The 55,836-nt window shown below is 70.7% G+C and carries 52 protein-coding genes and 1 pseudogene (1 of these 53 only partly in view); 15 read left to right on the forward strand and 38 right to left on the reverse strand.

What is annotated here, in order from left to right:
* Positions 1-1,246 (reverse strand): serine/threonine-protein kinase (locus SSP08S_RS55775; RefSeq protein WP_019070344.1); only part of this gene is annotated, 1,246 nt, incomplete at its 3' end.
* A 353-nt stretch (positions 1,247-1,599) separates the two neighbouring features.
* Between SSP08S_RS55775 and SSP08S_RS24845 the strand changes: the two genes are divergently transcribed.
* From SSP08S_RS24845 to SSP08S_RS24860, 4 genes are all read left to right on the forward strand, one after another.
* The gene (locus SSP08S_RS24845) at positions 1,600-2,955 is read left to right on the forward strand and encodes an aspartate aminotransferase family protein (RefSeq protein ID WP_019070345.1); all 1,356 of its coding nucleotides are present in this window, start codon (positions 1,600-1,602) and stop codon (positions 2,953-2,955) included.
* A gap of 131 nt (positions 2,956-3,086) precedes the next feature.
* A complete protein-coding gene (locus SSP08S_RS24850) occupies positions 3,087-3,788 on the forward strand; it encodes a GntR family transcriptional regulator (RefSeq protein WP_026178803.1) in 702 nt (233 codons plus the stop codon).
* Between the two features lie 26 nt (positions 3,789-3,814).
* Positions 3,815-6,247 carry a dolichyl-phosphate beta-glucosyltransferase gene (locus SSP08S_RS24855; protein ID WP_019070347.1) on the forward strand — a complete coding sequence of 811 codons (2,433 nt, stop codon included), beginning with the start codon at positions 3,815-3,817 and terminating at the stop codon, positions 6,245-6,247.
* A gap of 89 nt (positions 6,248-6,336) precedes the next feature.
* On the forward strand, positions 6,337-6,987 hold the full coding sequence (locus tag SSP08S_RS24860; RefSeq protein WP_019070348.1) for a putative DNA-mimic protein: 651 nt from the start codon (positions 6,337-6,339) through the stop codon (positions 6,985-6,987).
* Here SSP08S_RS24860 and SSP08S_RS24865 read toward each other — a convergent pair.
* The gene (locus tag SSP08S_RS24865) at positions 6,984-7,856 is read right to left on the reverse strand and encodes a helix-turn-helix transcriptional regulator (protein ID WP_019070349.1); all 873 of its coding nucleotides are present in this window, start codon (positions 7,854-7,856) and stop codon (positions 6,984-6,986) included. The two genes, SSP08S_RS24860 and SSP08S_RS24865, sit on opposite strands and share 4 nt — an antisense overlap.
* A gap of 131 nt (positions 7,857-7,987) precedes the next feature.
* Between SSP08S_RS24865 and SSP08S_RS24870 the strand changes: the two genes are divergently transcribed.
* Positions 7,988-8,203 carry a tautomerase family protein gene (locus SSP08S_RS24870; protein ID WP_019070350.1) on the forward strand — a complete coding sequence of 72 codons (216 nt, stop codon included), beginning with the start codon at positions 7,988-7,990 and terminating at the stop codon, positions 8,201-8,203.
* A 4-nt stretch (positions 8,204-8,207) separates the two neighbouring features.
* On the opposite strand, the gene SSP08S_RS24875 is transcribed toward SSP08S_RS24870, so the two are convergent.
* A complete protein-coding gene (locus SSP08S_RS24875; RefSeq protein WP_019070351.1) occupies positions 8,208-8,498 on the reverse strand; it encodes a hypothetical protein in 291 nt (96 codons plus the stop codon).
* 323 nt (positions 8,499-8,821) lie between these two features.
* The gene (locus SSP08S_RS24880; protein WP_043259672.1) at positions 8,822-9,139 is read right to left on the reverse strand and encodes a hypothetical protein; all 318 of its coding nucleotides are present in this window, start codon (positions 9,137-9,139) and stop codon (positions 8,822-8,824) included.
* Positions 9,140-9,316: 177 nt separating this feature from the next.
* Here SSP08S_RS24880 and SSP08S_RS55780 point away from each other — a divergent pair.
* Both SSP08S_RS55780 and SSP08S_RS24900 read left to right on the forward strand, forming a co-directional pair.
* Positions 9,317-10,058, forward strand: a pseudogene (locus SSP08S_RS55780) (DUF5753 domain-containing protein).
* Complete coding sequence (locus SSP08S_RS24900; protein WP_019070354.1) at positions 10,055-10,231, forward strand: DUF397 domain-containing protein; 177 nt, start codon at positions 10,055-10,057, stop codon at positions 10,229-10,231. Before SSP08S_RS55780 ends, SSP08S_RS24900 begins: the two are co-directional and overlap by 4 nt.
* 1 nt (position 10,232) lies before the next feature.
* On the opposite strand, the gene SSP08S_RS24905 is transcribed toward SSP08S_RS24900, so the two are convergent.
* The 4 genes from SSP08S_RS24905 to SSP08S_RS24920 all read right to left on the reverse strand — a co-directional run bounded on the left by SSP08S_RS24905 (position 10,233) and on the right by SSP08S_RS24920 (position 17,514).
* Positions 10,233-10,523, reverse strand: a complete 291-nt coding sequence (locus SSP08S_RS24905) for a hypothetical protein (protein WP_063739179.1) — start codon at positions 10,521-10,523, stop codon at positions 10,233-10,235.
* 14 nt (positions 10,524-10,537) lie between these two features.
* Positions 10,538-13,951: a DNRLRE domain-containing protein gene (locus SSP08S_RS55785; RefSeq protein WP_026178806.1), complete on the reverse strand. Its 3,414-nt coding sequence runs from the start codon at positions 13,949-13,951 to the stop codon at positions 10,538-10,540.
* A 284-nt stretch (positions 13,952-14,235) separates the two neighbouring features.
* Positions 14,236-16,056, reverse strand: coding sequence for a bifunctional metallophosphatase/5'-nucleotidase (locus tag SSP08S_RS24915; protein ID WP_019070356.1), 1,821 nt, complete (start codon positions 16,054-16,056; stop codon positions 14,236-14,238).
* Positions 16,057-16,230: 174 nt separating this feature from the next.
* Positions 16,231-17,514, reverse strand: a complete 1,284-nt coding sequence (locus SSP08S_RS24920) for an adenylosuccinate synthase (protein ID WP_026178807.1) — start codon at positions 17,512-17,514, stop codon at positions 16,231-16,233.
* A gap of 187 nt (positions 17,515-17,701) precedes the next feature.
* On the opposite strand from SSP08S_RS24920, the gene SSP08S_RS24925 reads away from it, so the two are divergent.
* The gene (locus SSP08S_RS24925) at positions 17,702-18,565 is read left to right on the forward strand and encodes a diacylglycerol kinase family protein (protein ID WP_019070358.1); all 864 of its coding nucleotides are present in this window, start codon (positions 17,702-17,704) and stop codon (positions 18,563-18,565) included.
* Positions 18,566-18,758: 193 nt separating this feature from the next.
* Here the strand turns inward: SSP08S_RS24925 and eutC are convergent, their stop codons facing one another.
* Entirely contained in the window at positions 18,759-19,529 is a 771-nt protein-coding gene (gene eutC, locus SSP08S_RS24930) for an ethanolamine ammonia-lyase subunit EutC (RefSeq protein ID WP_019070359.1), read from the reverse strand.
* A complete protein-coding gene (locus tag SSP08S_RS24935; protein ID WP_019070360.1) occupies positions 19,526-20,914 on the reverse strand; it encodes an ethanolamine ammonia-lyase subunit EutB in 1,389 nt (462 codons plus the stop codon). The genes eutC and SSP08S_RS24935 overlap by 4 nt, the downstream gene beginning before the upstream one ends.
* A gap of 160 nt (positions 20,915-21,074) precedes the next feature.
* On the opposite strand from SSP08S_RS24935, the gene SSP08S_RS24940 reads away from it, so the two are divergent.
* Positions 21,075-22,586 (forward strand): APC family permease, encoded by a 1,512-nt coding sequence (locus SSP08S_RS24940; protein WP_019070361.1) that lies wholly within the window; start codon positions 21,075-21,077, stop codon positions 22,584-22,586.
* 145 nt (positions 22,587-22,731) lie between these two features.
* On the opposite strand, the gene SSP08S_RS24945 is transcribed toward SSP08S_RS24940, so the two are convergent.
* Positions 22,732-23,229 (reverse strand): GbsR/MarR family transcriptional regulator, encoded by a 498-nt coding sequence (locus SSP08S_RS24945; protein ID WP_019070362.1) that lies wholly within the window; start codon positions 23,227-23,229, stop codon positions 22,732-22,734.
* A gap of 73 nt (positions 23,230-23,302) precedes the next feature.
* Here SSP08S_RS24945 and SSP08S_RS24950 point away from each other — a divergent pair, with 73 nt between their 5' ends.
* Together SSP08S_RS24950 and SSP08S_RS24955 are read left to right on the forward strand one after the other, a co-directional pair.
* Positions 23,303-24,190, forward strand: coding sequence for an ABC transporter ATP-binding protein (locus SSP08S_RS24950; RefSeq protein ID WP_019070363.1), 888 nt, complete (start codon positions 23,303-23,305; stop codon positions 24,188-24,190).
* Positions 24,187-25,797, forward strand: a complete 1,611-nt coding sequence (locus SSP08S_RS24955) for an ABC transporter permease (protein ID WP_019070364.1) — start codon at positions 24,187-24,189, stop codon at positions 25,795-25,797. Before SSP08S_RS24950 ends, SSP08S_RS24955 begins: the two co-directional genes overlap by 4 nt.
* 209 nt (positions 25,798-26,006) lie before the next feature.
* Here the strand turns inward: SSP08S_RS24955 and SSP08S_RS24960 are convergent, their stop codons facing one another.
* Entirely contained in the window at positions 26,007-26,435 is a 429-nt protein-coding gene (locus SSP08S_RS24960; RefSeq protein WP_019070365.1) for a hypothetical protein, read from the reverse strand.
* A 58-nt stretch (positions 26,436-26,493) separates the two neighbouring features.
* Positions 26,494-27,960, reverse strand: coding sequence for an MFS transporter (locus SSP08S_RS24965; RefSeq protein WP_019070366.1), 1,467 nt, complete (start codon positions 27,958-27,960; stop codon positions 26,494-26,496).
* 91 nt (positions 27,961-28,051) lie between these two features.
* Here SSP08S_RS24965 and SSP08S_RS24970 point away from each other — a divergent pair, with 91 nt between their 5' ends.
* Positions 28,052-28,612 carry a MarR family winged helix-turn-helix transcriptional regulator gene (locus tag SSP08S_RS24970; protein WP_026178808.1) on the forward strand — a complete coding sequence of 187 codons (561 nt, stop codon included), beginning with the start codon at positions 28,052-28,054 and terminating at the stop codon, positions 28,610-28,612.
* A gap of 12 nt (positions 28,613-28,624) precedes the next feature.
* On the opposite strand, the gene SSP08S_RS24975 is transcribed toward SSP08S_RS24970, so the two are convergent.
* From SSP08S_RS24975 to SSP08S_RS25070, 20 genes are all read right to left on the reverse strand, one after another.
* A complete protein-coding gene (locus SSP08S_RS24975) occupies positions 28,625-29,833 on the reverse strand; it encodes a cytochrome P450 (RefSeq protein WP_019070368.1) in 1,209 nt (402 codons plus the stop codon).
* Positions 29,834-29,877: 44 nt separating this feature from the next.
* Positions 29,878-30,300, reverse strand: coding sequence for a ricin-type beta-trefoil lectin domain protein (locus SSP08S_RS24980; RefSeq protein WP_078532508.1), 423 nt, complete (start codon positions 30,298-30,300; stop codon positions 29,878-29,880).
* Positions 30,301-30,393: 93 nt separating this feature from the next.
* Positions 30,394-31,062 carry a response regulator gene (locus SSP08S_RS24985; protein WP_019070370.1) on the reverse strand — a complete coding sequence of 223 codons (669 nt, stop codon included), beginning with the start codon at positions 31,060-31,062 and terminating at the stop codon, positions 30,394-30,396.
* Positions 31,059-32,405 carry a sensor histidine kinase gene (locus tag SSP08S_RS24990; protein WP_019070371.1) on the reverse strand — a complete coding sequence of 449 codons (1,347 nt, stop codon included), beginning with the start codon at positions 32,403-32,405 and terminating at the stop codon, positions 31,059-31,061. Before SSP08S_RS24990 ends, SSP08S_RS24985 begins: the two co-directional genes overlap by 4 nt.
* Before the next feature lie 101 nt (positions 32,406-32,506).
* Positions 32,507-33,184, reverse strand: a complete 678-nt coding sequence (locus tag SSP08S_RS24995) for a response regulator (protein WP_019070372.1) — start codon at positions 33,182-33,184, stop codon at positions 32,507-32,509.
* Positions 33,181-34,611 (reverse strand): sensor histidine kinase, encoded by a 1,431-nt coding sequence (locus SSP08S_RS25000; protein ID WP_019070373.1) that lies wholly within the window; start codon positions 34,609-34,611, stop codon positions 33,181-33,183. Before SSP08S_RS25000 ends, SSP08S_RS24995 begins: the two co-directional genes overlap by 4 nt.
* A gap of 10 nt (positions 34,612-34,621) precedes the next feature.
* Complete coding sequence (locus SSP08S_RS25005; protein ID WP_019070374.1) at positions 34,622-35,812, reverse strand: acyltransferase family protein; 1,191 nt, start codon at positions 35,810-35,812, stop codon at positions 34,622-34,624.
* On the reverse strand, positions 35,805-36,896 hold the full coding sequence (locus SSP08S_RS25010) for an alpha/beta hydrolase (RefSeq protein WP_019070375.1): 1,092 nt from the start codon (positions 36,894-36,896) through the stop codon (positions 35,805-35,807). The genes SSP08S_RS25005 and SSP08S_RS25010 overlap by 8 nt, the downstream gene beginning before the upstream one ends.
* A 162-nt stretch (positions 36,897-37,058) precedes the next feature.
* Positions 37,059-37,952: an alpha/beta hydrolase family protein gene (locus tag SSP08S_RS25015; protein WP_019070376.1), complete on the reverse strand. Its 894-nt coding sequence runs from the start codon at positions 37,950-37,952 to the stop codon at positions 37,059-37,061.
* Positions 37,953-38,250: 298 nt separating this feature from the next.
* Positions 38,251-39,441 (reverse strand): kynureninase, encoded by a 1,191-nt coding sequence (gene kynU / locus SSP08S_RS25020; protein ID WP_019070377.1) that lies wholly within the window; start codon positions 39,439-39,441, stop codon positions 38,251-38,253.
* Entirely contained in the window at positions 39,434-40,273 is an 840-nt protein-coding gene (locus tag SSP08S_RS25025) for a tryptophan 2,3-dioxygenase family protein (protein ID WP_019070378.1), read from the reverse strand. The genes kynU and SSP08S_RS25025 overlap by 8 nt, the downstream gene beginning before the upstream one ends.
* A 162-nt stretch (positions 40,274-40,435) precedes the next feature.
* On the reverse strand, positions 40,436-40,849 hold the full coding sequence (locus SSP08S_RS25030; RefSeq protein WP_019070379.1) for a DUF3151 domain-containing protein: 414 nt from the start codon (positions 40,847-40,849) through the stop codon (positions 40,436-40,438).
* A gap of 46 nt (positions 40,850-40,895) precedes the next feature.
* Positions 40,896-42,374: an MFS transporter gene (locus SSP08S_RS25035; protein WP_019070380.1), complete on the reverse strand. Its 1,479-nt coding sequence runs from the start codon at positions 42,372-42,374 to the stop codon at positions 40,896-40,898.
* Positions 42,375-42,434: 60 nt separating this feature from the next.
* Positions 42,435-43,457 carry a class II fructose-bisphosphate aldolase gene (fbaA, locus tag SSP08S_RS25040; RefSeq protein ID WP_019070381.1) on the reverse strand — a complete coding sequence of 341 codons (1,023 nt, stop codon included), beginning with the start codon at positions 43,455-43,457 and terminating at the stop codon, positions 42,435-42,437.
* Between the two features lie 132 nt (positions 43,458-43,589).
* Entirely contained in the window at positions 43,590-44,138 is a 549-nt protein-coding gene (pyrE, locus tag SSP08S_RS25045) for an orotate phosphoribosyltransferase (RefSeq protein ID WP_019070382.1), read from the reverse strand.
* Between the two features lie 10 nt (positions 44,139-44,148).
* Positions 44,149-44,937 (reverse strand): aldose epimerase family protein, encoded by a 789-nt coding sequence (locus SSP08S_RS25050; protein WP_019070383.1) that lies wholly within the window; start codon positions 44,935-44,937, stop codon positions 44,149-44,151.
* A gap of 21 nt (positions 44,938-44,958) precedes the next feature.
* Entirely contained in the window at positions 44,959-45,738 is a 780-nt protein-coding gene (locus SSP08S_RS25055) for an SRPBCC domain-containing protein (RefSeq protein ID WP_102133408.1), read from the reverse strand.
* Between the two features lie 188 nt (positions 45,739-45,926).
* The gene (locus tag SSP08S_RS25060) at positions 45,927-47,522 is read right to left on the reverse strand and encodes a polyamine aminopropyltransferase (protein WP_019070385.1); all 1,596 of its coding nucleotides are present in this window, start codon (positions 47,520-47,522) and stop codon (positions 45,927-45,929) included.
* Positions 47,523-47,650: 128 nt separating this feature from the next.
* Entirely contained in the window at positions 47,651-48,187 is a 537-nt protein-coding gene (locus SSP08S_RS25065) for a DUF2617 family protein (RefSeq protein ID WP_019070386.1), read from the reverse strand.
* A gap of 391 nt (positions 48,188-48,578) precedes the next feature.
* Entirely contained in the window at positions 48,579-48,857 is a 279-nt protein-coding gene (locus tag SSP08S_RS25070; RefSeq protein ID WP_019070387.1) for a hypothetical protein, read from the reverse strand.
* A 129-nt stretch (positions 48,858-48,986) separates the two neighbouring features.
* Here SSP08S_RS25070 and SSP08S_RS25075 point away from each other — a divergent pair, with 129 nt between their 5' ends.
* A complete protein-coding gene (locus SSP08S_RS25075; protein WP_026178809.1) occupies positions 48,987-50,177 on the forward strand; it encodes a pyridoxal phosphate-dependent aminotransferase in 1,191 nt (396 codons plus the stop codon).
* Here SSP08S_RS25075 and SSP08S_RS25080 read toward each other — a convergent pair.
* The 3 genes from SSP08S_RS25080 to SSP08S_RS25090 are packed head-to-tail and all read right to left on the reverse strand — an operon-like array spanning position 50,158 to position 51,935.
* Positions 50,158-50,619 carry a GNAT family N-acetyltransferase gene (locus SSP08S_RS25080; protein ID WP_026178810.1) on the reverse strand — a complete coding sequence of 154 codons (462 nt, stop codon included), beginning with the start codon at positions 50,617-50,619 and terminating at the stop codon, positions 50,158-50,160. The two genes, SSP08S_RS25075 and SSP08S_RS25080, sit on opposite strands and share 20 nt — an antisense overlap.
* A gap of 31 nt (positions 50,620-50,650) precedes the next feature.
* Positions 50,651-51,355 carry a zinc-binding dehydrogenase gene (locus SSP08S_RS55790; RefSeq protein ID WP_019070390.1) on the reverse strand — a complete coding sequence of 235 codons (705 nt, stop codon included), beginning with the start codon at positions 51,353-51,355 and terminating at the stop codon, positions 50,651-50,653.
* A 49-nt stretch (positions 51,356-51,404) separates the two neighbouring features.
* The gene (locus SSP08S_RS25090) at positions 51,405-51,935 is read right to left on the reverse strand and encodes a type III secretion system chaperone family protein (RefSeq protein WP_019070391.1); all 531 of its coding nucleotides are present in this window, start codon (positions 51,933-51,935) and stop codon (positions 51,405-51,407) included.
* A 108-nt stretch (positions 51,936-52,043) separates the two neighbouring features.
* On the opposite strand from SSP08S_RS25090, the gene SSP08S_RS25095 reads away from it, so the two are divergent.
* Entirely contained in the window at positions 52,044-52,508 is a 465-nt protein-coding gene (locus tag SSP08S_RS25095; protein ID WP_245607946.1) for a hypothetical protein, read from the forward strand.
* A 10-nt stretch (positions 52,509-52,518) separates the two neighbouring features.
* Here SSP08S_RS25095 and clpB read toward each other — a convergent pair whose 3' ends face one another.
* Positions 52,519-55,116 carry an ATP-dependent chaperone ClpB gene (gene clpB, locus SSP08S_RS25100; RefSeq protein ID WP_019070393.1) on the reverse strand — a complete coding sequence of 866 codons (2,598 nt, stop codon included), beginning with the start codon at positions 55,114-55,116 and terminating at the stop codon, positions 52,519-52,521.
* 121 nt (positions 55,117-55,237) lie between these two features.
* Between clpB and SSP08S_RS25105 the strand changes: the two genes are divergently transcribed.
* Entirely contained in the window at positions 55,238-55,651 is a 414-nt protein-coding gene (locus SSP08S_RS25105) for a pyridoxamine 5'-phosphate oxidase family protein (protein ID WP_019070394.1), read from the forward strand.
* A gap of 140 nt (positions 55,652-55,791) precedes the next feature.
* Here SSP08S_RS25105 and SSP08S_RS25110 read toward each other — a convergent pair whose 3' ends face one another.
* Positions 55,792-55,836, reverse strand: partial view of a Rieske (2Fe-2S) protein gene (locus SSP08S_RS25110; RefSeq protein WP_026178811.1) — the 3' end only. Its footprint extends 291 nt past the window's final position; 45 of the gene's 336 nt are visible here — the last part of the coding sequence; its start codon lies beyond the right edge, outside the window — the gene reads right to left on this strand; its stop codon occupies positions 55,792-55,794.

Raw genomic sequence — 55,836 nt, forward strand, 5'->3', positions numbered from 1 at the left:
AGGCCGGGGAGTGTTCGGGGGAGGCTTCGGGGACGGCGGGATGTTCTACGGCGACGGGGGCGGGCTTCGCAGACGCGGGTGCGGGGGATGCGGAGGCGGGGGCGGGCTCCGCGGACGCGGGTGCGGGGGATGCAGACGCAGGAGGTGCGGACGCGGGTCCAGGAGGTACGGACGCAGGGGCGGGGGATGCAGGTGCGGTGGGTGTGGGAGGTGCGTCAGGCGTGGCCCCCTGAGCCGCCTCCAGAGCCAGGGGCTCGGAAGCCCGAGCCTGAAGGGCCCGCACCACCGGAGCGCTCCCCTTCTCCAACTGGACCCGCTCCGCCGTCTGCGGATCCTCCGTGTCGAGCAACCGCACCGCGTGGCGCCCGAGTTGGGCGACCAGGCCGCTCGGCAGCCAGGGTTCGCGGGAACGGCCACCGGAGACCGTGTCCTCCGCGCCCGTACGGTCGAGGATGTGGTCCAGGGTGGGCCGGGTGGCCGGGTCCTTGCGCAGGCAGTCGCGGACCAGTTCGGCGATGCCCTCGGGGACGCCCGTCAGGTCGGGTTCCTCCTGGGCGATGCGGAACATCAGCGCGTGGACACCGCTGCTCGCGCTGCCGAAGGGGAGGGTGCCGGTCGCGGCGTAGGCGAGGACGGAACCGAGGCAGAAGACGTCGCACGCGGGGGTGATGCGGTCGCCCCGCACCTGTTCCGGCGCCATGAATCCGGGCGAGCCGACGAGTGAGCCGGTGCGGGTGAGCCCGTCGCCGGCCTCGGTCTCCAGGGCGCGCGCTATGCCGAAGTCGATGACGCGGGGGCCGTCGATGGTGACCAGCACGTTGGACGGTTTGAGGTCGCGGTGGACGATGCCGGCGGCGTGGATGTCCTGGAGCGCGTGCGCGAGCCCGGCCGCGAGGATGCGTACCGAACGCTCGGGCAGTGCACCGTGGTCGCGGCCGACCACCTGTTGCAGGGTGGGCCCGGCGACATACCCGGTGGCCACCCACGGCACCGCGGCCTCGGTGTCGGCGTCCAGGACGGGCGCGGTCCAGTGCCCGCCGACCTGCCGCGCGGCCTGCACCTCCTGCCGGAACCGGGCGCGGAACTCCTCCTGCGCGGCCAGGTCCTCCCGCACCAGCTTGACGGCGACCGTACGCCCCCGGTCCGACCGGGCCAGGTACACCTGCCCCATCCCCCCGGCCCCGAGCCGGCCCAACAGCCGATACGCCCCGATCCGCTGCGGATCGGCCGCCCCCAGTTTCTCCACGACCGCGCCGCCTCCCCTGAAATCCCCGGTCACGCCCCGTTCGAGCCCCTGTGCTCCGCGACAGACCGAGAATAGTGCGGGGAATCGACGAGACGGCCGGAGCGGTGTCTACGGTTCCGTAACGGGAGACCGGCCCGGCCGTGCACCGCGCGCCCCGCACCACCCCTCTTCAAAAGGCTGGGGTGATTTCTAACTGGTCACAGGGGCTGACAGTGGTTAGTTTCACGTACACACTCCAGCAGACCCCCACCCCGCACCGGGCACCCACCCTGGACAACCTGTCGCGGAAAGCCGCCGACCGCAGACAGGACGCCGATACCTTTTCCGCATCGCGGACATTTACGCTCGCCGCCATGACCCCTCAGCCCAACCCCCAGGCCGGCGCCGCCGTGAAGGCCGCGGACCGTGCGCATGTGTTCCACTCCTGGTCCGCGCAGGAGCTCATCGACCCGCTCGCCGTGGCCGGCGCGGAGGGGTCGTACTTCTGGGACTACGACGGCAGGCGCTACCTGGACTTCACCAGTGGGCTCGTCTACACGAACATCGGCTACCAGCACCCGAAGGTCGTCGCCGCGATCCAGGAGCAGGCCGCGACCCTCACCACCTTCGCGCCCGCCTTCGCGATCGAGGCCCGGTCGGAGGCGGCCCGGCTGATCGCCGAGCGGACGCCGGGGGATCTGGACAAGATCTTCTTCACCAATGGCGGGGCCGACGCCATTGAGCACGCCGTGCGCATGGCCCGGCTGCACACCGGGCGGGCGAAGGTGCTGTCGGCGTACCGCTCGTACCACGGTGGTACGCAGCAGGCGATCAACCTCACCGGGGATCCGCGGCGTTGGGCCAGCGACGGTGCCGCCGCCGGGGTCGTGCACTTCTGGGCGCCCTTCCTGTACCGGTCCCGTTTCTATGCCGAGACCGAGGCGCAGGAGTGCGAGCGCGCGCTCGAACACCTGGAGACGACGATCGCCTTCGAGGGGCCCGCCACGATCGCCGCGATCGTGCTGGAGACCGTGCCGGGGACGGCCGGGATCATGGTGCCGCCGCCGGGCTATCTCGCCGGGGTGCGGGAGATCTGCGACAAGTACGGGATCGTGTTCGTCCTCGACGAGGTGATGGCCGGGTTCGGGCGCACCGGTGAGTGGTTCGCGGCCGACCTGTTCGACGTCGTACCGGACCTGATGACCTTCGCCAAGGGTGTGAACAGCGGATACGTGCCGCTCGGCGGGGTGGCCATCTCCGGCGCGATCGCGGACACCTTCGGCAAGCGGGCCTACCCGGGCGGCCTGACGTACTCCGGGCACCCGCTGGCCTGTGCCGCGGCCGTCGCGACGATCAACGTCATGGCCGAGGAAGGTGTCGTGGAGAACGCGAAGCACCTCGGTACGGCGGTCGTCGAGCCCGCGCTGCGGGCGCTGGCCGAGCGGCACCCGAGCGTCGGGGAGGTGCGCGGGGTCGGCATGTTCTGGGCGCTCGATCTGGTGAAGGACCGGGAGACGCGCGAGCCGCTGGTGCCGTACAACGCGGCCGGTGAGGCCAACGCGGCGATGGCCGCCTTCGGGGCCGCCGCGAAGCAGCAGGGGCTGTGGCCCTTCATCAACATGAACCGCACCCACGTCGTCCCGCCGCTCAACGTGACCGAGGCCGAACTGAAGGAAGGCCTCGCCGCCCTGGACACGGCGCTCTCCGTGGCCGACGAATTCACCTCGTAGTACCCGGAATGGGCGGGTCCGTCTCCCTGGTGCCCGGATACGGGCAGGGCGGGAACCCGAACGCGTAAGGTGACGTGCTCGTAGACATATACGAGTACGCCATCGAACGCGACGAGGGAGACGCTCCGACGATGCCCGGAAGCAGCGGCAACGGCGCCGTGACCCGCAGCACCCTGCGGCAGCAGATCGCCGACGCGCTTCGCGACGAGGTCCTGGCCGGCCGGCTCCAGCCCGGCCAGGAGTTCACGGTCAAGGAGATCGCCGAGCAGTACGGCGTCTCCGCGACCCCGGTCCGGGAAGCGCTCGTCGATCTCTCCGCGCAGGGACTCCTGGAGGCCGACCAGCACCGCGGCTTCCGCGTCCACGAGTACTCGGTGGCCGACCACCGCGGGATGATCGAGGCCCGCGCCCTGGTCACCGAGGGCATGTTCCTGGCGCTGGCCGGCGGCCACCCCGTCTTCGACCGCACCGACGACCCGCGCACGGTCGCCGCGCTCGCCGGGGTCCGCCGCCGCGGCGAGGAGGCGCAGCGCGCCGCCGAGGCCGGTGACCTCACCGTGCTGATCGGCTACGACCTGCGGTACTGGCGCGAGCTGAGCACCATGTTCGGCAACCCCTACCTCGGCGACTTCCTGCACCGGCTGCGCGTCCAGTCCTGGGTGTGCACGGTGCAGCATCTGCGCCGACTGACCGATCTGCGCGGGCAGTTGTGGGCCGAGCACACCGAACTCGTCGACGCCCTGGCGCGCCGCGACACCCCGGCCGCGCGCGCGATCGTCCTGGCGTACAACAAGCACTCCCTCGACCTCATCGAGCGGCTGGCCGCCCGGTGACCGGACCGGAAAGGGCCGCTCCGGCCGTGGACCCCAGTGTCGTCGTCGTGGACCTCAGTGTCGTCGTGCCCGCCTACAACGAGGAACAGCGGCTCGGGCCGACGCTCGACGCGATCACCACGTATCTGCGCGACAACGAGGGCCGCTTCGGCGACTGGGAGATCGTCGTCGCCGACGACGGCTCCGACGACGGGACGAGGGAGGTCGTCACCTCCCGCTCTCTGGACAATCCCCGTGTGCAGTTGGTCACCAGCCCCCGCAACCGCGGCAAGGGCCACGCCCTGCGCCTCGGGGTCGCCGCCTCGCGCGGACGCCGGGTCCTGGTCACGGACGCCGATCTGGCCGCGCCCATCGAGGAGTTGGAGAAACTCGACAAGGAGCTGAGCGAGGGCCGAGCGGCGGCGATCGGCTCCCGGGCCGCGCCGGGCGCGACCATCGAGAGCCACCAGCACCCGGTCCGCGAACTCCTGGGCCGTGCCGGCAACTTCCTCATACGGCAGGCCGCGGTCCCCGGCATACGCGACACCCAGTGCGGCTTCAAGCTCTTCGACGGCGACCGCGCCCGCGAGGCCTTCGCCGCCTCCCGCATCAACGGCTGGGGCATCGACGTGGAGGTCCTCCAGCACTTCCGCCGCGCCGACTGGGACGTCGCCGAGGTCCCGGTGCGCTGGGCCCACCAGTCCGGTTCGAAGGTACGGCCCCTGGACTACGCCCGGGTCCTCACCGAACTCGCCCGCCTCCGCGCCCGCTCCCTGCGCCCGGTCGACGTCCTGGTCCCCCTCCTCTTCCTCCTCATGTCGGTCGCCCTCTACTCGGGCCGCTTCTTCGACCCGAACCACCGCTACCTGGAGGACTCGCTCCAGGACCAGAACCAGTGGGAGTGGTTCTTCGCGGTCACGGCCGACAACGTGGCCCACCTCCACAACCCGTTCTTCTCCAACCTCCAGGGCTTCCCCGACGGCGTGAACCTCATGGCCAACACGGTCATGCTCGGCCTGTCGGTCCCCTTCGCGCCGCTCACCCTGCTGGCCGGCCCCGCGGTCTCCCTCAGCGTCTGCATGGCGCTCGGCCTCGCGGCCACGGCCGCCGCCTGGTACTGGCTGATCGTGAAGCGCGTCGTACGGCAACGGGCCGCGGCCTTCGTCGGCGCCTCGCTCGCGGCCTTCGCCCCGCCGATGGTCAGCCACGCCAACGCGCACCCCAACTTCGTCATCCTCTTCATGATCCCGCTGATCGTCGACCGAGCCCTGCGCCTGTGCGCGGGCACCCGCGTGCTCCGCGACGGCGTCGTGCTCGGCCTGATGGCGGCCTACCAGATCTTCCTCGGCGAGGAGCCGCTGCTCCTGGCGTCGATCGGCATGGTCCTGTTCGCCGCGTCCTACGGCGTCCTCAACAGGGATGTCGTCCGGGCGTCCTGGCGCCCGCTCCTCAAGGGCCTGGGGATCGCGGCGCTGGTCTGCGCCCCGATCATCCTGATCCCCCTCTGGTATCAGTTCGTCGGTCCACAGAGCTACAAGAGCGTCCTGCACGGCGACAACGCGGGCAACAGCCCCCTCGCGCTCCTCTCCTTCGCCGAACGCTCCCTGATGGCGGGCGACGAGATCCGCGCCAACTCCCTCTCCCTCAACCCCACCGAGCAGAACGCCTTCTACGGCTGGCCGCTGGTCGCCCTCGCCTTCGCGATCGTCGTACGGCTGTGGGAACACGCGCTCGTCAAGGCGCTCGCCTTCACGGCGATCGCGGCGGCGGTCCTCTCCATGGGCCCCAAGATCCGCATCCCGCTCACGGACACGATCTACCCCGGCCCCTGGGCCCTGCTCGCCCACAAGCCGCTCTTCGAGTCGGTGATCGAGGGCCGGGTGGCGATGATCTGCGCACCCGCGCTGGGCATGCTGGTCGCGCTCGCGGTCGAACGGCTGGCGGCGACACGGGAGTTGGGCACGCAGTACGTGGGCCTGCTCGCCGTATGCCTGGCGCTGCTCCCGCTCGTCCCCGCACCGCTGAAGGCCGTAGACCGGGCCGCGGTACCGGCCTTCTTCACGGACGGCACCTACAAGTCGTACGTCCGCGCCGGCGAATCCCTGGTCCCGATCCCGCTCGCGGACCCCGGCGCGGCGGAGGCGCTGCACTGGCAGACGGCCGCCCACCTCGGCTTCAAGATGCCGGGCGGCTACTTCAACGGCCCCTACGGCGCCGACCGCATCGGCATCTACGGCGCCTCGCCGCGCTACACCTCGAACATGCTGCGGGACGTGCGCTACACCGGCGTCATCCCCACGATCGGCAAGAACTGGCAGGCGCAGGCCAAGGCGGACTTCGCGTACTGGCACGCGGGCGCCCTGGTGATCGCGCCGCAGCCCAACGACGACAAGCTGCGCACAGCTGTGGAAAAGCTGGTCGGCAAACCCGGTAAGTGGGTGGACGGCGTGTGGGTATGGGACCTGCACGAGGGGAGCTGACCCGGGCCGCACCGACTACTCTTCCCCCTACTCTTGCCTGACCACCATGCGAACACCACGCTGCGCAGCGAGTAACCGAGGAGCCCCTTTTGGCCTGTGACCTGTGGCTGGTCCCGCTCGTCGACGTGTTGTGCCACACCCCCGACAATCCGTTCGCCGACGAACTCGCGCTCTACAACTCGCTGCTGGCCGAGGCCGGGCTCCCTCCGGTGCCGGTGTACCAGTACATGCCGGGACTGTCCGGGGAGGTCGCCCCGGTCGCGGGCTTCGACTACGACGCGCTGCACTTCCTGCGCCGGGCCTACCTCCTCCAGGTCTGCGGTCTCCCGGTGACGCCGGTGGACGACCTGGGCGGCGACTACGAGCAGCTTTTGGAGATGTTCGAGACCACGGCCCAGCAGTCCCACCTGGTCTGGCACTACGACCACGCGGGCGCCTACGTCCCGGTCGACTTCCCGCACCCCCTCGCGAACGACGAACTCCTCGCGGGCGGCGGCCCGTTGGGCTCGTCCCAAACCCTCCTGCGCGAGCTGGAGTTCGTGGCCCCGACGATCGGCATCGACGCCGCGAACCCGCCCACGCCGCCGCAACCCCCCGCCGCTCCCACGGAGTTGGAGGAACCGGCCGTCGCCGCGCCCTACGATCCCAGCCCGTTCGCGCGCGAGCGTCACGTGTGGCTCGGGCTGCACGCGGCGGCGACGCGCAGCCTGGCCCAGGGCTCGATGATCGTGTTCAGCTAGCGACGCGTGCCGGGGGTGTCCTCGGTGGCGGCCATGTCCTGCGTGCCGATGACGCCGAGCAGTTCGAGCTGGGCGGCGCCCTCGGTACCGGGCGGGGCCGTGAACCACAGGAGGCGCTGGCGGCCGTCCTCGCTGAACAGACTGTGGCAGTCCAGTTCGATGATCCCCAGCGTGGGATGCACGATGCGCTTGTGATCGGTGCGGCGCAGGCCGACGTCATGGGTGTCCCACAGGGCGGCGAACTCCGCGCTGCGCCGCCGCAGCGCGGCCGTCATCCCGGCGACCTCACTGTCGCGGCTGCGGCGGGCGGCCACCGCCTGCAGGTCGGCGACGAAGACCCGTGAGTGGTGCGGATGGTCCTCGGGCGGGTAAAGGGCGCGGGCGGCGGGATCGGTGAACCAGCGGTACGCGAAGCCGGTGGCGGGCCCGCGCGGTTCCGGCGCCCGCCCGAGCAGGGCGGCGGCCAGTTCATTCTGTACGAGGGTCTCGTGCAGGTCGGTGATGACCTGGGCCGGGGTGGTGGCCAGCCGGTCCAGCAGCCCGAGCAGGGCGGGCTGTACGTGCCGCGCGCCCGTGCCACGCGCCGACTCGGGCAGCGGCCTGTCGGCGAGGTGGAACAGGTGGTCGCGCTGGTCGCCGCCCAGCCGTAGCGCACGGGCCAGGGCGTTCAGTGTCTGGGCCGAGGGCTGGGCGCCGCGTCCGCGCTCCAGCTCGGTGTAGTAGTCGGCGGACAGGCCCGCCAGTTGCGCGACCTCCTCGCGCCGCAGACCGGGCACCCGGCGCCGGGGCCCGACGGACAGACCGACGTCGGCCGGCCGGACCCGGTTGCGCCGGGACTTGAGGAACGCCGCGAGTTCGGGAAGGTTCACCCGCTCATCGTCGCCTCTCCGCCGGGGTCGGAGCCAGGGGTCGCCAACCCCTGGGTGGGCTCAGCCCTGGCCCGGCGGACGCCGGGGACGGACAGTTGCCGCACACCGACAGCGCTACGAAAGAGAGCACCATGCCGTTCGCGAACTTCAAGGTCCCCGCCGGCGCCCTCACCGCCGAGCAGAAGGAACAGATCATCACGCGCACCACGGACCTGTACGCCGAGATCTTCGGCGACGGCGCACGGGCCACCACGCTCGTCCTGGTGGAAGAGGTCGCCGACGCCGGATGGGGCATCGGCGGCGGTGTCCTGACCCTCGCCAAGATCCAGGGGACACCGCAGGAGTGAGGGCCTAGCGGATCTTGCCGAGACCCGTCTGGACGTCCTCCGCGTTCATCACCGGGGTCCAGGTCAGCTCCGCACCCAGGTTGAGGAAGAACGGCTCACTGATCGACGGAATGTCGGAGGGGTCCTTCAGGTCGAAGAACAGGAACGCGGTGCGCTTGCCGCCGTCGGCGGTGAAGTAGGCCGCCTCGGGCTTGATCTGCTCCAGGGACTCCTCCATCAGCTTCCCCAGAGTCCCGTTGCGGATGGCCTCGTTCCCCTTCTCCGTGTCCATGGACGCTTTCAGCATCATGCGCATCGCAGTCACCTTCTCCTGGTCGGCGTGCGCGGGCCGGATGACTTCAGGATATGCCCGGACAAAGGGGGCGTCCCGGCGAGAGTGCCCCCTTTCTCGCTCACCTCTGACGCGGCAACCGGATCGTCCGCACGAGCGGCATGTCGGCGTACGCGTCAGGGTCGGCGGTCACTACGTGCCGGATGGGACCGTGCTCGGCGGACCGGCCGGCCCGAGATCCCGCCAGACCTGCTCCGTCCGATCGTGACCCTCGTCGGTGAGCGCCACCGGAAGCGCGTCTCGCAGCACCCCTTGGCCTCGCTGCCGTCTCCCCGTGCGAGCGCAATTCAGGACAGAGCCCGAACCACACCCCCGGAGCGCAGGAGCAGTATGTGGACCAAGTGGTCCGGGGTCGTCGGGCGGCAGCGCCAAGTCAAGCGCCAGGTCTGGCCGTTGAGAGCCGGGACCAGGAAGTAGACCGGGCGGTTGTCCGTCGCTTCCTCTACTACGACGGGACCGGGCGTCCCTCCTGTCATGCGGGCCAGCCTGTCCGCAGGGCCTCTGCCCTCGTCGCCGTCCACCTGTACCGCGTCGAACTGGACCCCTGCCTTACGGAGTTGGATGCCGGTCGCGGGGCTCCATTTCAGGTCACCTTGCGTATCCATGGGGACAGTCTCGGCAGTCACAGCCACCTTCTTCCATAACTCTGCGTCGACCACCGGCAACGGTCGGACAGCAGTGCGGAGTGCTGGTGACCGGTTGAGTTCGGTTGAGTCCGGGGGTGACCGCAATGGCGCGGGCGGAGAACAAGTCGGAGGCGAGCGGCGTAGGGGCTCACACAGGTGGAGTTGGGCAAGACGACCGGCTACACCGGGTCCGCCATCAGCGCGATGGAGACAGGTGCGCAGCCCGCGAGCGAAGATGCTCGCCAAGTTGGAGGAGCAGGTCGGGGGCGGGCTCGGGGTCTTCGAAGAGGCGCGCAAGTGGATGCTGCTGGAGAAGCACCCGACCGCTTCCGTGGGTTCGCGGAGATGGAGGGCGAGGCTGTCTCGCTGTCGTCCTACGAGACGCTGGTCGTCGACGGCCTGTTCCAGACCGAGGCCTCTATGCACGGGCGTTGATCGGTGGCAGTCTCCCGCCAGTGCCCGAGCAGAAGCGCGAGGAATTGGTCGAGGCACCACTTGCCCGCAGGAAGCTCTTCGACCGGGACCCGGCTCCGATGATCGAGCTGATCCTCGAAGAGAGCGAGCTGAGGCGGCCGTTCGGCAGTTGGGAGGTCCAGCGGGAGCAATTGCGCTCGCTCGCCCAGGACGCGCGCACCGGGACAATGTCTGCGTGCAAGTACTGCCGCTGGATCGCGGGTTGCGAGGAACATACGCCGGTGACCGTGGCTCCATGAAGTTGGTGGTGACGAAGGAGCACGAGCACGTCGTCCACATGGAGATCGAGGACCAGGGCATCCTGATCAGCGATCCGCCGGAGGTCTCCCAACTGGCCCACCGCTATGCGAAGATCCGCGCACAGGCTCTGAGCCCCGACGATTCACTGAGCCTCATCGAGCGGTTGGCAGGAGAAGAACGATGAGCGGCACCGACACCTTGCGCTGGTTCAAGTCGAGTTACAGCGGCGGCGGGAACTGCGTCGAGACCGCGGCCCGCTCCCACACCATCCACATCCGCGACTCCAAGAACCCCGACGGCCCACACCTCACCGTCTCCGGCAAAGCGTGGGCCGTGTTTGTCTCAAGTACCGCCTGAGTTACAGGTCTTGGAGAAACCACAGGGTCAAGGCGAGCACCGCGACCCCGCGTACCGCGACCAACGCCAGGTTCACGCCCTTGAGTTTTCCGGCCCGGTGCCACAGGACCCATGTCACCAGCAGTGACAGCACGACCGTGAGGATCAACGTCACGGCGGCGGGGACGGCGTAGAGCACGTTGCGGTGGGCCCACAGCAGGTAGGTCCACCACACAGCGGATGCCCCGCTGAGCACGGACTCGCCCACCAAAAGGGTCCTGCCCTCAGAGGGGGCCAGGATCGGTGTCGTCATCTGCCGTTCTCCTACTAGTAGTTGGGGTAGACGGTGACGACCCACAGGGCCTTCGTCTTCTGCTTCTTCATGGGGTAGTTCTTGCGATTCTTGCCGTGCTGGCTGATGTAGATGTTGCCCTTGGAATCGATTTTGGTGACGACGGCCGTGTGGTCGATGCCCTTGAAGCTCGTGCCGTCCTGGTTGTAGAAGACGATGTCACCGATCTGCACACCGCTCGGGCCCGAATGCCACTTCCACGTCGCCATGGCGGAGATGAACTGTGCCAGGAACGGCGCGCCCGCCCATGTGTACGACTGCGGATGCAGCGGGTGGGTGATCCTGCTCCTGCGCCACCAATAGCCGATGTTCGCCCGCTTGGAGGCCGGACCGTACTTCATCGCCATGCCCCCGCCGCGGTTGAGGGACTTGGAGGCGAAGTTGGTGCAGTCCTCGGAGTACTCGGCGGAGTCGTTCCAGTGCGCCTTCGCGTAGGAGGCGACGCCGCTCCACGAGATGCTGGTCGAGATCTGCTGGGCCTTGAAGGACGCGGCGGTGGCCGTGCTGGTGGTCGTCGTGCTCGTGTCGTCGATCAGGTTGCCGTCCGCGTCGGTGGCCACGGCCGACGGGGCGCCGTCGTCGCTGAGGCCGCTGTTTGCGGACGCCTCGTCGGCGAACTCGGTGAGCGCGTCGTCGCCCGCGCTGACGACGGCCTCGACGGCGTCGGCGTCGGCATGGCCGGTCAGGACCGGCGGGCTTCCGGGGGTGAAGGTGTACAGCCCGGTAGTGGCCTCCGCGGTGTCGGTGGCGTCGGGGTCATCGGTGTCGATGCCCGCGGTCGTGGTGGAGGCGTTGCTGGAGGTCGCCCGAAGCGTGACCGTGCCGTCGGAGTTCGCCATCGCCAGGACGCCGGTCAGGGTGACCGCGGGTGCCTCGGTGTCCATGTCACCGCTGGTGAGCGCGGCCCGGTCGGTCAGCGGCAGGGTCTGCTCGGTGTCCAGGAGGCCGCTGAAGCCGGCGCCGGTGTCGCTCGCGTCGGCGGCCGTCGCCGCGTTGGCGGCATCGCCGGTGAGCAGGGCGTTCTGAGCCTCCAAGTAGTCCTGCAGTACGGCCTGGTAGGCAGCTGTGCCGCCGGTGACCGCGGCCGGGGTGACCGCCGAGGACGTCACAGAGGCGCTGGTGCCGTAGGTGTTGGTGGCCGTCACCGTGAACGTGTACGCGGTGCCGTTGGTCAACCCGGTCAGCACCGCCGAGGTGCCTGTGGTCGTCGCGGTGGTCGTGGTCGCGCTGCTGCCCTTGACCTTGGCCGTGACGGTGTAGGTGATGTCGTCGGCCGTGGTGACGCCGGTGGACGCCGGCGGGCTCCAGGTGACCAGGGCGCCGGCCTCCCCTGCGCGTCCGGTCAGGTCGGTGACAGCCGACGGCGCGGTGCCGCTGGAGGTGTCCGTGCCGTCGTCGGTGTCCGTGTCTGCCACGACGTCGAGAGTGAAACTCTGCTTGGCCGTGTAGGAGGAGCAGACATCACCGGCACAGGCGCGCACCTTCCAGGAGTAGGTATTCCCGTCGGTCAGCAGACCGTCCGGCACCTGAAGGGCGGCCCGGCTGCCGCTGTCGGCGGTCGTGGTGCCCAGCGGCGTGCTGCCGACGACCGCGCCGGAAGCGTCGTACAGCTGGTACTGCGCCACAACGCTCGCCTGGCCGGGCGCGTTCACGACACCCGTGAGCAGTGGGGTGGTCGTCTCGGTCGCACCCGTCTGCAGTCCGGTCGGCACATCCGGGATGTCCAGTGCGCCGGTGTCGACGGTGTACGGCGTCCATGCGGTCCAGGCCGTCGAGTAGTCGGTGCCGTCGTAGGCGCGGGCGCGGATGCGCAAGTGCTTGCCGTCCGGTAGCGGTGTCGAGGTCGGCACGCTGAGGGCGGCCGCCTTGCCTGAGGCGACGTACGCGGTGGACTTGGTCAGTGTGTACGTGGTGTCGGCGTAGTCGGGGTCCGGCTCGATCGCGTACTGAACGCGGACCTTGGCACCGGAGTCGACGTCGGAGGCCTTGGCCGAGAACACCGGGGTGACCGACGTGACGATCTTCTCGCTGCCACTGGTGGTGCTGGGCGAGACGGTCAGCGAACTCGGCGTCTTCGGGTACGAGTTGTACGTCACGGTCAGGTGCGGCTCGGTCGAGCCGTCCCCGGAGACGTAGTTGGCCGAGCGCCAGCGGCGCCAGGTCAGGCTGTCGGTCTCGCTGACGCCCTTGATCTTCAGGCCGTAGTTGGTGGAACCGTCCGCCCAGGCCTGGACGATGTCGTCGATGTCGAAGTTGACGGTGCCGGCCGGGCAGTCGTCCGAGTAGCCCTTGGCGGCCGTGCTGGTGACCGCACCTGTGCTGGTGGAAGTCGGCTCACTGCCCCACGCGATCGTCGAGGAGGACCAGGACGAGGTGATGCGGCGCACCTGGGTGCCCGAGCCCGCAGTCGAGCAGGACGACGACCAGTACGAGTACAGGGCCAGGTTGGTGTCGACGATGTCCGTGCCCACGAAGTCCGAGACGTCGAACTTCAGATAGGAACGGGCGATCGTGTCACCGCCGTTGTACGTGCCCGACTTCAGCTCTGCCGAAGACAGCTGCGAGTCGGGGTAGTTGGTGGCTACCCAGGTGTCGGTGGTCACCGCCAGGGTGCTGGTCGGGTCGACGGTGACCGGGTAGGTCAGGTCCTCGTCGAAGTAGGACGCGTCAGGGGTGAGGACCAGGGTCTGGGTGCCGTCCGCGGCGGTCTCTATCCCGTAGTCCACGGCCGCGACGTGCTTCGACTCGCCGGAGGCCGGGTCCTTGGAGGAGTCCCACATCATCGGCGCCGGGGCCTCGGCGACCAGGTCGCCGTCGTCGTCCTTGAGCAGCAGATGGCCCGTGGACGCCTTGGAGACGGTCAGCCCGTGCAGTGCCAGGGGTATCCGGTAGGAGACGGTGCCGTCGGCCGGGGCGGAGTCGAGTACGACGTTCTCCGAGAAGCCCTGCGGCAGCGCGGTGACGGTCAGCTTCTGGTCGTCGCCCACGTCGTACGAGGCGGTGTCGCCGTCGATGGACGGGGTGGGCAGAGCATCGGGCCAGCTCATCCCGAACGACTTGCCGTCCGCCGACACGGAGGCGAGACGGGTGTCCCCGCCGTCGGAGACTGTGATGTCGGCGGCCGCGGCCTGCGGCTCCAACGCGGCACCGGTGTCGGAGAGTTCGGTGTCGATGGACTCCCAGGTCCCGTCGCTGTCCTGGACCCGGATGGGACCGGCGTAGCTCTCGGTGGTGAGGGTGCCGTCGGGGTTGACGTACGTCGTGGTGTCCGCGGTGCGCTGCGAGGTCAGTTCGACCCGCTCCCCGGTCAACTTGGCCTGCCTGCGGGCGAGTTGGTCCGGCGTCAGAAACGACAGCGCCTTCGCGGCGCCCTCGCTGCCGGTGTCCACCGCAGGGGTGACCTGAAAGGTCTTCGGAGCGGACGGAGTTGAGGTGGCTTCGGCGAATGTGCCTGACCTGAAGGGTGCATCCGTCACAGCCGCCGAGAGCAACAACAGGGACAACCCGGCTGCCGTACGTCGTACGGCAGCCGGGGAAAACCGTCTTCGATATGACATGGACGGAACATAGTTAATGTCCGGTGTGAAGAGGCCGTGAAGTTGATCATTCACAGCAACTCACAGGGACACACAGCCTGTTGCCAGGAAGCGGACCCCTGGAACTCCTGGAATTCCTAGAAGACCGGCGTGCCGGCCTGGGTCAGCTTCCAGTTGGTGGCCGCGAACGTCGACGGGTCGATCGTGCCCTTGGCCGTGGCGTAGGCGATCATCAGGTCGCGGACCTGGTTGGTGGAGCTGTACGCGGACTCCGCGGCGGCGATGTGCGGGTAGCCGCTGCCGCCGTTGGCGCGGTAGTTGTTGACCGCGACGACGAAGACCTGGTCGTCGGGGATCGCGGCGCCGTTGTAGGTGAGGTTCTTGATGCGGGAGCCCTCGGCCGCCGCGATGTCGATCTCGTAGGAGACACCGGCCGCCGTGTCGTACATGTAGTCCCAGAAGCTGTTGGCGTTGGTGAGGGTCGCGGTGTCGACCGCGGTGCCGGCCGGGACCTGGTGGTAGTACTTCGCCGCGTACTCCAGGTAGTCCTTGAGCTGGGCGCCGGTGAGCTTCTTGCCGTAGAGGGTGTTCTCGTAGATGTAGAGGCCGGCGACGTCGCGGATGGTCACGTCGCCCTTGGGGATGTCGGCGGTGCGGCTGAAGCAGGCCGCCACCGAGATCAGCGGGAGCGCGGCGTCCGCCGCCGACAGGCCCGCCTTCACCGTCTCCATCTGGACCTCGTGGATGAAGTCGATGGCGGGGACGTCCTTCCAGCAGGCCTCCGCGGTCGACATGTCCACGGTGCTGGTGCCGATCGCCGTGTTGACGTACTTGACGACCAGGTCGTGGTCGGCGGTGAGGAGTTCGGTGATCTTCGGGTCCTCGGCGACCGTGTTGCTGTTGAGCGTGGTCGCCGTCTTGCCGGTGATCTTCCAGCAGCCGCGCACGAGTTCCAGCTCGAAGTCGAAGACGGACAGGCGGTAGCCGTAGCAGTACGGCTCGGACAGGAGGACGTCCTCGCCGGTCTCGTCGTTCTTGACCGTGTAGGTGGGGACGTCGACGTGGGTGTGGCCGACGAGGATCGCGTCGATGCCGGGGACCTGCTGGGCGACCAGGTTCGACGCGTTCTCCACGTACGGGAGTTCGTCGCCCCACGACGTCGAGCCGTCCAGACCGGAGTGGTCGGTGAGGAAGACGACGTCGCAGCCGAGCGCGCGCAGCCGCGGCACGTACTTCTTCGCCTGCTCGACGAGCCCCGGGAAGACCAGCTTGCCGCTGACGTTGTCCTTGTCCCACAGCGCGATGCCCGGGTTGGTGAGGCCGAGGATGCCGACCTTGATGTCGGGCGCGCCGGGCACCTTGATGCGCTTGACCGTGTAGGGCTCGAAGGCGGGCCTGAGGGTCTTCGCGTCCAGGGCGTTGGCGCCGAGCAGCGGGAAACGACACTGCTTCTCGAAGGCGCGCAGCACGTCCACGCCGTAGTTGAACTCGTGGTTGCCGAGGGCGGCGGCGTCGTAGCGCATCTCGTTCATGGCGACGGCCATGGGGTGCTTGGGGCCGCGCTTGCCGTCCTTGCCCGTGATGGGGTCGACGTTCGCGTAGTAGTACGCGAGGGACGTGCCCTGGATGATGTCGCCCGCGTCGACGAGCAGCACCCGGTCCTCGCCCTTCTCGGCGCGCAGGTTCTTGACCAGGGTGGCGATGCGGGCGATGCCGTAGGTGTTGCCCTTGGAGTCCACCGGGGCGGCGTTGGTGTAGTAGTCCCAGTTGAAGACGTGGCTGTGCAGGTCGGTCGTACCCAGGACGGAGAACGACCAGGTCTTCGGCTTGGGCTTCGGCTTGTGCCGGTCGGCGGCCTCGGCCGGGGTCGCCGCCGCCGTCCCCGCGACGGCCACGACAGCGCCGGTGACGGCGGACTTCTGCACGAACTCACGGCGGTTCATGGGATTGACGGGCATTCAGGGCTCCTGGAAGGGCACAGAGGGCGGGTGGTGCGTGCGGGGCGCGGCGGGCTACCCGCGTAGATGCTGGCCTCCGCCTGTTACCGGCGTAACCACGGACAGCCCAAGGGCCGGTCAAGGTTTCCCAAGACCGGCCCAAGTGCGGCCGTCATGGACGGCTCAACCGCCGTCCTAGATGAACGAGTTGATCTCGATCGTCTCGGTACGTCCCGGTCCGACACCGATCGCGGAGATCGGCGCGCCCGACATCTCCTCCAGCGCCTTCACATACGCCTGCGCGTTCTTCGGGAGGTCCGCGAAGGTCTTGGCCTTCGTGATGTCCTCGCTCCAGCCGGGCAGGTTCTCGTAGATCGGCTTCGCGTGGTGGAAGTCGGTCTGCGAGTACGGGAGTTCCTCGACACGCCTGCCGTCGATCTCGTAGGCCACACAGACCGGGATCTCTTCCCAGCCGGTGAGGACGTCGAGCTTGGTGAGGAAGAAGTCGGTCAGGCCGTTCACGCGGGTCGCGTAGCGGGCGATGACCGCGTCGAACCAGCCGCAGCGCCGGTCACGGCCGGTGGTGACACCCCGCTCGCCGCCGATACGGCGCAGCGCGTCGCCGTCCGCGTCGAACAGCTCGGTCGGGAACGGGCCCGAGCCGACGCGGGTCGTGTAGGCCTTCAGGATGCCGATGACCCGGCTGATCTTGGTGGGGCCGACACCCGCGCCCGTGCACGCGCCGCCCGCGGTGGGGTTCGAGGACGTGACGAAGGGATAGGTCCCGTGGTCGATGTCGAGGAGGGTGCCCTGCCCGCCCTCGAAGAGGACGACCTTGTCCTGGTCCAGCGCCTGGTTGAGGACGAGGACCGTGTCGGCGACGTAGGGCTTGAGGCGGTCCGCGTAGGACAGCAGCTCCTCGACGACCTGCTCGATGGCGATCGCGCGCCGGTTGTAGAGCTTGGTGAGCATCTGGTTCTTGATGTCGAGGGACGCCTCGACCTTCTGCGTCAGGATCGACTCGTCGTAGAGGTCCTGGACCCGGATGCCGACGCGGTTGATCTTGTCCGCGTAGGTGGGCCCGATACCGCGGCCCGTCGTCCCGATCTTCCGCTTCCCGAGGAAGCGCTCCGTCACCTTGTCCACCGTCACGTTGTAGGGCGTGATGATGTGAGCGTTACCGCTGATCAGGAGCTTGGACGTGTCGACGCCGCGCTCGTTCAGCCCGTTCAGCTCGGAGAACAGGACCGACGGGTCGACGACGACACCGTTGCCGATGACCGGAGTGCACTCCGGTGTGAGGATCCCGGAAGGGAGCAGGTGAAGGGCGTACTTCTGATCGCCCACGACTACCGTGTGGCCGGCGTTGTTGCCGCCCTGGTAGCGCACCACATAGTCGACGGACCCACCTAGCAGGTCCGTCGCCTTTCCCTTGCCTTCGTCACCCCACTGAGCACCGAGCAGCACAAGTGCGGGCACGCGCGTACACCCCTTCCGGGCGGGGCATGTCCAAGGTCAGAGACGTACGCCGCACAGCGTGTGCCTCGTACGTCAGCGACCCTCGTCGGCCGCAACCCGTCGGACCGGATGCCCCGGAATAGACGAAGCCCCTGGCGCAATAGCGCAAGGGGCTCTTGCACAAAGATGCTACCCGAGGAAGCGAGGCATGGCCGAGGTGGCGACTTTCGCGACTTCCGATCAGCTCCTGGTCGTCATCGATCCGGTCGCCCGGCGCACCGACGGAGAGTCCGTCCGCATCGCGAAAGACGTGCTCAGCGCGGGTGCGGCGACCAAGGTGTGCATGCCGGAGGGGCCCGAGGAATTCGCCCGGGTCCTCGCGCGGCGGGGCTCACGGCGACCGGTGCTGGTGGGCGACGACCGGGCCCTGATGCGGACCGTGTCCCTGCTGCACCGCCAGCGGGAGCTGGCCGGATGCGCCCTGTCGATGGTGCCGGTGGGGGGCGCGCTGTCCCTGGCGGGGGCGCTGGGGGTGCCCACGGGGGCGGTGGCGGCGGCGCGGGCGGTGCTCGACGGGGTCGTACGGCGGATGGACCTGCTGGTCGACGACAGCGACGGGGTGGTGCTCGGCGCGCTGCGGATCCCCTCGCTCCCCTCGCCCGCGGTGCCCTCGCCCGCCGGCTCCGGGCACGCGTCGTGGCTGCGGACCTGTCAGTCGCTGGTACGGACCCTGGTGCCGGCCCGGCCGTCACGGGAGCGGGAGTCGCTCGACGGTGTGCCCCGGTTCGGACCGGCCCGGCTCCGGGTCGAGGTCGACGGGGTCACCCTGGTCGACCTGGACCAGCCGGTGGAGACGGTCTCCGTACGTCCGTCGGCCTCGGGGCTGGCGGAGGTCGAGGTGCGGCCGGTGTCGGTGGGCGCGGAGGCTTCGCCGCTGTGTGCGCGGGGGCGATCGGTCACCGTGTCCGGGGCGGATTTCCGGTATCGGGCGGACGCGGTGGTGGCGGGGCCGGTGCGGACCCGGACGTGGGTGGTGCGGGAGGGGGCTTGGGGGCTTACGTTGCCGGGGTGAGGCGGGGTTCTCTCGCCCCCGCCGCCCCTACCCGTCCCATCCCCCAGGGGCGCGGCCCCTTCGACCCCGCCTCGGGGGCCGGCCCCCGGGCCCCCGCTCCTCAAACGCCGGAGGGGCTGATTTTGGGACCCAGGTGACTCAAGAAGCGGAGGGGCTGATCTTGGGGCCCAGGCGACTCAAGAAGCGGAGGGGCTCATTTTTGGACGCTGGAATTCAGGATCGGCGCGTCCGAGTCGTCCTTGAGCGTCACGCCCGTCGCCCCCGACTCCCGCGCCCTCCCCATCAAGCCCGCCAGCTTCCCCGCCGCCAGCTCATACGTCAGCCCCAGTGGCGGCCGGATGTTGGACAGGCAGTTCCTGTCCGCGTCCGTCGTCACGCCCGGCTTCGGGCGGTACGTGAGGTACGCGCCGAGGGAGTCCGCCGCCGACATGCCGGGGCGTTCGCCGACGAGGACGACGACCATCGTCGCGCCCATCGCCGAGGCGATGTCGTCGCCGAGGGCCACGCGGGCCTGTTCGGCGAGGATCACCGGGGCCACCTGCCAGGACGTCGGGAGGAGGGCCGTCGTCGCGCGGACCATCGCGGCCGCGTGCTCGTGCACGGCCCGGCTGGAAAGGCCGTCGGCGACGACGAAGACGACGTCCCAGTCGCCCACGGGGAGGTGCGCGCGGTCGGCGGGGTCCAACCGGCGTCCCAGGTCCGGGCGTTGGAGGTAGGTGAGCCGGTCGGGCGCCGCGCTGCGGACCCGTACCGTCGGCTCGCCGCCCAGTGCCGCGGCCACCACGTCCGGCGCGAACGGCGAGTGCACCGCGTCCCGCGCCGCCGCGTGCGCGGCCTGCAACTCCAGCCGGTGGTGGGTGGGCAGACCGGAGCCCGCCCTCCCGAGGCCGATCCTCGCCTGGGTGTGGCGGCGCAGGGTCGGCCACAACTCCCCGCCCAGCAGCTCCACTTGACCGGTCGTCATGCCACCAGTTCCCTTCCGATCGCCGCCAACGGGTGGGCCGTAGCCGATACGTCCCTGATCTCTCCGCCCTCGCCCAGCAGGCCGATCGAGTCGAGCCAGGTCTCGAACTCCGGTGCCGGGCGCAGGCCGAGGACCTCGCGGAGGTACAACGCGTCGTGGTACGAGGCGGATTGGTAGTTGAGCATGATGTCGTCGCCGCCCGGTGTGCAGATCACGAAGGACGCGCCGGCCACGCCGAGCATGGTGAGCATGGTGGCGATGTCGTCGTCGTCCGCGTCGGCGTGGTTGGTGTAGCAGATGTCCAGACCCATCGGCAGGCCGAGCACCTTGCCGCAGAAGTGGTCCTCCAGGGCGGCGCGGAGGATCTGCCGGCCGTCGTAGAGGTACTCCGGGCCGATGAAGCCGACGACCGTGTTCACGAGCAGCGGGTCGTAGCGGCGGGCGACCGCGTACGCCCGTGCCTCCACCGTCTGCTGGTCCACCCCGTGGTGCGCGTCCGCCGACAGCGCGCTGCCCTGGCCGGTCTCGAAGTACATGACGTTGGAGCCGACCGTGCCCCGGCCGAGCGCCCGTGCCGCCTCGTAGGCCTCGTCCAGCAGCCCCAGCGTGACGCCGAAGGACGCGTTGGCCGCCTGGGTGCCGGCGATGGACTGGAAGACGAGGTCGACCGGCGCCCCGCGTGCCATCAGGTCCATGCTCGTCGTGACGTGGGACAGCACGCAGGACTGGGTGGGGATCGCGTAGCGCTGGATGACTCCGTCCAGCAGCTCCAGCAGGTCCCGTACCGCCTTGGGGCTGTCGGTCGCCGGGTTGATGCCGATCACCGCGTCGCCGGAGCCGAGCAGCAGCCCGTCGAGCAGGGCCGCGGCCACGCCCGCCGGGTCGTCGGTGGGGTGGTTGGGCTGGAGCCGGGTGGCGAGCCTCCCCGGCAGCCCGATCGTCGACCGGAAGGCGGTGACCACCTGAACCTTGCGCGCGACGGCGACCAGATCCGCGTTGCCCATCAGCTTGGACACGGCCGCCACCATCTCCGGCGTCAACCCGGGCGCTACGGCGGCCAGTTGAGCGGTGTCCGCCGTCAGCAGCCACTCCCGGAACCCGCCGACCGACAGCCCGGCCACCGCCGCGAACGCCGCCGCGTCATGCGTGTCGACGATCAGCCGGGTCACGTCGTCGGTCTCGTACGGGATCACCGGCTCGGCGAGAAAGGCGGTCAGCGGCACGTCCGCCAGCGCCCACCGCGCCGCCACCCGCTCCTGGGCACTTTCCGCGGCCAGCCCCGCCAGCCGGTCGCCGGAGCGCTCGGGACTCGCGGCGGCGAGCAGCCGCGCGAGGGAGCCGAAGCGATAACGGTGCCCGCCGAGGGTCGAGGTGTACGTACTCATGACGGCGACCGTACGAGGCCCGTGTTGCCACCGGATTTCGCCAGATTTCTAAAGGTCTGGTTGACAAACATTTAACGCACGGAAACCCTTGCCGGACTCATTCGGCCGACAGAGTTCCGCACCGTAGACCCACCCGAGCAGCAGGAGAGGAGCCATCCCGATGGCAGTGGACGAAGGAGTCGCCCCCGCGGCGAACACAAGCGAGGACGGCGCCGTTCACCGGCTCAAGCCCAACGCCATCGGCCTGCTGGGCGTGGTCTTCATGGCCGTCGCGACCGCCGCCCCGATCACCGCGATGACCGGCAACGTGCCCTTCATGGTCTCGTCCGGCAACGGCATAGGCGCCCCGGCGAGCTACCTCGTCGCAATGGTCGTCCTGGCAATCTTTTCCGTCGGCTTCACCTCGATGGCCAAGCACATCACCTCGACGGGCGCGTTCTACGGCTTCATCTCCTACGGCCTCGGCCGCACCGTCGGCCTCGCCTCCGGCCTCCTCGCCACCTTCGCGTACGTCGTGTTCGAGCCGGCGCTGATCGGCATCTTCTCGACCTTCGCCACCGGAACCTTCAAGGACCAGACGGGACTTGACATCCCGTGGTGGGTCTTCGCGCTGGTGATGCTGGCGGTCAACGCGACGGGCACGTGGTTCGGCGTCTCGGTCGCGGAGAAGCTGCTCGTCGTCCTCCTCGGCACGGAGGTGACCGTCCTCGCCGCGATGGCGATCTCGGTCGCCCTGCACGGCGGCGGCCCGCACGGCTTCACCTTCGGCCCGGTCAACCCGGTCAACGCGTTCAAGGGAACGTCCGCCGGTCTCGGCCTCTTCTTCGCCTTCTGGTCCTGGGTCGGCTTCGAGTCGACGGCGATGTACGGCGAGGAGTCCCGCGACCCGAAGAAGATCATCCCCAAGGCCACGATGATCTCGGTCCTCGGCGTCGGCGTCTTCTACGTCTTCGTCTCCTGGATGGCCATCATCGGCAACGGCGAGACCGAGGCCGTCAAGGTCGCCTCGTCCGCGAACCCGCTCGCCCTCTTCTTCAACCCCACCGAGCACTACGTCGGCCACTGGGCGGTCGACCTCATGCAGTGGCTGATGATCACCGGCTCGCTCGCCTGCGGCATGGCCTTCCACAACTGCGCCAGCCGCTACATGTACGCGCTGGGCCGCGAGGGCGTCCTCCCTTCCCTCAAGAACACCATCGGCCGCACCCACGCCAAGCACGGCTCCCCGCACATCGCGGGCTTCGTGCAGACCGTGATCAGCGCGGTTCTGATCGTCGCGTTCTGGGCCACGAGCAAGGACCCGGCCAACGCGCTGTACGTCCTGCTCGCGATCCTCGGCACGATGGCCATCCTGGTCGTCCAGGCGGTGTGCTCGTTCGCGGTGCTGGCGTACTTCCGCACCCACCACCCCGAGAGCCGCCACTGGTTCAAGACCTTCACCGCTCCGCTGCTCGGCGGTGTGGCGATGCTGGCGGTGGTCCTGCTCCTCGTCTCCAACATGAGCGTGGCAGCGGGCTCGGAGTCCGACTCACTCCTCCTGAAGGCAACGCCGTGGCTGGTAGCGCTGGTGGCGGCGACGGGCATCGGCTACGCGCAGTATCTGAAGCGCCGGTCCCCTGAGCGCTATGCGCTGCTCGGCCGCACGGTCCTGGAAGAAACCAAGGAGCGCTAACGGCCTTTGTCTTTTGCCTTTAGGGGCGCGGGGAACTGCGCGACCAGCCCACCACCGGGCCGCAGACGAGTACGAATCTGCGGGAGCGTCGTGGCTGGTCGCGCCCACGCGGCGGAGCCGCACATCGATACAGCCCCGCGCCCCTTCAGGGCGCGCTGCCGAACCGTTCCTCGCGATAGACCCGCCACCGCTCCATCATCGCCGCGATCTCCCCGTCGACGAACTCGAAGAACGCCAGCGTCTCGGCCATACGACGCCCCGCAGGCGTCTCCGCACCGAGGCTGGCCACCCCCTCGCCCAGCGCCGCCTCCCACCGCTTGAGGACAGCCTCGCGGTTGGTGAGCGCCTCGTACCACTGGTTCCCCTGCACCCGGTACCGCTCGCGCCGCGAACCCGGCTCACGCTCGCGCGACACCATGTGCTGCTGCGCCAGATACCGCACCCCGCCGGACACCGCCGCCGGACTGATCCGCAGCTGCTCCCCCAGCTCGACAGACGTCATCGCGCCCTCGTCGGAGGACAGCAGCGCGGCGAAGATCCGCGCCGGCATCCGCTGCATCCCCGCCTCGACAAGCTGCGCGGCGAAGGACTCGACGAACTTCGACACGGACTCCGCGTCCCGCCCACCGGTTGTATCCGTCATGGACCCACCCTACCCGGGCTTCACGCACTTCCTTAACTTCACAAATTTCTGAAGTTAGCGTACGTTCGGCTCCATGACGAAGGCAATCACCGTCTCCGGGCTGCACAAGTCGTTCGGCAGGACACAAGCCCTCGCAGGCCTCGACCTGGACGTCGAGACCGGCGAGGTGCACGGCTTCCTCGGCCCCAACGGCTCCGGCAAGTCCACGACGATCCGCGTCCTGCTCGGCCTGCTGCGCGCCGACTCGGGCGCCGCCCAGCTCCTGGGCCGCGACCCCTGGGCCGACGCGGTCGAACTGCACCGCCGGGTCGCCTACGTCCCCGGCGACGTGACGCTCTGGCGCAACCTGTCCGGCGGCGAAGTCATCGACCTCTACGGCAAGTTGCGCGGCGGCCTCGACAGGTCCCGCCGCGCCGACCTGATCGACCGCTTCGAACTCGACCCCACCAAAAAGGGCCGCACGTACTCCAAGGGCAACCGCCAGAAGGTGGCCCTCGTCGCCGCGTTCGCCTCGGACGTCGACCTGCTGATCCTGGACGAGCCGACCTCGGGCCTCGACCCGCTGATGGAGGAGGTCTTCCAGCGCTGCGTGGAGGAGGAACGCGACCGGGGCCGGACGATCCTGCTCTCCTCCCACATCCTCAGCGAGGTGGAGGAGTTGTGCGACCGGGTGAGCATCATCCGCAAGGGCCGCACGGTGGAGAGCGGTTCCCTGGCCGACCTGCGCCACCTCACCCGCACCAGCGTGAGCGCCGAACTCACCGGCCCGCCCAACGGGTTGGCGTCCCTCCCCGGCGTGCACGACCTCGACGTACAAGGTCATCGCGTCCGCCTCCAGGTCGAGGCGGACCAACTCAACGCCGTACTGCGCTCGTTGACCGACTCGGGCGTACGGTCGCTCACCTCGAAGCCACCGACGCTGGAAGAACTCTTCCTGCGCCACTACCAGGAGGCGGAATGACCGCCACCGCGCTCCCCGCCCGCGCCGGTCACACCGGATCCCGCCAACTCGCGGGCACCGGCGCCCTCTTGGGCTTCAACCTGCGCCGCGACCGCGTGGTGATCCCGGCCTGGGTCGCGGTCACGGCCCTGCTGGTGCTGTCCCTCCCCGGCTCACTGCGCAGCGTCTACTCCACCCCCGCCGAACGCGCCGACATCGCCCGCCAGATGCTCACCAACAGCTCACTCCGCGCCACCTACGGCCCGGTGTTCAGCGACTCCCTGGGCGGCCTCACCGCGTGGCGCATCGGCGGCTACGCCGCGATCCTCGCCGGAATCATGAGCCTGATCGTCGTAGTACGGCACACACGGGACGAGGAGGAGAGCGGCCGGCAGGAACTGGTCTCCTCCGCGATGGTGGGCCGCAGCGCACCCCTGACGGCGGCCCTCCTCACGGCGTTCGTCGCCGACTCCGCGCTGGCGCTGCTGATCACGGCCGGGCTGGCCGGACAGGGATCGGCAGGAGCCCTCGCACTCGGCCTCGGCATCGGCGGAGTGGGCATGGTGTTCGCGACGCTCGCGGCGATCGTCGCGCAGTTCACGGACAGCGGCCGACTGGCGAAGGGCCTGACGGGCGGCCTGCTGGGAACGGCGTTCGTACTCCGCGCGGTGGGCGACTCGACGACCAACGACGCCTCCTCGCCCGCGACTTGGATCTCCCCGATCGGCTGGCTGGAGAACCTGCGGCCGTTCGCGTCCGAACGCTGGTGGGTCCTGGCCCTGTTCGCGGCGGCGGCACTCCTGCAGGGCTTCGCGGCCTACGAGTTGGCCGGCCGCCGGGACGTAGGAATGAGCTTCCTGCCCGCCCGCCCGGGACCGGCGAACGGCCGCCTGGGCACAGCGGCCGCACTGGCCTGGCGTCTCCAACGAGGTGCCGTACTGGGCTGGAGCCTCGGCTTCTTCGCGGCCGGGGTCGCCTTCGGCGGCATCACCAAGGGCGCGGCCGACCTGGTCGGCGACAACGCCAAGACCCGCGAGATCATCGAGCGGATGGGCGGCCAGTCCGGCATCGAGGACGCGTTCCTGGCCACGATGGTCGGCATGTTCGGCATGCTGGCCGCGCTGTACGCCGTCTCGTCGGTCCTCCGCCTGCACAGCGAGGAAACGACCGGGCGCGCCGAACCGATCCTGGCGAACGCGGTGGGCCGCCTGCGCTGGGCGGCCGGCCACCTGACGATCGCCTTCGCGGGCGCGGCCCTGATCATGCTCCTGAGCGGCCTGGGCCTCACCCTCGGCTACGGCGCCGAACCCGGCCCCATCCTCGCCGCCACCCTGGTCCAACTCCCGGCGGTCTGGACCCTGGGCGCACTGGCGGTCCTCCTCCACGGCCTCTCCCCCCGCCTGTCCCCACTCTCCTGGGCAGCGGCCGGCCTCGCCCTCCTCCTCGGCTGGATCGGCCCGGCGCTGAACCTCCCCCAGACGGTCCTGGACATCTCTCCCTTCGGTCACCTGCCGAAGCTGCCGGGCGGGGACATGGCGTGGGGACCGGTGACGGCCCTCACGGCGATCGCCGCCGCCCTGGTCGCCGTAGGACTGGCGGCTCTACGACGACGCGACCTCACGACCTGACCGCGCCGGGGACGGGAACCTCCGGCGCGGGCCTGGGACTGGCGGTGTGGTCCTACGACGTCCGGAACCGCTTCCAGCGTTTCGAGGCCGGCCCCGACCGGAGCGTCCTCTGCGCCGAGTTGCCGCCGGCGGTCTTCGGCGGGATCCTCGCGTCGCTCGGTGTCCGGGCGCTGGTCCGACGCGGCGGACAGCCGGGGAGCCGAGCCGGTTCAGGCCGCTTCGAGTGCCGCGCCGATCTTCTGGATCATGGCCTTCTCGGCGGGCCCGGGACCGCCCTTGTGGGCGCGGGAGGCCGCGTCCGTGATCGTGGCGATCGTGTCGCGGAAGTTCGTCACCTCGTCCGGTGCCTTCGCCTTGAGGAGGGTCACCGAGTCGGTCAGTGCGGCGAAGACGCGGTCGGCGAGGTCGGCGGTCGAACTGCCGCCCAAATCAAGGCCCTTGGCCTTCTCGGCCAGGACCCGGCCGACCAGACCGGTCGCGCTGGACAGCGCCTTGCCGCCGGCCGTCCCGGAGCGGGTGGAGGAGATCGGACCGGGGTCGGCCGCCGCCATCAGGGAGACGACACCGTGGGCGGCGGTCTGGAGGGTGAGCTTGTCGTCGGGGGTCAGGATCTCGGCGGGGGTGATCTTCTCGGACATGGGTGTGCTCTCTTTCGTTTCCGTGCGGGGGTGTGAACTGCCGTAGGACAGAGGCCTGTCAAAGGGCGGCGGGCTCGGCCTGGTTGCCGACCGCCCTGCGGGGCAGCGCCAGGCACAGTGCCGCGCACAGCAGATACGCGCCGATGGCCCACGGCCCCGCGTGGACGATCGCGTCGGTGAGGCCCTTGCCGGCGTGGGAGAAGAACGCGTTGCCGATGACGGCGACCCCGAGCGCCCCGCCGAACTGCTGGGCCGTGGAGAGGATTCCGGAGGCACCGCCCGCCAACTCGCCCGGCACGGTGCTCAGGATGGTGTTGACCAGCGGGATGATCAGGAAGATCAGACCGGCCCCGGCGAGGAACAGACCGGGGACCAACGGCCAGGCGCCGGTGTGCACTTGAGCGGCGTTCTGGGCCTCGTGCCGGACCCAGAACAGACCGCCCGCCATCACCAGCGCGCCCAGGATCAGCACACCGCGGCCGAACTTCGCGACCAGCGGGTCGACCGCGGGGGCGGACAGGATCGAGCCCGCGCTGAAGGCGACCATCAGCAGACCGGCGCCGGTCGGGGTGTAGCCCTGGCCGGACTGCAGCCAGACGGTGAAGACCAGGAAGAAGCCGGACATGCCGCCGTAGAAGAGGAGTTGGACCAGCAGGCCGGCGCTGAAGGCGGGCTTGTGGAACAGGGCCGTGGGGAGGAGCGGGTGTTCGATGCCGCGTCGCTTCTCCGAGACGGTCAGGGCGACGATCGCGAGGACACCGGCGGCCAGGCAGAGCCAGCCCCACAGCGGCCAGCCGTTGGAACGGCCCTGGACCAGCGGCAGCACGATCGCGACGAGGCCCGCGGCGAGGACGCCGTTGCCGGGGAGATCCATGCGGCCGGTGAAGGCGTGGTCCTTCGACGCCGGGATCCACTTGGCGCCCAGGACCAGGACGAGGACGGCCAGCGGGAGGTTGATCACGAAGATCGTGCGCCAGCCCCAGCCGAACAGGTCCCAGTCGGTCAGCACGCCGCCGAGCAGCACGCCCACGGCCGTGGAGAGGCCGGCGATCGCGCCGTAGAGGGCGAACGCCTTGCCGCGCTCCTCGCCGTCGAACATCGTGCGGAACGAGGCGAGGATCTGCGGCATGATCACGGCCGCGGCCACGCCCTGGAGGCCGCGCGAGGCGACGAGCACCCCGGCCGAGGGGGCCAGCGCGCTGGCCAGACTCGTCAGCGCGAACGCGGTGACGCCGAGCAGGAACAGCTTCTTGCGGCCGTAGCGGTCGCCCAGGTGCCCGGCGATGATCAGCGTGGCGGCGAAGCCGAGCATGTACGCCGACACCGTCCACTGGAGGTCGGCGGGGGTGGCCTTGAGCCCCTTGCCGATGGAGGGCAGCGCGGTGTTCACGATCGATCCGTCGATCATGTCGAGCAGCGCGGCGAGGATCATCACGAACGCCGCCGCCCATCGCTTCGGATACGGCGCCGCCCCGCCGCCGCCGTCAGCGGCTACGTTCCTCGTGTTGGTCGTGCTGGACGACATGGCTTGGACCCCTCAGTTCAGCTTGACTTTCATATATCTTGGCTTTCAAGCGAATGACTGCCGAGAAGTACGATGGAGGGAGATATCTCGAATGTCAAGCGGAACGGAGTCGGGTGTGGACGCGGACTCGGGCCCGGGGTCGGTCGAAGCGCGGCTGGGCGTGGCCGTGCAGGCCTATCAGAGCGCCGTCGACGACTTCGACCGCGAGCTGGCCCGTCTCATGGGGGTCAACGAGACCGACCTGCGCTGCCTGGAGATCCTTTTCGCGGTCGAGGAGATCACCCCGCGCGAGCTGAGCCGGCAACTGGGCCTGACCACCGGGAGCGTCACCACCATGCTCGACCGGCTGGAGAAACTCGCCTACCTCACCCGCACCCCGCACCCCGACGACCGGCGCAAGACCCTGATCCGCGTCACCCCCGAGGCGGCCCGGCGCGCCTTCGGGCTGATCGGGCCGTTCCTCGACGACGCCGGCCGGAAGGTGTTCGACCGCTACACCCCCGACCAGCTGGAACTGGTCATCGACTACCTCACCTTCTCCCGAGACGTCCAGCAGCAGCACGTCGAACGGCTGAGGGAGACGCCCGCCTCCCACCCGGCGCGGACGGGCGGCCGCCAGTCACCGGGGCCGCGCGGCGGGGCGGCGAGGTAGGTCCGGCCCCACTCACCCCACCGCGACGCTCAGCCCCTCCAGCCCCCGGATCACGAAGTTCGGCTTGCGGACCGGGTCCGCCGCCAGGGTGAGCGTGGGGGCCCGTTCCAGCAACGCCCGCATGGAGGCGGCCAGTTCGATACGGGCCAGGGGCGCGCCGATGCAGTAGTGGATGCCCGCGCTGAAGCTGATGTGCGGGTTGTCGGCGCGGGTGAGGTCCAGGCGCTCGGGGGACGCGAAGACATCCGGGTCGTGGTTCGCGGAACCGAACAGCATCGCGATCTCCGCGCCCCTCGGGATCACCGTGCCGTCGATCTCGATCTCGTCCAGCACCCAGCGTTCGAAGAGCTGGAGCGGGGTGTCGTAGCGCATCAGCTCCTCTACGGCGGACGGGATCAGCGAGTGGTCCGCGCGTAGGGCCGCCAGCTGGCCGGGGTTGCGGAACAGCGCCCACCAGCCGTTGACCGTGGCGTTCACCGTCGCCTCGTGGCCCGCGTTGAGCAGCAGTACGGCGGTGGAGATCAGCTCCTGTTCGGTGAGGCGGTCGTCGTCCTCGTCGTGGGCCGCGATCATGCCGGAGATGAGGTCCTCGCCGGGTTCCTTGCGCCGGGCCGCGATCAACTCGCGTAGATACGAGGAGAATTCGTTCGACGCGCGGACCGCCCTGGCCGCCGTGTCCTCGGACGGGCTCAGTTCGTACATCCCGCAGATGTCCGCCGACCAGGGGCGCAGCGGGGCGCGGTCGGACTCGGGGATGCCGAGCATCTCCGCGATCACCGCGACGGGGAGCGGCTCCGCCACCTCGGTGAGCAGGTCGCCGCCGCCCCGCGCCACCAGGCCGTCCACCAGTTCATCGGCCAGCCGGCTGACGTACGGCTTGAGCTGCTCGACCGTGCGCGGGGTGAACGCCTTCGACACCAGCCGCCGGATGCGGGTGTGGTCCGGGGGCTCCAGGTCGAGCATCCCGTGGTCGTTGAGGGTGTGGAACGGCTCGTGCTCGGGCGGCGGTGCCGTACGGCCGAAGTCCTCGTGGGTGAAACGGTGCTGGTAGGTGCGGCCCAGCCGGCGGTCCCGCAGCAGGGCCGAGACGTCCGCGTGCCGGGGCACCAGCCACTGGTCGGTGGGCTCGTAGTGGTGCACCCGACCCCGCGCACGCAGCTCGGCGTAGGCGGGGTAGGGGTCGGCGACGAACGCGGGGTCCCAGGGGTCAAAGGCTGCCATGCACGGACGCTAGCCCGGCCGGCCCCCCTCTGACCAGGGGTGACCTACGGGTTGGGCAAGGTCCACCCCTGCCAGGAGTTCGCTCCGCAGTTGCGGACGTTGATGCCGGCGTGCTCGCTCTGGTCGCCGTTGTTCTGGATGCTGAGGCACTGGTTGTTGACCTCGGTGCGCAGCCGGCCGCCGTCCTTGAACCAGCGCTGGTTGGCCAGGCCGTGGCAGTCGCCGAGCGCCTGGGCCGCCGCGTTCACCTCGCCGTTCTTGACGTCGAGACAGTGCTGTTCGGCGCCGTTGACCAGCACCTTTCCGTTCCTCCAGTACCAGAGCCGGTTGCCGGTGCCGTCGTTGCACCGCTGCACCTCGAGGTTGTCGCCGTTGGTGGCGAGGCACTTGCCGTTCAGGTGCGAGGTGATCTGGAAGTACTGCGGGAGACCCGCCGAGGCCTGGACCGGCGTGGTGCCGGCGAGCAGGGGAAGGGCCGTTCACCCGATCAGCCGCACGCGTTCACCGCAGAAACGATCACCACACGCCGGTGCCGGCTCCCGCCTCCTACCCCCTTCCTCCTACCCCGGCGTCACCAGCCGCGCCTCGTACGCGAACACCGCCGCCTGCGTCCGGTCCCGCAGCCCCAACTTCACCAGGACACGGCTGACATGGGTCTTGATCGTCGACTCGGCGACCACCAGCCGCTCGGCGATCTCCACGTTCGACAGCCCCTGCGCGATGAGGACCAGCACCTCCGTCTCCCGCTCGGTCAGCTCTCCGTACGCCGCCTGCTGCGCGGCCGCTATCAGCCGGGGCGACTCGGACAGCTTCGAGAACTCCGTGATCAGCCGCTTGGTCACGGAGGGCGCCAGCAGCGCCTCGCCGGCCGCCACCACCCGCACCCCGTCGGCCAGTTGGCGTGCCGAGGCGTCCTTGAGCAGGAAACCGGAGGCTCCCGCGCGCAGCGCCTGGTACACGTACTCGTCGAGGTCGAAGGTGGTGAGCACCAGCACCTTCGCCGCGCCGTCCGCCGCGACGATCTCCCGGGTCGCCTCGATGCCGTTCATCTCGGGCATCCGGATGTCCATCAGGACGACGTCCGGGGCCAGTTCACGCACCCGCTCGACCGCGTCCCGTCCGTTCACCGCCTCGCCGACGACCTCGATGTCCGGCATCGCGCCCAACAGGACCGAGAAGCCCTCGCGCACCATCATCTGGTCGTCCGCGATCAGCACGCGGATCGTCATGCCTCACCTTCGCTCGCACTCGGAACCGGCAGGAACACCGTCACCTCGTAGCCACCGTCCTCCGCCGGGGCCGCCGTCATCTCGCCGTTCAGCATGGAGACCCGCTCCCGCATCCCCGTGATGCCGTGCCCCGCGCCGGGCGAGGGCTTCACCAGACTCGGTTCGGGTATCGGGCCGTTGACTATCCGCAGGCCCAACCCGCCCAGCACATAACCGATCTCCACCCGGGCACTCGCACCCGGCGCGTGCCGCAGGGTGTTGCTCAACGCCTCCTGCACTATCCGGTACGCCGACAGCTCGACGCCCTGCGGGAGTTCACGCACCGCCCCCGTCACCGCCTTCTCCACACTCAGACCGGCGTCGCGCACATTGGCCAGCAGCGCGTCCATGTCGGCGAGGGTGGGCTGCGGGGCGTCCGGCGCCTCGTAGTCCTCCGCGCGCACCACGCCCAGGACGCGGCGCAGTTCGGTCAGCGCCGCCACCGCGTTCTCCCGGATCGTGACGAACGCTCGCTCCAGCTCCGGCGGCGGGTTCTCCACCCGGTAGGGCGCGGCCTCCGCCTGGATGGCGACCACCGACATGTGGTGGGCCACCACGTCGTGCAGCTCACGGGCGATCGTCGTGCGCTCCTCCAGGAGGGTGCGCCGGGACCGCTCGTGCGCCGTCACCGTCTGCTGCGCGGTCACCTCCTGCCGGGCCTCCCGGCGTATCTGCCAGACGGCGACACCGAGCAGCACGAACGCGGAGGGCAGCAGGAGCTGTGCCGTGTCCGAACCGAAGGCGTGATTGCCCGCGGAGACCATGTCGGCGGCGATGCCGTAGACCGCCGTCAGCGCCCACATCCAGGCGGCCGTGCGCGGTCGGGTGCGTATCGCCACGATCGTGAGCACGAACAGATGGCAGGCGAAGCTGCCGGCCAGCCACGGCCACTCGCCGTCCCACTCGGACCCCAGAAAGAGGGCGACCGGAGTCGCGGCCATGGAGAGCCAGAACGCACCGACCGGTCGCACCATGGTCAGCAGCACAGGCACCAGGGCGAGCAGGCCGAGCATCGCGTTGGTCCCCGCGCCGAGCATCGCGCTGTTCGACGCGATGAGCATGGCGAGCAGGCCGGCGGCGGCGATCAGAGCGTGCGGGCTCCAGGCCGCGTACTCCCTGAATCGGCCCTTGAAGCGCCGGGTCAGCGGGCCGTCGGCGGTGGAGGGGAGCAGCGGGCGGTAGGCGAAGGCGTCGTGGAACAGGTCCTGCCGCAGTCCGCGCAGGGCGTCCGCGGCAAGCCTGAACTCCGGGCTGCGCGGCTTGGCCCCGCCCGTCGGCGGCAACTGCTGGGTCGTCTCGGTCACATTCAAAACGGTAGGCGGAAGGGCGGGTAGCCGTCGTCACCTGTGAGAAGGGTCCTGGGACGTCCCTCTCAAGTACTACGGGTATGCCCGACGACCGGGCTTCAACGCCCCCCGCCCGGCCGCACCAACCCCGACTCGTACGCGAACACCGCCGCCTGTGTGCGGTCCCGCAGGCCCAACTTCACCAGGATGCGGCCGACATGGGTCTTCACGGTCTGCTCGGCGACGACCAGGTGCTCGGCGATCTCCGCGTTGGACAGGCCCTGCGCGATCAGCGCGAGCACCTCCGTCTCGCGTTCGGTGAGGTCGCCGACGCGTGACTTGAGGGGGGCGCGCGGTGTCCCGTTCAGGCGGGAGAACTCGGCGATCAGCCGGCGGGTGACGCCCGGCGCGAGCAGTGCGTCACCGGCGGCCACCACCCGTACCGCCTCTGCCAGTTGCTCCGCCGACGCGTCCTTGAGGAGGAACCCGGAGGCACCGGCGCGCAGCGCCTCGTACACGTACTCGTCGAGGTCGAAGGTGGTGAGCACCAGGACCTTGATGTGCGGGGTCGCCTCCGTGATGCGGCGGGTGGCCTCGATACCGCCGAGCTCGGGCATGCGGATGTCCATGAGGACGACGTCCGGGGCGAGTTCGGCCACCTTGGCCACCGCGTCCAGGCCGTCGACCGCCTGGCCGACCACCTCTATGCCGGGCTGGGCGTTCAGCAGCACGGTGAAGCCCTGGCGGACCATCTGCTGGTCGTCGGCGATGAGTACACGGATGGTGCCGCTCGTCATGGGGTGTCGTCTCCTGTCGGGAAGATGATCTCGGGGGCGGCGGGGCTGTCGGGGGCATCGGGTCCGTCGACACCGTCCGGTCCGTCGGGGTCGTGGGGGCCGTGGGGTCCCTCGGGTTCGTCGGGGAGTGCGACGCCGTCCCTGGGGAGGAACGCGACGACCGCGAAGCCGCCCTGGAACGTTCTCGCCGCGGTCAGGTGTCCGCCGAGCATCGCCGCGCGCTCCCGCATGCCGAGCAGGCCGTGCCCGGCGCCCGGGGAGGGCGGGGCAGCCTGCTGGGGGCGGGAGTTGGTGACGAACAGCCGCAGTCCGTCGGGGTCGTGGGCGATCTCGACGGCGACCGTGGAACCGGGGGCGTGCCGCAGCGCGTTGCTCAGGGCCTCCTGGACGATCCGGTACGCCGACAGCTCCACGCCGGGTGCCAGCGGGCGCACCTCGCCCCTGACGTCGCCGCGCACGTCGAGACCGGCGGCCCGGGTGTTCTCTATCAGGGCGTCCAGGCGGTCGAGGGTGGGCTGCGGGGCGTCGGGGGCTACACCGGTGCCGGGGCCGCCCAGGGCGTAGGGGTCGTCGGGATACTCCGGGTTCTCCGAGCGGAGCACGCCGAGGACCCGGCGCAGTTCGGCGAGAGCCTCGAGGGCGTTCTGTCTGATGCCGGCGAGGTTCTCCTTGAGTTCCTCCGAGGGGTTCTCGACCAGAAGGGGCGCCACTTGGGCCTGGATGGAGATCACCGACATGTGGTGGGCGACCACGTCGTGCAGCTCGCGGGCGATACGGCTGCGCTCCTCAAGCAGTGTGCGGCGGTTGCGCTCCTCCGCCGTGATCGTGACCTGCTCCACGAGCTGGGTACGGGCCTCGCTGCGTCCGCGCAGGGCGGTGCCGATGAGGACGGCCACCGCGCAGACGGCCAGCGCGACCATGCCCGTCGAGGAGTAGTGCTGGGCGCCGACGAGACCCTGGATGACGAACGTCGTCAGGGCGGTCGCGGCCAGCGCCGCGAGAGCCTTGCGGGTGGGCACACGCAGGGCCACGAACAGCAGGACTACGGCCTGCACTACGACTTCGGTGGTGCTCCAGGGCCAGTCGGGACCGGGGGTCGAGCCCGGGAGGGGATTCATGGTGGGGAGGGGATCCATGGCAGCACGCACGGTCAGCGCGGTGAAGGCCGTCGCGGTGAGGGACAGGGCCCAGGCCGGGACGGGCCGACGCAGGGCGAGGACCAGGGCGACGCCCTGCGCGAAACCGGCCAACACGCTCTGGAACACGCCCAGTTTGTACGCGCTCAGCATCTCGTCCGTGCCGGACAGGGAGAGGCCGAGAGCGGCGAGGGAGACGAGGACGTACGCGATGTAACGCAGCCAGCGGTGTCCGGGGAACAGGACGGGTGCGGTCTTCGGGGACCCGGCACCGTCGGCGGCTGCGTTCACCCGGTCAACCCTAGGCACGGCGAGGGCTCTTCGCTGTCGGGTGGGGCGGGTGGGTGTGGGTGCGGGCGACCCGTGAGCGGCGTGACGGGTGGCGCACCGGACCCTGTTCGTAGATCCGGAACGCCGCCCAGCAGACCGTCAGCGTCAGTGCGAACACCGGGAGCCAGGCCAGTCGGGCCGCGACCCAGGTCAGGTCGTCGGGGCGGGTGTGCAGGCCGGGCAGATGACCGGCGGGCAGGGTCGCGGCCGTGGTGGCCATCAGGGCCGTCTGGTGCCAGAGGAAGACCGTCATCGCCGAGAGGTTGACCAGGGCCACCGCCGACCAGGCGAGGGGGCGGCGCAGCGCGCGGCGCAGCCGGTCCCGGAGCAGCAGGGCCACGCCGCACTGGGCCAGGCCGAAGGTGACGGCGGCCAGGGTCGGCGGGTCCAGGTTGGAGATCGTGGTGCCGGGGACGCCGACCATCGACGCCGGGTAGCCCGCCCAGAGAACGAGGGCCGCCGTCGCCGCCGCACCGCCGGTCAGGAGGACCCAGCCCGCCCGGGCCCGGTCCAACTCGCCCCGGGTCCAGGCCGCGCCGAGGGTGTAGGGCACGAGCCAGCCCACCGCCACATTGACCCAGCCGAGCCAGGACGGGCCGCCGAGTCCGAAACGGATCAGGTCCACGTGCAGTACGACGGCCAGCGGCCACAGCGGGTTGAGCCGGGTCAGCAGCGGGGTGGCCGCCGTCAGGCCCGCGAACACGACCAGGAACCACATCGGTGACAACGCCAGTTTGACGAGGGCGCGGACCGTGTCGAAGTCCGTGCCGGACAGGAGCAGCGCGAGAGCCGTCACCGTCCACACGACGAGCACGGCGGCGACCGGGGTGAACAGCCGGGCCAGCCGGGCGGCCAGCCACTGGCCGTACGTCGTGCCCCGGGCGCGTGCGGAGGCGTAACCCCGGGTCGCCACATGGCCGCCGACCAGGAAGAACACCGCCAGTGTCTGGAAGACCCAGGAGATGGGCGCCAGCCACGGCATGTCCCGCAACGGGCTCGCCGTGTGGAGGGTGCCGCCGTCGGCGACCAGCGCGGTCACCAGCCAGTGCCCCAGGACGACACCGAGGATCGCGAAGGCGCGCAGGGCGTCCACGGCACGGTCCCGGTCGGTCGGGGTCGCGGCGTCGAGGCGGACGGCGGCCCGGCTGAGTCGTTCACGCATGGGTCACCTCCGTGGTCTCGCCGAGGACGATCCGGGCGAGGTTGGCCAGGGAGGCCGAGCCCGGTGAGAAGTAGTCGCTGTGGCCGCCGGCTCCGGCCGCGAAGACGCGGGCGCCGAACTCCGGGGACACCGGATCCGTACCGAAGCCGACGGTCGTGCCGAACAGGTCGGCGCTGACGTGCGGGACGTCCCCCACCCAGTCGTCGCCGCCGCGCGCCGCCCAGACACGGGCCGAAGTACGCAGTCCCGCAACGGAGTCGGCGCCCGTGCCGGGGCTGCCGACGAGAACGAGGTCGGACACGTCCAGGCCAGCGGCGGCCCGCCCGCAGACGACCGTGCCGTACGAGTGGCACAGCAGCGCGATCCGCGCCGTGCGGCCGGTGATGCCGCGCAGCTGCCGTATGAACTCCCGTAGACGCGGGGCCGCTTGGTCCGCTCTGCCCGCGGTCAGCACCGTGGCGCTCACCGTGCGCGGGGTGTCGTAGCCGAGCCAGGACACCACCGCCGTACGGGAGTTCGGGGCGTCGTGGGCCAGCCGGCGGCGGAGGTTCAGCGCGGTGGCGCGGAAGCGGTCGTAGGTGTCGAGCGAGGTGTCCGAGCCCGGGACCAGGACGGCTATGCGGTCGGCGTGGGCCAGGTCGCCGAGGACCTCCGTCGCCAGGCCCGGGCCGCGGCCGTCGTAGGCCAGGAGGTGGCGGTCCGGGTCGGCCATGGCGCGGTCCGCGGCGGCGCGGCGCTCGTCTCCGTCGGCGGCGGCCATGCGGGACGCCTCGGCGGCATTGGCGCCGTTCGCCGCGTACGTCTCGTCCAACGTGGCCGCGGTGAGCGGTGCGAGCGCGGCCGGAGCGGGGGCGGGGATCTCGGGCCGGGCCGCGGCCGACAGGGGGATCACGACAGCGCCTATGACGAGCGCGGCGAGGAGCGCGCGGCGCCAACTGCCCTTACGGCGGGGCTTGTTGCGGTCGGCGCGTGGCGCCTCGGCCTCCCCGGCCGGGCCCCTCTCCACCGGGTCGGCCACCGCCGTACCGGGCTCGGCCGTACTGTTCTCCGCGCAGGCCTCGACCACCCCCCTGCCCAGCCCCATGTCCGTCTCCCCTCCCGCACCGGCCGCCGTCGGGCCGATCTGGAAGGGAAATTACGGATCCGCGCACGTCGTCCGCGTCCCGCCAGGGAACTCACCTGCGCCGTAGCTCTCAGGTACTACGGGTATGACCGGGGTGGACGAAAGCCGACCGAAGTAGGCGGCTCACCAGGCCAGTTGTGCGATCTCCTCCGCCACCACCGCGCACGCGTCCGCCGCCGGGTCGATCAGGGGGAAATGGCCGACGTCCTCGAGGAGCGTGAGGCCCACGACCTCGCCGGACTTCGCCGCCGCGTCCGCGTACGACTCGGCGACCGCCTGCGGGACCACGAGGTCGGCACGGCCCTGGACCAGCGTCGTAGCGATGCCCGTGGGCAGCAGGAGCGTCGGATCGGCGTACGGCAGCCGCTCCGCGAACGTGGCCTCTCCACCCAGGAGTTGACCCGCCGCTCCCCCGCACACCGCGAGCTTCTCGGCGACCGTGAAGTCGGCGATCGGGGCGAGGGCGACCACACCGCGCAGCGCGGCCGGGGCGTCGGTGCGCCAGGGGGCGTCCTTGGGGAGGACGTGCCGGGCCGCCGCCCACAGCGCGAGATGGCCGCCGGCCGAGTGCCCGGTGAGCACCGTGCGGCGCGGATCGGCCTGCGGAAGCGCCTCCCGGACGAGCGCGGGCAGCGCGTCGAGCGCCGCCGCGACGTCGTCGAAGGTCTCCGGCCAACGGCCCGCGACCGGGCCCGTACCGCCCTGCGCGGGCAGCGCCGCGCCCCGCCGGTACTCGACATTGGCCACCGCGAACCCCCGCCGGGCCAGGAAGTCCGCGAACGGGGTGATGTGCCGGCGGTCGTACGGCGCCCGCCACGCACCCCCGTGCAGGACGACGACCAGCGGCGCCGGTTCGCCCGGCACCCGCTCGCCGTGCGGGGCGTAGAAGTCGATCACCTGGTCGGGGTGGTCGCCGTACGCGGCCGTGCTGTCGGGCTCCACGGCGGGGTGCGAGAAGGCCGACTCCTCTTCTGCGGCGGCTGCGGCGGCACGTGCGGCAGCGGCGTCGTCCGGCATGCTCCAACCTCTCAGCGACGATGGGGGCACCTCCCAGGCTTTCGGCACTGGGGGAGGACTTGGACGGATCAGGATGTGACGGGATATGGCGACCAGGAGCGAAACACGCGGAGAAATTCGGCCGTCGGCCGGGACGCTACCAGGCCGGTGGCGTGCACGGAGACCGCTGTTGTCACGCTCGGTGAGGCGTAAACGGTTCTGCGGTGCACGTCACCGGCACGCGACTGGCACGTGACCGGCATCTAACCGCTCCAGTGACCTACGGCGGTTAGATGCCGGTACACACCTTCCAGAGGTCCTACCGGACCAGTTCCCCCAGCACCCGCGCCGCCCGCTCCACGTCCGCGAACCCGACGTACAGCGGCGTGAATCCGAACCGCAGCACGTCCGGGTGCCGGAAGTCGCCGACCACACCCCGCTCGATCAGCCGCTTCATCACGTCACCGGCGTCCGCGCAGCGCAGCGCGACCTGGCTCCCCCGCTCCTCGTGCGCCACAGGAGTCACCGACTCCACCCGCCCCGACGGCACGTACGACGCCACGCACTCCAGGAAGAAGTCCGTCAGGGCGAGGGACTTGGCCCGCACCGCCCCGACCGAGACGCCGTCGGCGTCCCACACGTCGAGGGCGGCCTCCAGGGCGAGCATGGACAGGATGTCCGGGGTGCCGACCCGGCCGCGCAGCGCGCCCGGCGCCGGTTCGTAGGCGGGCCGCATGCCGAAGGGTTCGGCGTGCGAGTTCCAGCCCGGGAGCGGGGAGTCGAAGCGGCTCTGGAGATCGGACCGCACATACAGATACGCCGGTGAACCCGGGCCGCCGTTCAGGTACTTGTAGGTGCAGCCGACCGCGAGGTCCACCCCGTGCTCGTCGAGCCCGACCGGCAGGGCGCCCGCGCTGTGGCACAGGTCCCAGACGGCCACGGCACCCGCCGCGTGGACGGCGGCGGTGAGCGCGGGCAGGTCGTGCAGCCGGCCGGTGCGGTAGTCGACGTGGTTGAGGAGCACCGCCGCCGTACGGTCGCCGAGCACGTCCGGCACCTCGGCCGGGGTCACCGGCCGCACCGTGCACCCGGTCATCCGGGCCGCCGACTCGGCGATGTACCCGTCCGTGGGGAAAGTCGTGGCGTCGACGACGATCTCGTCGCGGCCCTCCCCCGCCATCCGCACGGCCGCCACAACCGCCTTGAACACATTGACACTTGTCGAGTCGCCGACGACGATCTGCCCGGCCGCCGCCCCGACCAGCGGGGCGATCCGGTCGCCGATCCGCTCGGGCGCGGTCCACCACCCGCTCTCGTCCCAGGACCGGATCCGCAGCTCGCCCCACTGCCGCCGTACGACGTCCTCGACCCGGCCAGGGACCGCCACCGGCAGCGCGCCGAGCGAGTTCCCGTCCAGATACACCACGTCATCCAGGACGAACTGCGAACGCACGCCCGCCAGTTCGTCGGCGGCGTCCGACTTCTCTGCCTTCAGCGCGAGTTCAGACATGGGAGCGCGCCGTCCACAGCTCGGGGAAGACGTTCTTCTGCGCGCGCTTCTCCAGCCAGGCCACCCCGGCGGAGCCGCCCGTCCCGGTCTTCGCGCCCATCGCGCGCCGGGTGGCGACGAGATGGTCGTTGCGCCATCGCCACACCAGTTCGGCGACATCGGTCAACGCCTCGCCGAGCCGGGCGAGTTCGTCGCCGGAGTCACCGGAGTAGAGGGCGGTCCACACCTCCTCCACCTGCTCCGACGGCTCGTAGCGCAGCGACACGTCACGCGTGAGCACGGCCTCCGGGACCGTGTGCCCGCGCCGGTCGAGGAGCCTCAGCACCTCGTCGTAGAGGCTCGGTTCGTGCAGTGCCTTCTCCAACTCGGCGTGCACGCGCGGCGCTCCGCGGTGCGGGACGAGCATGGACGCGGACTTCTCGCCGAGCAGGAACTCCATCCGGCGGTACATCGCCGACTGGAAGCCGCTGCCCTCGCCGAGGGCCTCACGGTACGAGTTGAACTGGGCCGGTGTGAGCTGTCCGAGGGGCCGCCAGGAGGCGTTGAGCGCCTCCAGCTCCCGTACGGAACGCTTCAGCGCGTCGATCGCGACCGGCACCCGGTCCTCGCGCAGGGCCCGCGCGGCGGTCTCCCACTCGTGGACGATGACGGTGAACCACAGCTCCATGACCTGGGTGGTGACCAGGAAGACCATCTCGCCGGGGTCTTCGGAGCGGGTGTGCTGGAGGTGGGTGAGGACGTCCGCCTGGACGTAGTCCTCGTACGGGGTCGTCCCCTGGAAGTCGAGATGCGGGGCCTCGGGCTCCTGCGTTTCCTGAGCCTGCTGGGACATCGCTGTCTCCTGATGCGTACTCCGGGTAGCGGTCCGCCCCTGCCGAATTCCGACACGGGGGCCCCGGTCCCCACCGGGCATCCTGCACAATCGTCCCGCAGGACCGCAAGGTCCGCCTGGTCACACCAGGCGGACCCGCATCACCGCACCCGGACTAAGGAACTAGCCCAGCGTCTGGGCCGCCGTCGGCGAGGAATCCTTCAGGAACTGGCTGCACCGCGCGTACTCCTCCTGCTCCCCGATCGCCTGAGCGGCCCGCGCGAGGGCGTGCAGGGCGCGCAGGAAGCCGCGGTTCGGCTCGTGCTCCCAGGGCACCGGACCGTGCCCCTTCCAGCCGTTGCGCCGCAGCGAGTCCAGCCCGCGGTGGTAGCCCGTACGGGCATAGGCGTACGACTCCACGACGCTGCCCCGCTCGAACGCGTCGTCGGCCAGCAGGGCCCAGGCGAGCGAGGAGGTCGGATACTTCGCGGCGACCTCGGCGGGCGCGGCCCCGCTCGCGAGGAGGTCGCGCGGCCCGGGGTCTTCGGGAAGGTGGGTCGGGGGCGGTCCCCCGAGGAGGTTCTCGTGAATCGTCATGGGTTCCAGTCTCCCCCAGCCGCGGCCGTTGCCCCGCATCCACCCGCTACCCCGCGTCGAGCCGCCCCTTCCCCAGCCGCGGCTCCAGCGGCGGGGCCGTGATCGAGCCGTGGGTGATGCACTCCGGGCGGCGGCAGTCCGGGGGCGGGCGCCGTACCGTCGCGAACGCCAGGACGGAACCCACCACCAGCACCCCCGCGCACCACCCCATCGCCCGGTCGAAGGCGTGGTCGAAGGCGGTCGCCGAGCGGTACGCCTCCGAGCCCATCCCGGCGAGCAGCGGCAGCGCGGCGATCGCGATGAGACCGGCCGCGCGGGCCGCCGCGTTGTTGATGCCGCTGGCCAGGCCCGCGCGGGCGGTGTCGACGGAGGCCAGGACGGTGGCCGTCAGCGGCGCGACGAGGATGACCATGCCGGCGCCCATCACCAGGAGGGCCGGTACGACGTCGGCGAGGTAGGAGGCGTCGGGACCGACCCGCAGCATCAGCAGCATCGCCGCCGCACACAACAACGGGCCGACGGTGAGCGGGATACGGGGGCCGATGCGCTGGGCCAGTTCGCCGGAGCGGGCCGAGAAGAGCAGCATCAGGGCGGTGGTCGGGAGCAGGGCCGTGCCGGCCTCCAGCGCCGAGTAGCCTGCCACGACCTGGAGTTGGAGCGCGGTGAGGAAGAAGAAGCCGCTGAAGGCCGCGTACACGCAGAGCGTGACCAGGTTGACCGCCGTGAACTGGCGGGACGCGAAGATGCCCGGCGGCATCATCGGATCGGGGCTGCGCTTCTCGACGTGGACGAACGCGACCCCCGCGGCCACGCCCGCGACGGCGGTGACGATCACGACGGGCAGGGAGCCGTCGCTCGCCTCGATCAGCGCATACGTCACCAGCGCCAACGCGATCGCGCCCAGCGCCGCGCCCAGGACGTCGAAGCGGCCGTGTGTGCGGCCGTCCGCGGACTCGGGGACATGGCGTACGGCGATGGGGGCGCAGACCAGCGCCATCGGGACGTTGATCAGGAACACCCAGCGCCAGCCGGGGCCGTCGACCAGCCAGCCGCCCAGGAACGGGCCGACGGCCGCGCCGATACCGCCGAAGCCGGACCACAGGCCGACCGCCCTGGCCCGGTCGTCGGGGTGGAAGGAGGCCTGGATGAGGGCGAGGGAGCCGGGGGTGAGGAGCGCGCCGCCGACGCCCTGGAGCGCGCGGGCGGCGATCAGGACCCCGGCGTTGGGGGCCAGGCCGCACAGCAGGGAGGCCGCCGCGAACCACACCACCCCGAGGACGAAGATCTTGCGGCGGCCGTAGCGGTCGCCGAGCGAGCCGCCGAGGAGGATCAGACCGGCCAGCGTCAGCATGTACGCGTTGACCGTCCACTGGAGGGCGGCCAGGTCGGCGTCCAGGTCGCGGCCGATGCGCGGCAGGGCGACGTTGACGACGGTGGAGTCCACCATGGCCATGCTGGAGCCGAGGACGGTGGTGAGCAGGACCCACTTGCCCTGGGGCGAGGCGATGCGCACATCGGAGGACATGCCCCCAGGTATACAACGACCCCGGTGCCGTAGCACCGGGGTCGCGGCAGACCGCAGAGGTTACTTGATCTTCGTGCCCGTCGAGCGCAGGTTCGCGCACGCCTCGGTGACGCGCGCGGCCATCGACGCCTCGGCCAGCTTGCCCCAGGTCCGCGGGTCGTAGGTCTTCTTGGAGCCGACCTCGCCGTCGACCTTCAGGACGCCGTCGTAGTTGCGGAACATGTGGTCCGCGACCGGGCGCGTGAACGCGTACTGGGTGTCGGTGTCGAGGTTCATCTTCACCACGCCGTTCTCCAGCGCGGTGGCGATCTCCTGCTCGGTGGAGCCGGAACCGCCGTGGAAGACGAAGTCGAACGGGGACGCCTTGCCGTACTTCGCGGCCACGCCGTCGCTCAGCTCCTTGAGGAGCTCGGGGCGCAGGACGACGTTGCCCGGCTTGTACACGCCGTGCACGTTGCCGAAGGACGCGGCGAGCAGGTAGCGGCCCTTCTCGCCGAGGCCGAGCGCCTCGACCGTACGGATCGCGTCCTCGACGGTGGTGTAGAGGTTGTCGTTGATCTCGTGCGAGACACCGTCCTCCTCGCCGCCGGTCGGGGTGATCTCCACCTCGAGGATGATCTTCGCGGCGGCGGCGCGGGCCAGCAGCTCCTGCGCGATGGCGAGGTTGTCGGCGAGGGTCTCCGCGGAGCCGTCCCACATGTGGGACTGGAACAGCGGGTTGCGGCCGGCCTTCACGCGCTCCTCGGAGACGGCGAGCAGCGGACGGACGTAGCCGTCGAGCTTGTCCTTGGGGCAGTGGTCGGTGTGCAGCGCGACCGTGACCGGGTACTTCTCGGCGACGATGTGCGCGAACTCGGCGAGCGCCACGGAACCCGTGACCATCTCCTTGGCGTACTGGCCGCCCAGGAACTCGGCGCCACCCGTGGAGATCTGGACGATGCCGTCGCTCTCGGCCTCCGCGAAGCCGCGCAGCGCAGCGTGCAGGGTCTGGGTCGAGGTCACATTGATGGCCGGGTAGGCGAACTTGCCTGCCTTCGCCCGGTCGAGCATCTCGTTGTAGACCTCGGGGGTTGCGATGGGCATCTGTCCGCTCCTTGGTATCTGCGGGTTGGCGATCTTCGCGATCTGCGTGCTACGGCCCTGACCTAGACCTTGGGTGCGACGTCATCGTCGTGCCCATCTTTCCAGACGTGGCCGGATGCTAGGAGCGTGCGGTCAGTCCAGGCCCAGCTCGTCCTTGGAAAAGGCGAAGAGGTACGGCACTCCCGCGCCCGCCTCGATCTTCTCGGCCGCGCCGGTCGCCCGGTCCACGATGGTCGCGACGCCGACGACCTCGGCACCGGCCGCGCGCACCGCCTCGACGGCGGTGAGCGGGGAACCGCCGGTGGTGGAGGTGTCCTCGACGACCAGGACCCGGCGGCCCGCGATCTCGGGGCCCTCCACCTGGCGCTGCATGCCGTGCGCCTTCGCGGCCTTGCGCACGACGAAGGCGTCGAGCTGCTGTCCGCGCGCGGCGGCGGCGTGCAGCATCGAGGTGGCGACCGGGTCGGCGCCCATGGTCAGGCCGCCGACCGCGTCGAAGTCGAGGCCGGCGGTCAGGTCCAGCAGCACCTGCCCGACGAGCGGGGCGGCCGCCCCGTCGAGGGTCACGCGGCGGAGGTCGATGTAGTAGTCGGCCTCCAGACCCGACGACAGGGTCACCTTGCCGTGCACCACGGCCTTGTCCTTGATCTGCTGCAGCAGCGCGCCGCGTACGTCCGTCATGCCGCCCAGCTTAGAGGCGCGTCCACGCCCAGGTCATCGTGGCTTCCAGCGGCTCGATCGGGGTGACCAGGCGGGGCAGGGTGTTGAGGCCGTTCGGCGGTCCGGTCTGCGGTTCCACGCAGACCGCCGCCTCCTGCTCGTCGTAGACGACGACCCACTGCTCGGGGCTCGTCACCTTCAGCGCCAGCTGCCCCGGCCAGGTCAGGGTGACGTCGACACCGTCCGGCATGCCGAAGCAGTCGTCCCAGGGGCTCGGCTTCACGTCGATACGGTTGCCGGTGGGGAGGTGGTCGTCGCCGCGCTCCTCCTGCCAGGCGGGGCTGAAGTCGACGAGGACGTCCTCGCCGCCGAGGTTGCGGTTGAACCACGGGTGCCAGCCGATCTGCGCCGGGAACGAGTCGCCGTACGCCTCGATCGCCATGGTGAGCGTCAGGGAGTCGGCGGTCAGCGCGACGGCCTGGGTGACGCGGCCCGGGAAGGGCCACGGCTCGATGAGGTCGTACGTGATGACCGTCTCGTCGGCCGTGCGGCGGGCGGTGCGCCAGGCGCCGTCGCGGACGGTGCCGTGGATGGCGTGCGGCGGGGAGTTGAGGGGCATCTGGTGGACGGTCCCGCCGTCCAGGAAGCGGCCGTCGCGGATCCGCCCGCACCAGGGGACCATCGGGAAGCACCCGAACCGCTCGCCCTGGCGCAGCAGTTCGGTGCCGCCGACGCGCAGTCCTCCGATACGGCCGCCGTTGCCCGGCTGCACCGTCACTTCCGCGTCGCCCGCGGTCAGCGTGATCTCTTCGTTACTCACGGCACGACCCTACTGGGCCGCTCAACGCCGTTTGCGCAGCACCCTGTTCACCACGATCGCCGACGCCAGGACCAGCGCGGCGGCCGGGGCCGCCCAGCGGAGCGTGGCGTTCGCGGAGACGGTCTGCGGCGCGGGCACGGGGGCGTAACGCCCGCGCGGCGGCGCGTGGTCGACCTCCTCCGCGCTGCGGCCGATCATCGTGCGGCGCGCGTGCGCGGCCTCTGCCGGGGGCTGAGGGGTCTCGGCGAAGGTCTCGGAGACGTGGAGTTCCTCGATGGCGCCGGCGATGTCGGCATCCGGGTCGTCGAGATCTACGTCATCCGCCTCTACGTCGTCCGGGTCGTCCACATCGTCCGCGTCGTCCACGTCGTCGACCGGCTCCGGCTCCGCCCCCAGGTTCGCCGCGAACCGCTCCAGCAGCCTGGTCGTCGCCGCGTGCACCGCGTCCGGGGCCAGTTCGGTGACCCGGCCGTCCGCCGTCGCCGTACCGTCGAAGGTGATCGTCGAGCCGCCGTCGGACGCGCGGACGCGGACGGTGAGGGCGAGTTTGACGGAGCCGGTGCCGCGGGCCTCGGTCGCGTCGCCCTCGACGGCGTACGAGCCGTCGTCCCGGGCGGAGACGCGGACCGACCCCCGGTAGGTGATGGAGTGGCCGCCGACGCGGACCTTCAGGCGGCCGGCGACGGGTTCGGTGCCGGCGTCCTGCTGGAGGCCGGGGACGGCGCGGGCGACCCGGGCGGGGTCACCGAGCGCGGACCGCAGCCGCTCGGGCGAAACCGGAACGTGCACCTCAAGCTCCATGCTTGCGGAGCCTACCTAGGTTGACCGGGGGTACACGTGCCGTTGCCCGGAAGTGATGGTGTGTTGGTGCGGGCGTCGCGGGGGCTGCCGCCCCCACACCCCCGCTTCGGCCTGGACGGCCTCGTCCTCAAACGCCGGACGGGCCGAATATCGTCGGCCGGCGTTGAAAAAAGGCACGCCTCCCACCTTCAGTACCGCGGATGCACCAACGTCGAAGCCGGCAGCCCCGCTACCCGGGTCCGCTCCGCCGCCCGTACGTCGCTCCTCAGCCCCCGCTCCACGGGCACCACCCCCCGCGCCGCCAGCACGAACCCCCAGTCGCGCGGGGAACGGGACGTGCCGGCCGTACGGTCGGGGCCCGCCGCGAAGCCCGAGGCGCGGCCGCCGACGCGGTAGGGGACGGGGTGGAGGCCGGCCGAGCGGACCGTGGAGACCACGGTCCAGAAGACGCGGCGCCGGGAGGCGACCGGTCCCGCGTGCACGACGAGCCGGCCCCGCTCGGTGAGGGCGCGGCGGGCGAGGCCGTAGAACTCCTGGGAGTAGAGCTTGGTGCTGGCGGTGATGCCGGGGTCGGGGAGGTCGGCGACGACCACGTCGTACGTCCCGGGGTGGACGCGGCGCAGCAGGTCGAAGGCGTCGCCGGTGGTGACGTGGACGCGCGGGTCGCCGTAGACGTGGTCGTTGAGCGCGGCGAGGGCGGAGTCGTGGCGGGCCAACTGGACGACTTCCGCGTCGAGTTCGACGATGTCGACGCGGCGCACGCCCCGGTGGCGCAGGACGTCGCGGGCGGCGAGGCCGTCGCCGCCGCCGAGGACGAGGACGCGCGCGTGGGGGCCGTCCATCGCGGGGTCGACGAGGGCCTCGTGGTAGCGGCGCTCGTCGCGCTGGCTGACGCGGAGGCGGCCGTCGAGGAAGAGGTCGAGGGGGCGGCCGTGGTCGCCGCCGGTGAGGACGACCTCCTGGACGTCCGTCTGGAGAGCGACGCGGACGTCCTTGCCGTAGACGGCGTGCCGTGCGGCCCGTTCGAAGTCGTCGACGAGTACGGCGGCGGAGGCGAGCAGGCCGAGGACGGTGAGGTTGGCGAGGACCAGGAGCCAGCGGCCCCGGCGGGTGAGGTCGCGGCGGAACAGGCCGAGGACCAGACAGCCGCCGGCGACCACGTTGACCGTGCCGGTGAGGAGGGTGCCGGTGAGCTGGCCCAGGAACGGGAGGAGCAGGAAGGGGAACGCCAGGCCGCCGACGAGTGCGCCCACGTAGTCCGCCGCGAAGAGGTCGGCCACCGCGCCGCCCGCGTCCTGGCGGCGGATGCGCTGGATCAGCTCCATGAGGAGCGGGACTTCCGCGCCGATCAGCAGGCCGATCGCGAGGGAGAAGGCGACGAGGAGGCAGCGCGGGCCCTGCGCCCAGAGGCCGCCCCAGTTCCCGGTCCAGGCGAAGACGGCGTACAGGGCCATCGCGCTGCAGCCGCCGATCAGCGCGAGGGCCGCCTCGACCGCGCCGAAACCGGCCGCCGCGTGCCAGCGCAGGCGTTTCGCCGCGAGGGAGCCGATGCCCATCGCGAAGACCATGACGGAGAGGACGACGGAGGCCTGGGTGACCGAGTCGCCGATCAAGTACGAGGCGAGGGCGACGAGTTCGAGTTCGTACACGAGTCCGCAGGCCGCGCAGACGAAGACCCCCGCGAGCACCAGGAACCGGCCCGTGCCCGGCCGTACGGGCAGCCGCGCGGGGCCTGCCCAGGGCGGCTGGGTACCCGGCCGGGCCGGCGCGTGCGGTTCGATCACGCTGCGACGTTACGTCACGGGACGGGCACGCTTCGTCACCCACACGTGTGGAATGTGTTTACGACGGCCGGGACCGGTGTCGTATCCCCGCGACCCCGGATCCCCAGACGGGCGACGGCACCGAATCCTCAGACAGGAGACGGCACCGGATAGGCCACCGGCACCCGTACGCCCACCCGCGTCCGGGTCGCCACCAGCTGGCCGTCCTGCGGATAGGCGTGCCAGGTGCGCCAGTGCACCTGGCCCTCGTACCGCTGGGCGAGCATCGCGGTGAAGGCGTGCGGGCTGCCGGGGAAGACGCCCGCCAGACCGTTGGGATGGTCGGCGACGAGGGCCAGCAGTTCCTGGGCGCGGCCCGCGAACTGCCCCGGGGACAGCACCTCGACCCGGGCCGCGAACTCGTACTCCCAGTCGCCGACCCGCTTGGCGACCCCGAGCGGCAGCGGTGTGCTGGAACCCGGGATGCACGCGACCGTCTCCGAACAGCTGCCCCGCTCCTCGTCCAGGAGTACCTGGTGGGACGCGCCGAGCAGTCTCAACTGGAGCCGCGCACCGGCGAGTTCCAGGTCGAGTGTGGCCAGCGCGGGAAGCGGCTCGCGCCCCAGGGTCCAGGCGAGGTCGGCCGCGCGCGTATCGGTGTAGGAGGTCTGAAGGGTCGTGAGCATGGATCGGCTCCGCTAGCACGCAAAGAAAGGGGAGTGTGGGTCCGGCGCACCCCGGTAGACACCGGGGGATCGGCCCGGTCAGCCCAGTCAGGAGAAGGTGTCTGCGGGCTTCCGAGGGGCCGCGTTGGTGATTTAGAGGGAATCATGAACGGTGGCGCCACCACAGTCTTTTTACCCAACTTCGTGGGGTTTCCATCCCTCAGGGGGCTCCACAGCTCAACTGTTCAACCAAGGCGTACGCCCAGGCGTGTCCGGCGCGCGCCGGGAGCGCCCGCCGGGAGCGGTCTCCCGACGGGCGCCGTGACCCCGGACGCGGCCCCTTCCGCGGTGCTCGGCTGCCCCGTGTCAGCCGTCACCACGTCCGCGTCGCCGCGTCCGCTGCCACGCCCGCTCAGCTGCCCCCGCCGCAGCCGCCACCGCCCCCGCAGGACGAACCGCCGCCGCACGACGAGCCGCCGCCGCAGGAGGAGTGCCCGCCGCAGGAGTGGTGGTGGCCGTGCCCTCCCCCGGAGGACGACCCCCCGTCCCCGGCCCACCAGCTGCTCGTACCGGCGGCGGTTCCCCCACTGCGGAGGCCGGACCCCTTGCCGACCCTGCTGCCGCGCCCCGCGCGCACGACCGCCGCTACGAAGACGACCGCGATCACCGCCAGGATGACGAAGAAGAACATGGCGTCACCCTCCTTCCGATTCCCCCGAAGCGGCCCCCCGTGGGCGCCTCGTGTGGTGCGTGAAGCAGGGATGCCCGGCCGTCTCACCTGCCAAAGCAGAGTTGAGGAAGTCCAGAGCTTGGGCGCAGGATGACGGGCATGACCTCCAGCGCACGCCCCCTCCTCAACCGCCGGCTCGCCGAGTTCGGGACGACGATCTTCGCCGAGATGTCCGCCCTCGCCCTGAAGACCGGGTCGATCAACCTCGGCCAGGGCTTCCCCGACACGGACGGCCCCGAGGAGATCCGCGAGGCGGCGGTCCGCGCGCTGCGCGACGGACGCGGCAACCAGTACCCGCCGGGCCCCGGCGTCCCCGAACTGCGCACCGCGATCGCCGCCCACCAGGAGCGCCGCTACGGCCTGTCCTACGACCCCGACGCCGAGGTCCTGGTCACGGCGGGCGCGACGGAGGCGATCGCCGCGGCGCTGCTGGCCCTGGTGGAACCGGGCGACGAGGTCATCGCGTTCGAGCCGTACTACGACTCCTACGCCGCCTGCATCGCGATGGCGGGCGGCACGCGCGTACCGGTCACGCTCCGCCCGCACGAAGGGTCGTTCCGCCTCGACCTCGACGAACTGCGCGCCGCCGTCACCGACCGCACCCGCCTCCTCCTCATCAACACCCCGCACAACCCGACCGGCACCGTCCTCACCCGCGAGGAACTCACAGCGATCGCCGAACTCGCCGTGGAACGCGATCTGTTGGTGATCACGGACGAGGTGTACGAGCACCTGGTGTTCGACACGGCCGAGCACATCCCGCTCGCGACGTTCCCGGGGATGCGGGGGCGCACGGTGTCGATCGGCTCGGCCGGCAAGACCTTCTCCTTCACCGGCTGGAAGGTGGGCTGGGTGACGGGAACCCCGGACCTGGTCACGGCCGTGCGCTCCGCGAAGCAGTTCCTCACCTACGTGGCGTCGGGCCCCTTCCAGTACGCGGTCGCGGAAGCCCTCTCCCTCCCCGACTCCTACTTCGACGCCTTCCGCGCGGACATGCTCGCCAAGCGGGACGTCCTGGCGGCGGGCCTGACGGAGGCGGGCTTCGAGGTCTTCCGCCCGGCCGGCACGTACTTCGTCACCACCGACATCCGCCCCCTCGGCGAGACCGACGGCTTCGCCTTCTGCCGCGCGCTGCCCGAGCGCGCCGGTGTCGTCGCCATCCCCAACGCCGTCTTCTACGACCACCGGGAGGCGGGGGCGCCGTTCGTACGGTTCGCGTTCTGCAAGCGGGTGGGGGTTCTGGAGGAGGCGGTGGGACGGCTCAAGTCACTGGCGGGCTGAGCCGGAGGTCGATCCAGGGAATGTGCTCCCCGGGCAGCAGATACCGCTCGGTCTCGACGAAGCCGTGCCGCAGCGCGAACCGCAGTCCGTCCTCGTTGGAGGACAGGACGACGGTCTCGATCACTTCGGCGCCCAGCTCGCGGGCGCGGTCGAGCCCGCGGGCGTAGAGCTCCTGGCCGAACCCGCGCCCGCGGTGCGGGGCGAGAACGCGGGCGATGACGGTGGCCGTCCGCGTCCCGTCCGTCGGCGGGCGGACCGTGGTGCAGCCCACGAGTTCGCCGTCTCCATCGTTCAGGTAGGCGATCTCCAGGTGGTGGCGCCGGGCGCGTTCCCGTACGTCGTCCAGGGAAAGGACGTGGGTGGGGACGATCGTGTTGTGGACGTGCTGCCAGTCTTTCAACGTGGCGTCGTCGTCCGGCTGTTGAATGCGAAGGCCAGGCATCCCGGCAGCGAACCCGAACACCTCTTGGACGTCAACTCCGCCGATCACCCGCGTCCGCATCCCGCGGCGACACGAAGTCGGCGACGAGCACGACGCCCCCGCGGAAACCGCCCTTCGCCAGCATGGTGTGCGCTTCCGCGACCCGTTCGAACGGGAACGTCCTGGCGACCCGCAGATCCAGCCGGCCGCTCTCCACCAGGCCCACCAGCTCGGCGAGTTCGGCGCCGTCCGCACGTGCCTGGACCAGGCCGACGCTGATGCCGCGCTCCGCGGCCGGTGCGTTCGGCGGTGTCACCGCGACGAAGGAACCGCCGTCGCGCACGGCCCCGATCACCGAGGTCCCGAGCGACGCGGCGTCGAGGAGTCCGTCGACCACCCCGCCCGGTACGGCCTTGCGCACCGCATAGGCGGGATGGTCGCCACGGGCGACGAAGGTCGCCCCGAGACCGGTGAGATACGGCTCATCCTCGGGGGCGGCGACGGCGACCACCCGCAGGCCCTGGTGCCGGGCCAGCTGGACCGCGAACCCGCCGATGGCACCGGCCGCCCCGGTGACGGCGATCCGGTCACCGACCCCGGTACTGAGTCCGCGCGCCACCAACGGAGACCAGGTCGCCACCGCGGTGACCGGGGCCCTCGCCGCCCTGCACACCGCGTGACCACCGGCGGGGACGACGAGAGCCCGGTCCCCGCACACGACGGTGACGGTCGCGTACCGGGCCGGGCTCTCGTTCACAGAAGTACTGCGGCTTCTACGGGTTCTACGGGTACTACGGGACCGAGGACTACTCCTCGTCGTCCTCGGGCTTCTCCGTGGCCTCGTCGACTTCCTCGGTCAGACCGAGCTGCTCGACGAGCCAGCGGTCGAACTCGATGGCGGCGCGCACCCAGCTGACCGTCGAGGAGACGAAGTGGTTCAGGTCGACGCCGGTGCCGATCAGCATCTGCGCCTCGCCGATCAGACGGACGGTGCCGTCGTCGTGCGTGTGGCTGTAGACCTTGGGCCACAGGGTGCGGCGGTTCCAGTCGTCGATGGACTCCAGCAGCTGCGGCTTGGAGTCGATCTCGTGGGGACGGTCGTAGAACGTCCGGACCGAGAAGACGAGCTGGTCGTCCTCACCGCGGAACATGAAGTACGTACGGAACTGCTCCCACGGCGCCGCGAGGTCTCCCTCGTCGTCGACGACATACTTCAGCTCCATCTGGTCGAGGAGCTGCTTCACGAGGTCCTGATCCGGGACGACGGGGCCCGCCGGTCCTTGCTGCGGCTCGGGCTGGCCCCCGAAGTTCGGAATCGAGGACGGGTCGATGCTCACCGTGTATTTCCCTTCGTACGGATTCCGCCATCCTCCCCCATCCGGGGAGGGGCGTGGCAACCCCTGCCGGGTCTGTCCGCCACGGGCTGACCAGATACGGTCATGCACATGCGGACTACGACGCGGTGGCTGCTCTGGGGAATGTGGTGGGCGTGCCTGGTTTTCGTCGTGGGGGCGGCCTGGTGGTTCGGACGCACGATGTTCTACGCCGCCTCCAGTGACGACCCTCCCGGCACTGTCACCGAGGCCGGCTGCGCCGAGGCCATGGACTTCTCCGGCGCCGCGCTGCCCGAGGGCACCCGGGACGAGGACTGCACCTCGCACACCTGGGGAGGCCAGGCGTACGACGGCAGTTTCCGCATGCCGCGCGCGGCGGTGGGCGGATGGCTGGCCGAGTCGTTCCCGGACGCCACGGACTTCCCCTGCGACGGAGACGACGACAAGTGCGTCCACGCCCTCCGCGAAACGCACGCGCACACGCCCGGCGCCTACACCGTGACGGTGAGCGTGCACTACGAGGGCGGGTCCGCGGGGGACACCGCCCTCGTCACCTTCGACGCGAGTTCCTACTGAGCGCCGGGCGTCACAGCGTCTTGCCGGTCGCCGGGCCCACGATCAGCCCGTCCCCGAACGCGTCCACCCGGACCGTGTCGCCGTCCTTGACCTCGCCCGCCAGGATCTCCTTGGCGAGGCGGTCGCCGATCGCGGTCTGCACCAGCCGCCGCAGCGGTCGCGCGCCGTAGGCCGGGTCGTTGCCGTTGTCCGCGAGCCAGGTCAGGGCCTCGTCGGTGATCTCCAGGGTGAGGCGGCGTTCCGCGAGGCGCTTGGCCAGGCGGCCGATCTGGAGCGCGGCGATCCGGCCCAGCTCCTCCCGGTTCAGGGCGGAGAACACCACCAGGTCGTCAAGGCGGTTGAGGAACTCCGGCTTGAAGGAGGCCCGGACCACCTGGAGGACCTGTTCCTTCTTCTCGTCCTCGCCCGTGCTCGGGTCGATCAGGAAGTTGCTGCCGAGGTTGGACGTGAGGATCAGGATGGTGTTGCGGAAGTCGACCGTGCGGCCCTGACCGTCCGTCAACCGGCCGTCGTCCAGCACCTGGAGCAGGACGTCGAAGACCTCCGGGTGCGCCTTCTCGACCTCGTCCAGCAGGATCACCGAGTACGGGCGCCTGCGCACGGCCTCCGTGAGCTGGCCGCCCTCCTCGTAGCCGACGTAGCCGGGAGGCGCGCCGACCAGCCGGGCCACGCTGTGCTTCTCGCCGTACTCCGACATGTCGATGCGGACCATGGCCCGTTCGTCGTCGAAGAGGAAGTCCGCGAGGGCCTTGGCGAGTTCGGTCTTGCCGACGCCCGTCGGGCCGAGGAAGAGGAAGGAGCCGGTGGGGCGGTCGGGGTCCGCGATGCCCGCGCGGGTGCGCCGTACCGCGTCGGAGACCGCCTGTACGGCCTCCTGCTGGCCGATGAGCCGGCGGCCCAACTCCTCCTCCATGCGCAGGAGTTTCTGCGTCTCGCCCTCCAGGAGGCGGCCTGCGGGGATGCCGGTCCAGGAACCGACCACGTCCGCGATGTCGTCGGGGCCGACCTCCTCCTTGACCATCGTGTCCTTGGAGGCTTCCTCCTCGGCCTCGGAGGCCTCCTCCAAGTCCCGCTCCAGGGTGGGGATCTCGCCGTAGAGCAGCTTGGAGGCGGTGTCGAAGTCGCCGTCGCGCTGGGCGCGTTCGGCCTGGCCGCGGAGTTCGTCGAGCTTCTCCTTCAGCTCGCCGACCCGGTTGAGGGACTGCTTCTCCTTCTCCCAGCGGGCGTTGAGGCCGCGGAGTTCCTCCTCGCGGTCGGCGAGGTCGCGGCGCAGCTTCTCCAGGCGCTCGATGGAGGCGGCGTCCTTCTCCTTGTCGAGGGCCAGCTCCTCCATCTTCAACCGGTCGACGGAGCGCTGGAGTTCGTCGATCTCGACGGGGGAGGAGTCGATCTCCATGCGCAGGCGGGAGGCCGCCTCGTCGACGAGGTCGATCGCCTTGTCGGGGAGGAAGCGGGAGGTGATGTAGCGGTCGGAGAGGGTCGCGGCGGCGACCAGCGCGCTGTCCGCGATGACGACCTTGTGGTGTGCCTCGTAGCGGCCCTTGAGTCCGCGCAGGATCGCGATGGTGTCCTCGACGGACGGCTCCGCGACCAGCACCTGCTGGAAGCGGCGCTCCAGCGCCGGGTCCTTCTCGATGCGCTCGCGGTACTCGTCGAGGGTGGTCGCGCCGACCATGCGGAGTTCGCCGCGGGCGAGCATCGGCTTCAGCATGTTGCCGGCGTCCATGGCGGAGTCGCCGCCGGCGCCCGCGCCCACGACGGTGTGCAGCTCGTCGATGAAGGTGATGATCTGGCCGTCGGAGTCCTTGATCTCGGCCAGGACGGTCTTCAGCCGCTCCTCGAACTCGCCGCGGTACTTCGCGCCCGCGACCATCGCGCCGAGGTCGAGCGAGACCAGCCGCTTGTTCTTGAGGGACTCCGGCACGTCCCCCTTGACGATCCGCTGGGCCAGCCCCTCGACGACGGCGGTCTTGCCGACGCCGGGCTCGCCGATGAGGACGGGGTTGTTCTTGGTGCGGCGGGACAGCACCTGGACGACCCGCCGGATCTCCTGGTCCCGCCCGATGACGGGGTCGAGCTTGCCCTCGCGCGCGGCGGCCGTGAAGTCCGTGCCGAACTTCTCCAGCGCCTTGTACTGCCCCTCGGGGTCGGGTGTGGTCACCCGGCGCCCTCCCCTGCTCTTCTGGAACGCGTCCAGCAGCTTCTTCGCACTGGCCCCCTGCTGGGAGAGTACGTCCCCGGCCGCGCCGCCCTTCGCGGCGATGCCGATCAGCAGGTGCTCGGTCGAGAGGTACTCGTCGCCGAGCTCCTTCGCGCGCTCGTCGGCGTCCGCGAGCACCGCGAGCAGTTCACGGCTGGGCTGCGGGGGCGCGACGGTCGACCCGGTCACGCTGGGCAGCGAGGCGAGCACGCGCTCGGCCCCGGACCGTACGGCGGCCTGGTCGGCGTCGACGGCGGCCAGCAGGTCGGTGATGTTCTCGTTGTCCTCCCCCGCGAGCAGCGAGAGAAGCAGGTGCGCCGGGGTCAGATCGGCGTGCCCCCCGGTGACGGCGCGGCTGCTGGCCGCGTTGATCGCTTCCCGGCTCCTGTTGGTCAGCTCGGCGTCCACGTTCCGGTACTCCTCCTCCTACAGCCTTCGTGCACGGACTGACTCGGTCAACGTGCACAAAGTTGAGTCTATTCCACTCAAGGCAGTGGCGGGGCGGATCCAGGGACTAAGTTCCGGGACCATGGCCTCCCAACCGGTCGACCCGGGCGATCCCGACCCGTCGTACCTCACCTTCTGGCAGGAACGGCATCTGTGCACCCTCACGACCCCGCGCCCCGACGGCAGCCCGCATGTGGTCCCTGTCGGAGTGACATACGACCCGCAGGCGCGGCTGGCTCGGGTGATCGCGGACAAGTCGAGCCGGAAGGTGGCGAACGTGCTGGCCGCCGGCCCGCCCGGGGCACGGGTCGCCGTGTGCCAGGTGGACGGGCGGCGCTGGGCGACGCTGGAGGGCCGGGCCTTCGTACACGCGGAGCCCGAGCGGGTCGCGGAGGCGGAGCGCCGGTACGCCGGGCGCTACGGGCGGACCCCGTCGCCGAACCCGTCACGGGTGGTGATCGAGATCGAGTTGACGCGGGCGCTGGGGCGGGGCTGAAGCGATCACTTCAGGCCACTACGGCCGGGCCCATACCCTGACATTTCGCCCAAACTGCAGCGGCGTCACCGTGTTCAGGTCACGGTGACGCCGCTGCGGGGGGAAGCACCTGAGCGATCTGTTACGACGGGGGAATCGCGTCAGGCACTGCGGGGGGTGGCTGAGATGGTCTGGACGTCGGGGGC

This window comes from Streptomyces hokutonensis (genome assembly GCF_000376565.1).
GTDB classification, from domain to species: Bacteria; Actinomycetota; Actinomycetes; order Streptomycetales; family Streptomycetaceae; genus Streptomyces; species Streptomyces hokutonensis.

Coding starts and splice junctions, on each gene's coding strand:
- SSP08S_RS24845 (WP_019070345.1), top strand. CDS start 1,600: ATGACCCCTCAGCCCAACCCCCAGGCCGGCGCCGCCGTGAAGGCCGCG.
- SSP08S_RS24850 (WP_026178803.1), top strand. CDS start 3,087: ATGCCCGGAAGCAGCGGCAACGGCGCCGTGACCCGCAGCACCCTGCGG.
- SSP08S_RS24870 (WP_019070350.1), top strand. CDS start 7,988: ATGCCGTTCGCGAACTTCAAGGTCCCCGCCGGCGCCCTCACCGCCGAG.
- SSP08S_RS24875 (WP_019070351.1), bottom strand. CDS start 8,498: ATGCGCATGATGCTGAAAGCGTCCATGGACACGGAGAAGGGGAACGAG.
- SSP08S_RS24880 (WP_043259672.1), bottom strand. CDS start 9,139: ATGGATACGCAAGGTGACCTGAAATGGAGCCCCGCGACCGGCATCCAA.
- SSP08S_RS24900 (WP_019070354.1), top strand. CDS start 10,055: ATGAGCGGCACCGACACCTTGCGCTGGTTCAAGTCGAGTTACAGCGGC.
- SSP08S_RS24905 (WP_063739179.1), bottom strand. CDS start 10,523: ATGACGACACCGATCCTGGCCCCCTCTGAGGGCAGGACCCTTTTGGTG.
- SSP08S_RS24915 (WP_019070356.1), bottom strand. CDS start 16,056: ATGCCCGTCAATCCCATGAACCGCCGTGAGTTCGTGCAGAAGTCCGCC.
- SSP08S_RS24925 (WP_019070358.1), top strand. CDS start 17,702: ATGGCCGAGGTGGCGACTTTCGCGACTTCCGATCAGCTCCTGGTCGTC.
- eutC (WP_019070359.1), bottom strand. CDS start 19,529: ATGACGACCGGTCAAGTGGAGCTGCTGGGCGGGGAGTTGTGGCCGACC.
- SSP08S_RS24935 (WP_019070360.1), bottom strand. CDS start 20,914: ATGAGTACGTACACCTCGACCCTCGGCGGGCACCGTTATCGCTTCGGC.
- SSP08S_RS24940 (WP_019070361.1), top strand. CDS start 21,075: ATGGCAGTGGACGAAGGAGTCGCCCCCGCGGCGAACACAAGCGAGGAC.
- SSP08S_RS24945 (WP_019070362.1), bottom strand. CDS start 23,229: ATGACGGATACAACCGGTGGGCGGGACGCGGAGTCCGTGTCGAAGTTC.
- SSP08S_RS24950 (WP_019070363.1), top strand. CDS start 23,303: ATGACGAAGGCAATCACCGTCTCCGGGCTGCACAAGTCGTTCGGCAGG.
- SSP08S_RS24955 (WP_019070364.1), top strand. CDS start 24,187: ATGACCGCCACCGCGCTCCCCGCCCGCGCCGGTCACACCGGATCCCGC.
- SSP08S_RS24960 (WP_019070365.1), bottom strand. CDS start 26,435: ATGTCCGAGAAGATCACCCCCGCCGAGATCCTGACCCCCGACGACAAG.
- SSP08S_RS24965 (WP_019070366.1), bottom strand. CDS start 27,960: ATGTCGTCCAGCACGACCAACACGAGGAACGTAGCCGCTGACGGCGGC.
- SSP08S_RS24970 (WP_026178808.1), top strand. CDS start 28,052: ATGTCAAGCGGAACGGAGTCGGGTGTGGACGCGGACTCGGGCCCGGGG.
- SSP08S_RS24975 (WP_019070368.1), bottom strand. CDS start 29,833: ATGGCAGCCTTTGACCCCTGGGACCCCGCGTTCGTCGCCGACCCCTAC.
- SSP08S_RS24985 (WP_019070370.1), bottom strand. CDS start 31,062: ATGACGATCCGCGTGCTGATCGCGGACGACCAGATGATGGTGCGCGAG.
- SSP08S_RS24995 (WP_019070372.1), bottom strand. CDS start 33,184: ATGACGAGCGGCACCATCCGTGTACTCATCGCCGACGACCAGCAGATG.
- SSP08S_RS25005 (WP_019070374.1), bottom strand. CDS start 35,812: ATGCGTGAACGACTCAGCCGGGCCGCCGTCCGCCTCGACGCCGCGACC.
- SSP08S_RS25010 (WP_019070375.1), bottom strand. CDS start 36,896: ATGGGGCTGGGCAGGGGGGTGGTCGAGGCCTGCGCGGAGAACAGTACG.
- SSP08S_RS25015 (WP_019070376.1), bottom strand. CDS start 37,952: ATGCCGGACGACGCCGCTGCCGCACGTGCCGCCGCAGCCGCCGCAGAA.
- kynU (WP_019070377.1), bottom strand. CDS start 39,441: ATGTCTGAACTCGCGCTGAAGGCAGAGAAGTCGGACGCCGCCGACGAA.
- SSP08S_RS25025 (WP_019070378.1), bottom strand. CDS start 40,273: ATGTCCCAGCAGGCTCAGGAAACGCAGGAGCCCGAGGCCCCGCATCTC.
- SSP08S_RS25030 (WP_019070379.1), bottom strand. CDS start 40,849: ATGACGATTCACGAGAACCTCCTCGGGGGACCGCCCCCGACCCACCTT.
- SSP08S_RS25035 (WP_019070380.1), bottom strand. CDS start 42,374: ATGTCCTCCGATGTGCGCATCGCCTCGCCCCAGGGCAAGTGGGTCCTG.
- fbaA (WP_019070381.1), bottom strand. CDS start 43,457: ATGCCCATCGCAACCCCCGAGGTCTACAACGAGATGCTCGACCGGGCG.
- pyrE (WP_019070382.1), bottom strand. CDS start 44,138: ATGACGGACGTACGCGGCGCGCTGCTGCAGCAGATCAAGGACAAGGCC.
- SSP08S_RS25055 (WP_102133408.1), bottom strand. CDS start 45,738: ATGGAGCTTGAGGTGCACGTTCCGGTTTCGCCCGAGCGGCTGCGGTCC.
- SSP08S_RS25065 (WP_019070386.1), bottom strand. CDS start 48,187: ATGCTCACGACCCTTCAGACCTCCTACACCGATACGCGCGCGGCCGAC.
- SSP08S_RS25070 (WP_019070387.1), bottom strand. CDS start 48,857: ATGTTCTTCTTCGTCATCCTGGCGGTGATCGCGGTCGTCTTCGTAGCG.
- SSP08S_RS25075 (WP_026178809.1), top strand. CDS start 48,987: ATGACGGGCATGACCTCCAGCGCACGCCCCCTCCTCAACCGCCGGCTC.
- SSP08S_RS25080 (WP_026178810.1), bottom strand. CDS start 50,619: ATGCCTGGCCTTCGCATTCAACAGCCGGACGACGACGCCACGTTGAAA.
- SSP08S_RS25095 (WP_245607946.1), top strand. CDS start 52,044: ATGCGGACTACGACGCGGTGGCTGCTCTGGGGAATGTGGTGGGCGTGC.
- SSP08S_RS25105 (WP_019070394.1), top strand. CDS start 55,238: ATGGCCTCCCAACCGGTCGACCCGGGCGATCCCGACCCGTCGTACCTC.